General features: G+C 33.7%; 51 protein-coding genes, 2 tRNA genes and 3 rRNA genes (1 of these 56 running past the window's edge). 7 read left to right on the top strand and 49 right to left on the bottom strand.

Features of this window, described 5'->3' with window-relative positions:
- The 7 genes from fmt to NTX22_14215 all read right to left on the bottom strand — a co-directional run.
- On the bottom strand, positions 1 to 537 hold the 5' portion of the coding sequence (gene fmt, locus NTX22_14245; protein ID MCX6151679.1) for a methionyl-tRNA formyltransferase. It extends 375 nt beyond the left edge of the window; 537 of the gene's 912 nt are visible here — the first part of the coding sequence; it begins with the start codon at positions 535 to 537; its stop codon lies beyond the left edge, outside the window.
- A gap of 58 nt (positions 538 to 595) precedes the next feature.
- On the bottom strand, positions 596 to 1,150 hold the full coding sequence (def, locus tag NTX22_14240) for a peptide deformylase (protein ID MCX6151678.1): 555 nt from the start codon (positions 1,148 to 1,150) through the stop codon (positions 596 to 598).
- A 9-nt stretch (positions 1,151 to 1,159) separates the two neighbouring features.
- A complete protein-coding gene (locus NTX22_14235) occupies positions 1,160 to 2,059 on the bottom strand; it encodes a hypothetical protein (protein MCX6151677.1) in 900 nt (299 codons plus the stop codon).
- A complete protein-coding gene (locus NTX22_14230) occupies positions 2,056 to 4,050 on the bottom strand; it encodes a M1 family metallopeptidase (GenBank protein MCX6151676.1) in 1,995 nt (664 codons plus the stop codon). The genes NTX22_14235 and NTX22_14230 overlap by 4 nt, the downstream gene beginning before the upstream one ends.
- 244 nt (positions 4,051 to 4,294) lie before the next feature.
- Complete coding sequence (locus tag NTX22_14225) at positions 4,295 to 4,690, bottom strand: Hsp20/alpha crystallin family protein (GenBank protein ID MCX6151675.1); 396 nt, start codon at positions 4,688 to 4,690, stop codon at positions 4,295 to 4,297.
- Positions 4,691 to 4,710: 20 nt separating this feature from the next.
- Positions 4,711 to 6,666, bottom strand: coding sequence for a molecular chaperone DnaK (gene dnaK, locus NTX22_14220; protein MCX6151674.1), 1,956 nt, complete (start codon positions 6,664 to 6,666; stop codon positions 4,711 to 4,713).
- 68 nt (positions 6,667 to 6,734) lie between these two features.
- Entirely contained in the window at positions 6,735 to 7,169 is a 435-nt protein-coding gene (locus tag NTX22_14215) for an Hsp20/alpha crystallin family protein (protein ID MCX6151673.1), read from the bottom strand.
- Positions 7,170 to 7,435: 266 nt separating this feature from the next.
- On the opposite strand from NTX22_14215, the gene NTX22_14210 reads away from it, so the two are divergent.
- From NTX22_14210 to NTX22_14200, 3 genes are read left to right on the top strand one after another with little or no spacing between them, the layout of a single operon-like run.
- Positions 7,436 to 8,209 carry a biotin--[acetyl-CoA-carboxylase] ligase gene (locus NTX22_14210; protein ID MCX6151672.1) on the top strand — a complete coding sequence of 258 codons (774 nt, stop codon included), beginning with the start codon at positions 7,436 to 7,438 and terminating at the stop codon, positions 8,207 to 8,209.
- Entirely contained in the window at positions 8,209 to 8,973 is a 765-nt protein-coding gene (locus NTX22_14205) for a type III pantothenate kinase (protein ID MCX6151671.1), read from the top strand. Before NTX22_14210 ends, NTX22_14205 begins: the two co-directional genes overlap by 1 nt.
- Positions 8,966 to 10,129, top strand: a complete 1,164-nt coding sequence (locus NTX22_14200) for a cysteine desulfurase family protein (GenBank protein MCX6151670.1) — start codon at positions 8,966 to 8,968, stop codon at positions 10,127 to 10,129. The genes NTX22_14205 and NTX22_14200 overlap by 8 nt, the downstream gene beginning before the upstream one ends.
- A gap of 66 nt (positions 10,130 to 10,195) precedes the next feature.
- On the opposite strand, the gene rfbB is transcribed toward NTX22_14200, so the two are convergent.
- From rfbB to NTX22_14185, 3 genes are all read right to left on the bottom strand, one after another.
- Positions 10,196 to 11,209, bottom strand: a complete 1,014-nt coding sequence (gene rfbB / locus NTX22_14195) for a dTDP-glucose 4,6-dehydratase (protein ID MCX6151669.1) — start codon at positions 11,207 to 11,209, stop codon at positions 10,196 to 10,198.
- 8 nt (positions 11,210 to 11,217) lie between these two features.
- Entirely contained in the window at positions 11,218 to 11,946 is a 729-nt protein-coding gene (locus tag NTX22_14190) for a hypothetical protein (GenBank protein MCX6151668.1), read from the bottom strand.
- A 354-nt stretch (positions 11,947 to 12,300) separates the two neighbouring features.
- The gene (locus NTX22_14185; GenBank protein MCX6151667.1) at positions 12,301 to 13,794 is read right to left on the bottom strand and encodes a catalase; all 1,494 of its coding nucleotides are present in this window, start codon (positions 13,792 to 13,794) and stop codon (positions 12,301 to 12,303) included.
- 248 nt (positions 13,795 to 14,042) lie between these two features.
- Between NTX22_14185 and NTX22_14180 the strand changes: the two genes are divergently transcribed.
- The gene (locus NTX22_14180; GenBank protein ID MCX6151666.1) at positions 14,043 to 15,296 is read left to right on the top strand and encodes a SpoIIE family protein phosphatase; all 1,254 of its coding nucleotides are present in this window, start codon (positions 14,043 to 14,045) and stop codon (positions 15,294 to 15,296) included.
- 284 nt (positions 15,297 to 15,580) lie between these two features.
- On the opposite strand, the gene ftsZ is transcribed toward NTX22_14180, so the two are convergent.
- The 30 genes from ftsZ to NTX22_14030 all read right to left on the bottom strand — a co-directional run bounded on the left by ftsZ (position 15,581) and on the right by NTX22_14030 (position 45,015).
- Entirely contained in the window at positions 15,581 to 16,861 is a 1,281-nt protein-coding gene (gene ftsZ / locus NTX22_14175) for a cell division protein FtsZ (GenBank protein ID MCX6151665.1), read from the bottom strand.
- Between the two features lie 22 nt (positions 16,862 to 16,883).
- Positions 16,884 to 18,125 (bottom strand): cell division protein FtsA, encoded by a 1,242-nt coding sequence (ftsA, locus tag NTX22_14170; GenBank protein MCX6151664.1) that lies wholly within the window; start codon positions 18,123 to 18,125, stop codon positions 16,884 to 16,886.
- A gap of 3 nt (positions 18,126 to 18,128) precedes the next feature.
- Complete coding sequence (locus tag NTX22_14165; protein ID MCX6151663.1) at positions 18,129 to 18,899, bottom strand: FtsQ-type POTRA domain-containing protein; 771 nt, start codon at positions 18,897 to 18,899, stop codon at positions 18,129 to 18,131.
- Positions 18,896 to 20,275 (bottom strand): UDP-N-acetylmuramate--L-alanine ligase, encoded by a 1,380-nt coding sequence (murC, locus tag NTX22_14160; GenBank protein MCX6151662.1) that lies wholly within the window; start codon positions 20,273 to 20,275, stop codon positions 18,896 to 18,898. Before murC ends, NTX22_14165 begins: the two co-directional genes overlap by 4 nt.
- A gap of 4 nt (positions 20,276 to 20,279) precedes the next feature.
- Complete coding sequence (locus NTX22_14155) at positions 20,280 to 20,756, bottom strand: hypothetical protein (GenBank protein MCX6151661.1); 477 nt, start codon at positions 20,754 to 20,756, stop codon at positions 20,280 to 20,282.
- The gene (gene murG, locus NTX22_14150) at positions 20,753 to 21,856 is read right to left on the bottom strand and encodes an undecaprenyldiphospho-muramoylpentapeptide beta-N-acetylglucosaminyltransferase (protein MCX6151660.1); all 1,104 of its coding nucleotides are present in this window, start codon (positions 21,854 to 21,856) and stop codon (positions 20,753 to 20,755) included. Before murG ends, NTX22_14155 begins: the two co-directional genes overlap by 4 nt.
- Complete coding sequence (locus NTX22_14145; GenBank protein ID MCX6151659.1) at positions 21,853 to 22,971, bottom strand: putative peptidoglycan glycosyltransferase FtsW; 1,119 nt, start codon at positions 22,969 to 22,971, stop codon at positions 21,853 to 21,855. The genes murG and NTX22_14145 overlap by 4 nt, the downstream gene beginning before the upstream one ends.
- Entirely contained in the window at positions 22,968 to 24,317 is a 1,350-nt protein-coding gene (gene murD / locus NTX22_14140; protein ID MCX6151658.1) for a UDP-N-acetylmuramoyl-L-alanine--D-glutamate ligase, read from the bottom strand. The genes NTX22_14145 and murD overlap by 4 nt, the downstream gene beginning before the upstream one ends.
- Positions 24,314 to 25,423: a phospho-N-acetylmuramoyl-pentapeptide-transferase gene (gene mraY / locus NTX22_14135; GenBank protein MCX6151657.1), complete on the bottom strand. Its 1,110-nt coding sequence runs from the start codon at positions 25,421 to 25,423 to the stop codon at positions 24,314 to 24,316. The genes murD and mraY overlap by 4 nt, the downstream gene beginning before the upstream one ends.
- 5 nt (positions 25,424 to 25,428) lie before the next feature.
- Positions 25,429 to 26,811, bottom strand: a complete 1,383-nt coding sequence (locus tag NTX22_14130) for a UDP-N-acetylmuramoyl-tripeptide--D-alanyl-D-alanine ligase (GenBank protein MCX6151656.1) — start codon at positions 26,809 to 26,811, stop codon at positions 25,429 to 25,431.
- Positions 26,804 to 28,276: a UDP-N-acetylmuramoyl-L-alanyl-D-glutamate--2,6-diaminopimelate ligase gene (locus NTX22_14125; GenBank protein MCX6151655.1), complete on the bottom strand. Its 1,473-nt coding sequence runs from the start codon at positions 28,274 to 28,276 to the stop codon at positions 26,804 to 26,806. Before NTX22_14125 ends, NTX22_14130 begins: the two co-directional genes overlap by 8 nt.
- Entirely contained in the window at positions 28,276 to 30,294 is a 2,019-nt protein-coding gene (locus NTX22_14120; GenBank protein ID MCX6151654.1) for a penicillin-binding protein, read from the bottom strand. Before NTX22_14120 ends, NTX22_14125 begins: the two co-directional genes overlap by 1 nt.
- Positions 30,287 to 30,616, bottom strand: coding sequence for a hypothetical protein (locus tag NTX22_14115; GenBank protein ID MCX6151653.1), 330 nt, complete (start codon positions 30,614 to 30,616; stop codon positions 30,287 to 30,289). The genes NTX22_14120 and NTX22_14115 overlap by 8 nt, the downstream gene beginning before the upstream one ends.
- The gene (rsmH, locus tag NTX22_14110) at positions 30,613 to 31,536 is read right to left on the bottom strand and encodes a 16S rRNA (cytosine(1402)-N(4))-methyltransferase RsmH (protein MCX6151652.1); all 924 of its coding nucleotides are present in this window, start codon (positions 31,534 to 31,536) and stop codon (positions 30,613 to 30,615) included. Before rsmH ends, NTX22_14115 begins: the two co-directional genes overlap by 4 nt.
- A 1-nt stretch (position 31,537) precedes the next feature.
- Positions 31,538 to 31,975 (bottom strand): division/cell wall cluster transcriptional repressor MraZ, encoded by a 438-nt coding sequence (gene mraZ / locus NTX22_14105; protein MCX6151651.1) that lies wholly within the window; start codon positions 31,973 to 31,975, stop codon positions 31,538 to 31,540.
- A gap of 248 nt (positions 31,976 to 32,223) precedes the next feature.
- Positions 32,224 to 33,234, bottom strand: coding sequence for a hypothetical protein (locus NTX22_14100; protein MCX6151650.1), 1,011 nt, complete (start codon positions 33,232 to 33,234; stop codon positions 32,224 to 32,226).
- Between the two features lie 63 nt (positions 33,235 to 33,297).
- On the bottom strand, positions 33,298 to 34,080 hold the full coding sequence (locus NTX22_14095; GenBank protein ID MCX6151649.1) for an enoyl-CoA hydratase-related protein: 783 nt from the start codon (positions 34,078 to 34,080) through the stop codon (positions 33,298 to 33,300).
- 12 nt (positions 34,081 to 34,092) lie between these two features.
- Entirely contained in the window at positions 34,093 to 34,683 is a 591-nt protein-coding gene (locus NTX22_14090) for a hypothetical protein (GenBank protein MCX6151648.1), read from the bottom strand.
- Between the two features lie 8 nt (positions 34,684 to 34,691).
- Positions 34,692 to 35,477: a hypothetical protein gene (locus NTX22_14085; GenBank protein MCX6151647.1), complete on the bottom strand. Its 786-nt coding sequence runs from the start codon at positions 35,475 to 35,477 to the stop codon at positions 34,692 to 34,694.
- 13 nt (positions 35,478 to 35,490) lie between these two features.
- Entirely contained in the window at positions 35,491 to 35,973 is a 483-nt protein-coding gene (locus NTX22_14080) for a hypothetical protein (protein ID MCX6151646.1), read from the bottom strand.
- A 75-nt stretch (positions 35,974 to 36,048) separates the two neighbouring features.
- Positions 36,049 to 36,804 (bottom strand): 3-oxoacyl-ACP reductase FabG, encoded by a 756-nt coding sequence (locus tag NTX22_14075; protein ID MCX6151645.1) that lies wholly within the window; start codon positions 36,802 to 36,804, stop codon positions 36,049 to 36,051.
- A 98-nt stretch (positions 36,805 to 36,902) separates the two neighbouring features.
- Positions 36,903 to 37,631: a tRNA pseudouridine(38-40) synthase TruA gene (truA, locus tag NTX22_14070; protein MCX6151644.1), complete on the bottom strand. Its 729-nt coding sequence runs from the start codon at positions 37,629 to 37,631 to the stop codon at positions 36,903 to 36,905.
- 85 nt (positions 37,632 to 37,716) lie between these two features.
- The gene (locus NTX22_14065) at positions 37,717 to 38,445 is read right to left on the bottom strand and encodes a hypothetical protein (protein ID MCX6151643.1); all 729 of its coding nucleotides are present in this window, start codon (positions 38,443 to 38,445) and stop codon (positions 37,717 to 37,719) included.
- Between the two features lie 72 nt (positions 38,446 to 38,517).
- Complete coding sequence (gene mtaB / locus NTX22_14060) at positions 38,518 to 39,813, bottom strand: tRNA (N(6)-L-threonylcarbamoyladenosine(37)-C(2))-methylthiotransferase MtaB (GenBank protein MCX6151642.1); 1,296 nt, start codon at positions 39,811 to 39,813, stop codon at positions 38,518 to 38,520.
- Between the two features lie 96 nt (positions 39,814 to 39,909).
- Positions 39,910 to 41,730, bottom strand: coding sequence for a 30S ribosomal protein S1 (gene rpsA / locus NTX22_14055; protein ID MCX6151641.1), 1,821 nt, complete (start codon positions 41,728 to 41,730; stop codon positions 39,910 to 39,912).
- A gap of 98 nt (positions 41,731 to 41,828) precedes the next feature.
- Positions 41,829 to 42,146, bottom strand: coding sequence for a nucleotidyltransferase domain-containing protein (locus NTX22_14050; GenBank protein MCX6151640.1), 318 nt, complete (start codon positions 42,144 to 42,146; stop codon positions 41,829 to 41,831).
- Between the two features lie 13 nt (positions 42,147 to 42,159).
- Complete coding sequence (locus NTX22_14045; GenBank protein ID MCX6151639.1) at positions 42,160 to 42,522, bottom strand: HEPN domain-containing protein; 363 nt, start codon at positions 42,520 to 42,522, stop codon at positions 42,160 to 42,162.
- A gap of 3 nt (positions 42,523 to 42,525) precedes the next feature.
- Positions 42,526 to 43,404: a 4-hydroxy-3-methylbut-2-enyl diphosphate reductase gene (locus NTX22_14040; protein ID MCX6151638.1), complete on the bottom strand. Its 879-nt coding sequence runs from the start codon at positions 43,402 to 43,404 to the stop codon at positions 42,526 to 42,528.
- Between the two features lie 13 nt (positions 43,405 to 43,417).
- Positions 43,418 to 44,155: a (d)CMP kinase gene (gene cmk, locus NTX22_14035; protein MCX6151637.1), complete on the bottom strand. Its 738-nt coding sequence runs from the start codon at positions 44,153 to 44,155 to the stop codon at positions 43,418 to 43,420.
- Positions 44,156 to 44,244: 89 nt separating this feature from the next.
- Positions 44,245 to 45,015: an inositol monophosphatase family protein gene (locus NTX22_14030; protein MCX6151636.1), complete on the bottom strand. Its 771-nt coding sequence runs from the start codon at positions 45,013 to 45,015 to the stop codon at positions 44,245 to 44,247.
- 247 nt (positions 45,016 to 45,262) lie between these two features.
- On the opposite strand from NTX22_14030, the gene lon reads away from it, so the two are divergent.
- The 3 genes from lon to dnaX are packed head-to-tail and all read left to right on the top strand — an operon-like array spanning position 45,263 to position 49,867.
- The gene (lon, locus tag NTX22_14025; protein MCX6151635.1) at positions 45,263 to 47,695 is read left to right on the top strand and encodes an endopeptidase La; all 2,433 of its coding nucleotides are present in this window, start codon (positions 45,263 to 45,265) and stop codon (positions 47,693 to 47,695) included.
- Positions 47,696 to 48,205 carry a GAF domain-containing protein gene (locus NTX22_14020; protein ID MCX6151634.1) on the top strand — a complete coding sequence of 170 codons (510 nt, stop codon included), beginning with the start codon at positions 47,696 to 47,698 and terminating at the stop codon, positions 48,203 to 48,205.
- A 15-nt stretch (positions 48,206 to 48,220) separates the two neighbouring features.
- On the top strand, positions 48,221 to 49,867 hold the full coding sequence (gene dnaX, locus NTX22_14015) for a DNA polymerase III subunit gamma/tau (GenBank protein MCX6151633.1): 1,647 nt from the start codon (positions 48,221 to 48,223) through the stop codon (positions 49,865 to 49,867).
- A gap of 19 nt (positions 49,868 to 49,886) precedes the next feature.
- Here the strand turns inward: dnaX and NTX22_14010 are convergent, their stop codons facing one another.
- The 9 genes from NTX22_14010 to NTX22_13970 form a co-directional block, all read right to left on the bottom strand.
- Positions 49,887 to 51,098, bottom strand: coding sequence for a FecR domain-containing protein (locus tag NTX22_14010; protein MCX6151632.1), 1,212 nt, complete (start codon positions 51,096 to 51,098; stop codon positions 49,887 to 49,889).
- The gene (locus NTX22_14005; GenBank protein MCX6151631.1) at positions 51,095 to 51,616 is read right to left on the bottom strand and encodes an RNA polymerase sigma factor; all 522 of its coding nucleotides are present in this window, start codon (positions 51,614 to 51,616) and stop codon (positions 51,095 to 51,097) included. Before NTX22_14005 ends, NTX22_14010 begins: the two co-directional genes overlap by 4 nt.
- 17 nt (positions 51,617 to 51,633) lie before the next feature.
- Positions 51,634 to 52,017, bottom strand: coding sequence for a hypothetical protein (locus tag NTX22_14000; GenBank protein MCX6151630.1), 384 nt, complete (start codon positions 52,015 to 52,017; stop codon positions 51,634 to 51,636).
- A 449-nt stretch (positions 52,018 to 52,466) separates the two neighbouring features.
- The gene (locus NTX22_13995) at positions 52,467 to 53,318 is read right to left on the bottom strand and encodes a hypothetical protein (protein MCX6151629.1); all 852 of its coding nucleotides are present in this window, start codon (positions 53,316 to 53,318) and stop codon (positions 52,467 to 52,469) included.
- A 185-nt stretch (positions 53,319 to 53,503) separates the two neighbouring features.
- Positions 53,504 to 53,620: ribosomal RNA gene (gene rrf / locus NTX22_13990) — 5S ribosomal RNA — on the bottom strand.
- A 73-nt stretch (positions 53,621 to 53,693) separates the two neighbouring features.
- Positions 53,694 to 56,544, bottom strand: a 23S ribosomal RNA gene (locus NTX22_13985).
- A 126-nt stretch (positions 56,545 to 56,670) separates the two neighbouring features.
- Positions 56,671 to 56,743 (bottom strand) — tRNA-Ala (locus NTX22_13980).
- Between the two features lie 52 nt (positions 56,744 to 56,795).
- Positions 56,796 to 56,869: transfer RNA gene (locus tag NTX22_13975), tRNA-Ile, on the bottom strand.
- A gap of 115 nt (positions 56,870 to 56,984) precedes the next feature.
- Positions 56,985 to 57,671: ribosomal RNA gene (locus NTX22_13970) — 16S ribosomal RNA — on the bottom strand; the annotation flags it as partial.

Genomic DNA, 57,671 nt, shown 5'->3' with positions numbered 1-57,671 from the left:
AAGAGTTTTCAATACTACAGAAGCACCAAGTAAACTCATTTTATCGTGGAGTGAACCAAAATTATCATCATTTATAATTTCAACTTTTTCTTGCAGGATAATATTCCCCGTATCAACTTTTTCCTGAAGAAAGAAAGTAGTTAACCCGGTTTCAGTCTCACCATTTATAATTGCCCATTGGATTGGAGCGGCACCTCTGTATTTTGGTAAAAGCGAACCATGTAAATTAAAGGTACCTTTCTTTGGCAAAGTAAAAACTTCTTTTGGAAGAATTCTGAATGCTACAATAACAAAAACTTCGGCATTAATTTCTTTAAGTTGATTAATAAAATTTTCGTCTCTTAAGTTTTCCGGCTGAAGTACTGTTATATTTTTCTGAAGTGCAAATTCTTTTACCGGTGTATAAGTTAACTTCTGTCCTCTACCGCGTTCTTTATCCGGCGCAGTAACAACCACTTCCACTGTGTGTTTTCTTTCAATAATTGCCTGCAGAGAAGGAAAAGCAAAATCCGGAGTGCCCATAAAAATTATTTTCATATCAATCTATTTGATTTGCAAAGTTGGTAAGGAAACAAGGAAATATATTTAATCTTGTTTATACTTTCTGAGTTATTAAATAATCAATTTTAACTTCACGATTCTTAATTTTAATTAATTCTTCCTTCACTTGTTTTTTCAAACCATCAACAAGACGGTCAGTAAAAAATGTTCCATGAAGATGATCATATTCATGCTGAATAACCCGTGCAAAAAAATCATTTGCTTCAATTATTTTTTCATTCAGATCAGTATCGTGATAAAGAATTTTAACAGAGTTGGGTCTAATTACTTCAGCACGTAAATTCGGAAGGCTCAAACATCCTTCTTCCATAATTATTTTATCTTCAGAGAAAAGTAAAATTTTGGGATTAATCATTACAACTGGTTTTGTCTTTTCATAACCCTCAACCTGCGAAACATCAACAATAAAAATGGATTTATTTAATCCAACCTGATTTGCAGCTAAGCCAACACCGTTAGCTGCACCGCGCATTGTTTCCCACATACTTTTAATGAAAGGAATAATTTTTTCAATTTCCTTTTCATCAACCTGGGTGGCTTTTTTTCTTAAAATTTTATCGCCGTAAACATTAATTGGAAGTATAGCCATAACTTTCTCCTAATCTACTTCTTCAGCATAAGTTGGAATAATTTGAGCATTCAAGTCTTTGTAAAGAATCACTTCTGTAGACACAAATAGCATCTTAACTAACAGTCTAAATATAATTAACAATTGCTGAAGAATAAAGGCAAGCAAAAAAAACATAAAAGTTGTGCTGGGAATAAAGCTATCGATGATGTTATAAATTATTGCTGCAATTGCACCCAGACAGGCAACAAGAAAAAAAATTACGAAAATCTGGTAAAAGTTTTTCTTAAGAAATTTAATAACGTAAATAATTTCTTTTAATACTTTTTCACTATCTCTTAATGATAATGATACTTTTGTGTAATCAGAAACCAGGCTTACAACCCCGATTAGAAAAATCAACAATAAATACCTCGAACCGCGAAGAAAAAATTCGAGCTTTCTTGCACTGTTAGAAAAAAGGTACTGTACTAATAGTCCTAGATAATCATTTATAATAAATGCTATTGCATAAAAAACTAGTGAAATAAGAAGAACTTTTGCAAATCGATACCAGTACTTAACACCACCATAAAAGAAATCGACATAATGATTTTTCTTTGGTGTATTTATTACAGAAATTAGACCACCCACAAAAAATACCTGGATTAGAACATAGACACCGACTGTTCCATAAATCATATATGGAATTACACCGATAGTGTTTTTATACAATTCTCTAAACTGAAGGTACCATATATAATCAAACCCAAAATTAAGTTTATAGCTATAAGCTGAATGAAGAAGATTATCTTCGAGCATATAATAAATTGGCAGTGAAAGTACAACACCAAATACTATGTTAGATCCCCAAAACAACCAAATAAATTTAATATTCTTTAAAAGAAGTTTTACAGCAGAGGAAAATATTTCATTTACTTTATTTTTCACGTAACACTACTTAATATTATCAATAAACTTTGGATCCAAAAGAACCATCTAAATGAAAGCCGTAAGCTTCCACCGTATTGTTTATTTATCAGGTAAGAATTATTTGCATAATTCAAATCAAGAATATTTTTTCTGTAAGGATCGATTTCTGCACCAGCAACTTTGTTTTTAGTCTTAAATAAAATTTTCTTCCATCTTTCTTTTCCATCCCAGTTCTGATAGACAGTATCTCTATCAGTATACAGCGCTATCTCCTGCGGGAATATTCCATCACCAATTCTTTCAATAAAAACTTCATGCTCATCCAAATTGCCGGTAGGTTTAACATATTTCACACTGTAATCAAATATTGATGAGTTTCGGAAAAGATTATCGAAAGCCCAGGATAAATTCTCCGGAATATTTTTTTGCATTGTTGTAAGAAAGTTATTAGAAGTTGGATGGCGAAATTTATATTGGTTATAGTAATCTCTGAAAATATCCATCATCTTATTGAACCCTAAATACCTTTCCAGGGAAATTAGAACCAGGTCCGGTTTACTATAGGAGGCGATAGCATAAAGTTGAGTATTCGGAAGTTTATATGAAGTATCCAATATTGAAAAAGAATTTGGAGAAGAATAATATCTTGCAAGCATTGCGGCTCCTTCCGGATAGGTATATTTTCCGAGCGTATAAATTAACGGAATCTCATTGTAGGAAAGAAAGTTCAATCCTAATATTGGATAGTTACCAATAAACTTAAAATTTATTGATCCAAGTCCATAATACTTTTCAACAATCTTTGATGCAATATAGGAAGTTAAACCTTCATCCAGCCAGGCTTCATATACTTCATTATTAGCAACAACCGCATAAAAAAATTGATGTACAAATTCGTGAATTGTTACATATTCAGGTTGAAGTGTTTCCATTGGTGAAAATAATTCGGCACCGGTAGTAATTAAAGTTGGATATTCCATCCCGCCAGATTGACTGGTGCTAGGAACATCTACAATTGTAATAGTTTGATAAGGATAATTGCCAATATATTTTTCAAAATATTCTAATGCATTTGCTACTGATCTAACAAATCTTTCCCTGTATTTTTCATTCTCAGGCAGGATAACTGCTTTTATTTTTATCTCTGATCCATCTTTTCTTTTATAGATTAAGTGTTGAATAACAAATTCATCACTTGCCATCCAGGCAAAATCGTGAACACCTGCCTGCTTAAAATTGTAAATCAACTTGCCGTCTTTAGTTTTACTTGTACTTTTATGAACACCTGTAGCATTAACAGTAAACTTTTCTGGTATCTTTATTTTTACATCATAAGTCCCAAAAGCGGAAAAGAAATTTGTAAAAGGATGATACTGGCTGCAAATCCATTTACCATTTTCAAATACTCCAACCTTTGGAAACCACTGAGAGATAAAAAAGAAATTTCTATCTGCAGCATACCCAAACCTTTTTCCAGCTTTTGGAATTGGTACAGAAAATTTAAAATTGATTTTAAGTGATTCACCGAGTTGTACCGGTTTATTTAATATAATTTTTGCTACTGTGCTATCAAACTTGTTTTCAACTTCTGGCTGGATATAAATTAACTTGACTGGTTTATCATCAATTTTTATTTCTGAAATTTCCACTCCGGATTTAGTTTCATTATTTATTTCAATTCCTCTTCCTTTAGCAAAAAGAGTAAATCTGTTTTTGTAAGCATTTGGATAAAGATGAAGTTGAATTTCATTTGCAGGAAATTGAGTTTTGTTTGTCCAGGTTAATTCTTCTTCAGCAATTATCTTTTTTGTCTCTGGAAATAACTCCACCTGAATATTATAATTTGCAACTGAAGAAACGTTAGATAGTTCGCTTTTAAGAATCCCATCCTGGTAAACATCCTGATTAACGCTTTTTTCGTTTGCCTGCTTTTTATTATGGGTCGAGGAATCAAGATAGCTTAATCCTGCATAGATAAAGAGAAGTAAAAGAGGTAGAAGTTTTTTCATCAAAATTATGAAATAATCTGGTGATAAAATAAGAATGAATAATTAAAAATGGAAATTATGATTTGGGAAATTGAAAATAATTTTTAATAATTTATCAATCATCAAATCAAATTTATCGCTAGTATAAATTAAAACTGCAGTTCAATATTTAAAGCATTCAAATTATTATTAAATCAATTTTCCAGTTCTACATAAAAAAAGTCCCGCCGGGCGGGACCATAAGAGAAGTGTAACTGGGAAAATATTATTTTATTTCGATGTTTTTAGGTTTAGCTCTTTCGTGTTTTGGTAGATGAATATTAAGCTGCCCATTCTCTAATTTGGCTGCAATCTTACTATCATCAATACTTTCAGAAATTTGAAACTTGCGATAGAAATTCCCCGCCTGCGATTCGTTTAATACGTAATTTCTGTTAAGCATATTTTCATAATCCACTTTGCCCATTACAAGTAAACTGTTGTCCTCAATTTTGATTTTAACATTTTCTTTTTTTACACCGGGCATATTAGCTATTAAAGTAAAGTCCTCTTCAGTTTCAAAAATATCTACTATGGGAGCTATCCAGCATTCTTTTTCAAGCGCTTCATCCCAGTTTGTAGTTTTAGATTCTTCTACGTTTACCAGATCTTTATCTTCCATTTTATTTTTTCTCCTTTAAGTTAAGATTTGTTTTTGTTCTTTTTTTCTTCATCGTCAACAACTTCAAAGGAAGCATCCTGGACTTCTTTTTCATCAGGTTTTTTATCTTCCTGTGTTCCCGGCTCTTGCTGAGGTTGCTGACCAGCATCTTGCTGTTGACCTGATTGAGGTCCTCCAGTTTGTGCATACATCTGGGAAGCAACTTCATTCCAAACTTTGGTTAATCCTTCAGTTGCAGATTTAATTGCATCAGAATTATTTGTAGCAATTGCATCTTCAACTTTTTTAATTTCAGTTTCCAATCTGTTTTTTGATTCAACAGGTAACTTTTCTTTCAATTCTTCAATCTGTTTCTTTGTCTGGAATATCAGGTTGTCAGCTTGATTCCTGATCTCAACGGATTCTTTTTTCTTTTTATCTTCTGCTGCATGGGCTTTTGCTTCAGTCCGCATTTTTTCAACTTCATCTTTAGAAAGTCCGCTGGAAGAAGTTATTCTTATGCTCTGTTCCTTGCCGGTTCCTTTATCTTTAGCTCCTACGTGTAGTATTCCATTTGCATCGATGTCGAATGTAACTTCAATTTGCGGAATACCGCGTGGTGCAGGTGGGATACCATCCAAATGAAATCTGCCAAGCGTTCTGTTATCATTTGCCATCGGTCTTTCACCTTGTATAATATTTATTTCTACTGAAGGTTGGTTATCTGACGCAGTACTAAATACTTCGCTCTTCTTTGTTGGAATAGTTGTATTTGCCTGAATCAATGTTGTCATTACTCCGCCAAGAGTTTCAATTCCTAATGAAAGAGGAGTAACATCAAGAAGCAACACGTCCTTTACTTCACCTGTTAAAACAGCGCCTTGTATTGCCGCGCCTATTGCAACAACTTCATCAGGGTTAACACCTTTATGTGGTTCCCTGCCAAACAATCGTTTAACTAATTCCTGGACTTTTGGAACACGCGTAGAACCACCAACCAAAATTACTTCGTTAATTTGAGAAGTGGATACACCAGAATCCTTAATTGCTTTTTCGCATGGTGCTACTGTTCTTTCGATTAAATCATCAACTAATTGTTCAAATTTTGCTCGTGTAATAACTATGTTCATATGTTTTGGTCCATCTTGCGTTGCAGTTATGAACGGAAGATTGACATCAGTCTGAACCGAGTTTGATAATTCGATCTTAGCTTTTTCAGAAGCTTCTTTTAATCTTTGAAGAGCCATCGGATCTTTACGCAAATCAATTCCTTCCTGCTTTTTAAATTCATCTGCAAGATAATCTATTAATCTCTGGTCAAAATCATCACCGCCAAGGTGTCCATCACCGTTACTTGATTTTACTTCAAATACACCATCACCTAGTTGAAGAATGGAAATATCAAAAGTACCGCCGCCTAAATCATAAACAGCAACAATCTGATCTTTTTGTTTTTTATCCAATCCATAAGCAAGTGCCGCAGCCGTAGGTTCATTTATTATTCTTCTAACTTTTAAACCAGCAATTTCACCGGCATCTTTAGTTGCCTGGCGTTGTGAATCATTAAAGTAAGCAGGAACAGTTATAACCGCTTCTGTCACTTCCTGACCAAGATAATCTTCTGCAGTTTTCTTCATTTTCTGAAGAATCATTGCGCTTATTTCCGGTGGTGAGTAAACTCTATCATCAATCTTTACGCGTGCTGTATTATTATCGCCCGCAAGTACTTCATAAGGAACCTTTGTCATTTCAGAAGTAACTTCATCCATTCGTCTTCCCATAAAACGTTTTATAGAGAACACGGTTTTTTTCGGATTTGTTATTGCCTGTCTTTTTGCTGATTGTCCGATCAATCTTTCATCAGTTTTTGTAAATGCAACAATAGATGGAGTAGTTCTTCCACCTTCCGAATTTGGTATAACAACTGGTTCGTTACCTTCCATTACGGATACGCACGAGTTTGTTGTTCCTAAATCAATTCCAATTACTTTTCCCATTTCTTCTCCTAACGGTTAAATTAAATTTGGCAGAAGAATAATCTTCTGCCATTGAATATTTTATTTTTTTACTTCAGCTCAATTTCTTTTGCTTTAGTTTTAGCTGGTTGAAGTTTTTCCATTTTTAGTGTTAATGTACCATTTTCAAAGTGTGCATCAACATTATTAGAATCAACTTCTACTGGTAAGGTGAAACTTCTTTGGAAAGAACCATAACTACGTTCATTTCTATAATAATTCTTTTCCTTTTTTTCTATTTCTTTTTTCTTTTCACCTTTTAAGGTTAAGATATTGTCCTGCAGAGTTATTTTAAGATCATCCTTTTTCAATCCGGGTAATTCTGCTTCTACGTAAACATTTTTCTCATCCTCCGAAATATCTATCCTTGGAGAGAATCCCCCAGTAAAATCAAAACCAAATGAAGGAAAATCCTCAAAATATCTGTGCATCCTATCGCTTAAAGTTTCTAATTCCTTTAAAGGTTCAAATTTTATAAGCGTCATGATTTTTTCTCCTTTTTGTTTTACATCTTCATAACTACGATTTATAATACCCAATGATTGTGCCAAGCAAAATCTTTTGAATAAATGCGAAAAATAAACTAATTGAATTTATTATATTTTTCTGACTCGGAATCTTTGGCAGCTATTCTGACCATCCGGCACAACTGTGGTTATCTTGTCCGTAAACCTGCCATCATTTCAGACATCACTATATTTCATTTATGGAATTCAATTGCTAAATTTGTTTTGTACAAAGGAGGTTCAAATTGTTTTCGTTTAAAGAGTTCGACTTGAAGCTGGATACAGATGTTATCGGCAGGAATTTTATTTATTGTGATGAAATTGAATCTACCAACAGTTACCTGATGGATCCTGAAAATAATACAGAACCCGATGGAACAGTTATTCTTGCAGAACGGCAAATCCATGGTAAAGGAAGAAAAGATAGAAAGTGGTATAGTGTCAAAGATCAGAATTTAACTTTTTCTATTTTACTTAAGCGAAGATTATATGAGAAAAATTTAAATGTTATCAATCTTGGAACTGCTGTTGTAGTTGCATTATCATTAGAAAATTTGTTTCAGCTAAAGGTAAATCTTAAATGGCCAAACGATATTTTGGTTAATGGCAGTAAGATTGCCGGAATTTTGATCGAATCTTCTTTACAAGGAAACCGAATTGAAAAATTAGTAATTGGTATTGGATTAAATGTTAACCAAAATTCTTTTCAAGGCAGCTTTGCAATTCCTCCAACTTCAATTAAAAACGAAAGTGGAAATGATATTAAAAGAGAACAATTGTTGGGTGAAATCCTGAACAACTTTGAAGAAATGCTTGGGAAAGTTACCCGCGATTCTAATAGTGTTCTTAATGATTGGCGTTCCCGCTGCCGAATGATTGGTGAAAAAATATTTGTTGTTGATGATAATTATTCTAAGGCAGGCGTATTTGATGACATTGATGAACAGGGATTTATTATGCTCCGTACTGATGATAATAAAATTGAAAAAATCCATTTTGGCGACGTGAGTTTAAGATAATGCTTCTTTGCTGCGACGTTGGAAATACTAACACTAAACTTATTGTTTACAAAAAACAAAATCGTGCTGCATATAAAGTTTTTCCAAATGAAAATATTTCCTTGGATTCATTCAAAAACTTTGGAATTACAAACGCAGCAATCTCTTCTGTTGTTTCAGAAAAAACAAAAATGCTTTCAGATTATATACAAAAAGAATTGAAAGTAACTCCGTATATCATTAATCATAAATCAAATTTCAATTTAGCAATTAATTACAAAACTCCGGAAACTTTAGGAATAGATAGAATATGTGCTACTGAAGGAGCTTATTCGTTATATAGAAAAGAAAATCCTATAATTAACGATTTAGAAAAATTCTACCTGCTTATAATTGATTTTGGAACGGCAACTACTTTGAACTTTGTAAATTATAATTCTATGTTCGAGGGAGGAATTATTCTGCCAGGAATTAAAACAATGATTGATTCCTTAAACAAAAATACCGCTCAGTTACCTAAAATTGATTTAAGTGATTACATTTCATTCATAGGTAAAGATACTCGATCTTCTATTGCAAGCGGAATCCTGAACTCTACAATCAGCCTGATAGAAAAAGCCTACAATCACCTAACAAACTTTGCTGGAACAGAAATAATCAAAATATATTTAACCGGTGGTAATGCTGGAATAATTCAACCATTTATCCGTTACGAAAATATTTTAGTAGATGATTTAGTTTTACTTGGAGTAAAGTCCATATTCGAAAGGAACCGTAGTGAGTAAACGAAATATTTATTTCGATCACGCCGCAACTACACCTCTTCATCCCAAAGTTTTAGAAAAGATGCTTCCATTTTTAAAGGAAGAGTTTGGAAATCCTTCTTCCATTCATGGATTTGGAAGAAAAGTGCGTGTTGCAATTGAGGAAGCCCGCGAAACGATTGCAGATTTTATAAATGCATCACCAAGTGAAATATATTTTGTAAGCGGCGGAACAGAAGCAAATAATTTTCCTTTGTTTGGAATTTCAAAAACTGAATTTACCGAATCCAGCAGGAATGAAATAATAACGACTAAAGCAGAACATAAATGTGTACTTGAACCTTTGCAGGAATTGTGTAAGTCAGGATTTGTGGTAAAACAATTGGATGTGATTAATGATAGTTCCATCGATTTGGAAATTTTAAAAGAAAATTTAAATGAAAAAACTTCATTGGTTTCAGTCATTCATATAAATAATGAAACTGGCACCGAAAATAATATTAAACAAATTGCGGAAGTCGTTCATCAGAATAAATCTTTCTTCCACACCGATGCAGTGCAATCGTTTGGCAAGATCCCAATTGATGCAAAGAATTTTGGAATTGATTCTCTTTCCATTTCAGCCCATAAATTAAATGGTCCGAAGGGAGTCGGAGCAGTTTATGCAAAAAGTGGAACACCACTTTCCCCAATAATTTTCGGCGGTTCACAGGAAAGGAATAGAAGAGGCGGGACTGAAAATTCTGCGGCAATAGTTGGATTTGCTGAAGCAGTTAAAATTGCCAGAACCGAAATGCAAAACAATTTTGAAGCAGTAAATAAGTTGCGAGAACATTTTATCTGTGGAATTCAGCAGCTCGATTCAACTGGAATTGAAATAAATGGTATAAAGAATAATTTCCCATTCATTTTAAGCATTACTTTTAAAAATGAATTTTATAATAACGATGCTGAAGCAATATTAATGTATCTGGATATAAACGGAATTGCGGCGTCCAACGGAGCTGCGTGTACCTCTGGAACTCTTAAACCATCACACGTGATTCTAGCAATGGGAAAATCTGTTGAAGATGCAAATGGAACAATTAGGTTCTCATTTGGTGCTCAGAATACATTTGAAGAAGTTGATTATGCAATTGAAGTTCTTAATTATATGAAAAACAAATTTAGAATATGAGTAAATAATTCATTCTTGATATTCTATTTTCCATCAACCATCTTACATCAACCATCACACATCTTTTCATCTGTTACTATAAAGCGATTCGTAATACTTCTGGTATTCGCCGGAGATTATCCTTTCCCACCAGCTTTTATTTTTTTTGTACCATTCAATCGTGTGAACAATTGCTTCTTCAAATTTGAATATCGGCTTCCAGCCAAGCTCATTTTGAATTTTTGATGAATCAATTGCGTAACGTCTGTCGTGACCAGGGCGGTCTTTAACATATTCGATAAGTTCTTCTGTCTTGCCAAGATTTTTTAAAACCAGTTTTACAATTTCCAAATTCTTCATCTCCTGGCTAGCCCCGATATTATAAACTTCACCAATTCTTCCCTTTTCAAAAACTAAATTGATTGCTTTGTTATGATCAATTACATAAATCCAATCACGCACGTTTAAGCCATCGCCATAAACAGGAAGTTTTTTATTGTTCATGCAATTAATAATAATTAGCGGAATTAACTTTTCAGGAAATTGAAGCTGTCCATAATTGTTCGAACATCGTGTTATTACAACTGGTAATCCAAAAGTATGATGAAAAGACATTACCATCATATCAGCCGCAGCTTTACTTGATGAATATGGGCTATTTGGTGAAAGCGGGGTTGATTCAGTAAATAATCCTGTTGCCCCAAGACTGCCATAAACTTCATCGGTAGAAACCTGGAGGAATTTTTCTACTTCAAACCTGCGCGATGCTTCAAGTAAAACGTTTGTACCAATTACGTTGGTTCTGAAAAATACTTCTGAACCAAGGATGCTTCTATCAACATGACTTTCTGCTGCAAAGTTAATTACATATTTTATTTCAAACTTCTGAAAAAGATAATTCACCAATTCAGAATTTGTTATATCACCTCTAACAAAATGATAATTGGGATTATCCTCCGCTTCTTTCAGATTTTCTAAATTTCCGGCATAAGTAAGTTTATCAAGATTGATGATTCTATAATCATCTCTTTCCTGCAAAATAAAGTTGATATAATTGCTGCCAATAAACCCAGCGCCACCCGTTACAAGAATGTTTTTCATTTTAACCCCTAATAATTAAAATAGCCAATAAAAATGCCCGCCTGAAGGAACAGCGCATTACTGTTCAAGTTGGAAGGAATACCATTTAATGCTTGATTGTTATCTGCTTTCCAATTTTTTCCTAATGCCAGCATATAACCGCCACCAACCCGGAAAGCAAAAAATCGATAGAAAGGAATATCAATATTTAAAGTTGGTGTAATTGTAAAAAATGAATTTGATAATTTCCTGTTGATGTTCTGCGTCTTTTCATCTGGATTTGTTACTTCATCCCAGGCACTATTCCAGTCTAATGTTCCTTTGTTTTGATAGAGTTCCAAGGTAGTGTTCCCTAATCCAAACATCGCTCCAAAAGAAACTGCAACATTTTTTATAAATGGAATAGAATATTCTATTGTTAATCCACCCATAGATGTTGAGTATTTGGCTTCCTTATAAAAACCATCTTTACTTCCACTGTGGGAGATTGAGCCGCTTAATCCCATCCCACCAATACGAACATTTTTTATTACAGCAATTGAAATATAACCAGCTTGGCCAGTAACAAACAATCCTGCCGAAGAAAATTTTTCAACGCCAAAGTTTGTTAGTTTTTCATTTATTCCATTGTAGTTGGGAATAATCCATCCAGGAGTGTAACCAATTCCAATTGCAAACTTAGCATCCCAGCCCATTTCATCCTGTGAATAATTTATTGTAGTAAAACAAAATGTTATTACAAATATGAATTTCTTCATAATCAGCTTTCCCATCATTTTTGTACTAAAATTATTAAAGACGGTACTCAAAACAAAATAATTTTCGATTTTAAAATATTTTGTAGCAGAATTAATTTATATAGAAGTCCAAGCAAAAATATTTAAAGTTGAAGTTGAGCTATTTCCATGATTTTTATTGTGTTTGCAGAATGAGATGAATAATTATGGTTTACCTTTACTGAACAAATAAATATTCAGAAATAAAGTGTGATAGATAGGGAAAGAATAAACTTCGCTAATGAGTTAATGGATTTTTATCTTGTTGATAAAAAATAAAGCCGTCATTCAATTAATGACGGCTTTAGAAATTTTGAATCTTCATTTATCTAAATACTAAGCTTGTGCCAGAAATTTTTCATCAATTTTAACACCTAATCCTTCTGCTACACTTGTACCCAACCTTACATCAGCACGATAAAAATGACTGAGTTGACGATTAATTATTTCATCCTTTTTAGGTCCTGTAATCCCGCTCATTGCAGTAACAATGTTGCTAATGAGGTTTTTCCTATCCTTATCATTCATAACTTTACTAAAAAGCAAACCCGGCTGTGTAAAATGATCATCTTCTCCCGGTGCATTTCTATCATACCAGCCAGCAATATTGGAATCCAGAACCATTGGTTGCTCCTTATAGCTTTCATCAACATAAATATCATCAAAACTGTTTGGGTGGTAATTTGGATCACTTCCACTATTTCCATCAACACGCATAAAACCATCGCGCTGATAATTGTTAACTGCAAATGGACATTTATTTACTGGAATTTGTTCGTAATTAACCCCAAGTCTGTAACGGTGTGCATCCGGATAAGAAAGCAACCTTCCCTGCAGCATTTTATCAGGTGAGTAGCTAATTCCATCAATTACATGTGCTGGTGCAAAGGCAGCTTGTTCTACTTCTGCAAAATAATTTTTTGGGGTTTCATTCAATTCCATAATGCCAACGTCAATCAACGGATAATCTTTATGTGTCCAAATCTTTGTCAGATCAAATGGATTCCATTTAAATTTCTTTGACTGATCATCTGTCATCACCTGAATTTTTAATGCCCACTTCGGGAAATTTTTATTATCGATTGCATCCATTAAATCCCGCTGAGCATGATCCGGGTCTTTTCCACGCATTAGTTCAGCTTCTGGTCCAGTAAAGTTTTTAATACCCTGCAATGTTTTAAAGTGAAACTTCACCCATATCTTTTCATTTTTTTTATTAATCATCGAATAAGTGTGGCTGCCATATCCATTCATATTTCTATAACTAAATGGTGTACCGCGGTCACTCATTAAGATAATTACCTGATGTAAGCTTTCAGGATTTAGCGACCAATAATCCCACATCATAGTTGGGCTTTTTAAATTTGTTCTTGGTTCACGTTTTTGGGTATGAATAAAATCATCGAATTTCTTTGGATCTTTAATGAAAAATACCGGGGTATTATTACCTACAAGGTCCCAGTTTCCATCTTCTGTATAAAATTTTAAAGCAAAACCACGTGGATCCCGTTCACTATCAGCGCTTCCCTTTTCACCACCGACTGTAGAAAAACGGGCAAGCATTCTGCACTTGTTGCCAATTTTGCTAAAAAGTTTTGCGCGGGTGTATTTTGTAATATCGTGGGTAACAGTAAATGTTCCAAAAGCACCGGTTCCTTTTGCATGAACAATTCGTTCGGGAATTCGCTCACGGTTAAAATGTGCCATTTTCTCGTGGTAAATATAATCCTGTAAAAGGATTGGACCACGTGCTCCAACGGTCATAGTATCTTCGTGTTCTGTGTAGGGTTTACCTGAAGCAGTTGTAAGTTTACGCTTTTTTTCTTTCATAGTTTCTCCTTATTATTTATTAATTAAACTTCTTTTATGAACAATTCTTTTTTAACTGTAGTTCGATGTTTTAAAAATTTTTATGTTCATTCTAAATATCATTGTCAATAAACGACCTAATATTTAATATAATTGCTTTTAATAAAAGAGTTATTTAATTTGAAAATGAAAGTGGGTTCAGTCTTTTAACCATTTTTCAGTTTTATTACACTTTTAACATGCCACAAAAAGAAAGTAAACAAATAATAATGAAACAAGTAAACACAATTGAAATTGAAAGGTTGAATAACTTAATTCAAGCCAGTAAAGTTTTAAACTCTACGTTAGATCTAAAAGAGCTTTTAAGTATAATATTAGGTTTAGCTTTGGATTCGTGTAAAGCAGAGCGAGGTTCAATTTACCTGGTTGATGAAATCAAAAAAGAACTCTGGTCAGAAGTGTTGAATGGCAAAGGTGTAAGGGAAATTAGACTTCCTTTAGGTAAGGGAATTGCAGGTACCGTTGCTTTAACCGGAGAAACGAAGAATATTATGGATGTTCAAAAAGACAAATTATTTTATGATGGTATCGACCAAATATCCGGCTTCGCTACCAAATCAATGTTGTGTATGCCATTGAAAAATAACCAAAATAAAATTATTGGAGTTTTTCAATTATTAAACAGTAGAAATGAACGATTTACTTTTGCTGATGAAGATTTTCTTAATGCTTTATCTTCGCACGCTTCTATTGCATTGGAAAATGTTAAACTCCACGAAGAAATTCTTAAAAAGCAAAAAATAGAAAATGAATTACAGGTAGCAGCAGAGATTCAAAGAAAACTCTTACCAAAAGCAGATCCGCAAATTCCGGATTACGATATATCTGGTATTAACATTCCCAGTAAATTAATTGGTGGTGATTATTATGATTATATTGAAGACAATGATGGAAATTTAATTTGTGTTGTGGCTGACGTTTCAGGTAAAGGAATAGCTGCCGCATTGCTGGTATCAACAATACAAGCATGGTTACACGCACTGGTTGAAACTAATTTGGAAATAAAAGATATAGTAAATAAACTGAATGAAGTTATTTACAAAGAAACTTCCACCAATATTTTTATTACTTGTTTCCTTGGTAAGATATTTATAAAAGAAAAAGTTTTTAACTACGTTAATGCCGGGCATAATCCTGGCTTTCACTTTAGCAAAGATGGAAGCTTATATTTGATGGAAAAAGGAGGAATTCCACTTGGTATGTTCAGTTTTGCTAATTATGAACAAGAATCAATTCATTTTAATCCAGGCGATACCATAGTTCTTTACACCGATGGCATTCCTGAAGCTCAAAACGGTGTTGAAGAATTTTATGGTGACGATAGGTTTATAAAAAATATTCGAGCAAACCTAAATGAAAAAACAGGTGACATTTTAAAAAATTTGTTTGGTGAAGTGAGAAAGTTTGTTAATTCAACCCAGCAGGATGATGATTGGACTATTTCTATAATAAAAAAAAAATGAAATTAAACTTGACACCTTTTTCTACATTTTTAAAATTAATTTAGTCTTGCCATAAAAATTGGGGATATTCTTAAAATACAATTACACATTTGGGAAAATTGATTAAGTTTTTGTGGTTAAACAAAAAGGCTGAAGATTTCTATAATGAGAATCATTATTCTTGTTAACCACAACAAGGTGAAATCATTCAGCCTAAGATAGAATTAAAGTCAAAATGATTTATCAAGTTAAAAAGCTTTTAATACGACTTGACAAACTTTATAGCTTTTTAACTTGATGAACCTTTAATCCATCATCATTCTTAAGAACGATGAGCTGTCCTCATCTTCAATTTTTTCTTCTTTCTTTTTCTTATCACTAAGCTGATAGTTCCTGATTTTATCGATTGTAAATCCGCCTATTGGTAAAGGAGTTTCTTCTGTTAAAGTTGATTTAGAACCTTTCACCCGAAAGATTGTAGGAACATCAAGATCTTCTTTATCACCGAAGTTTAATTCACTTTGATTAAATTCGCTATGATTAAATCCGCCTCTAATTCCACTGAATGTTGGTTTTTCTTTTATAGTCTGTTTTACTGGTTTATCAACATTCTTTCTTGCCGAATCGAAGCCAGTTGCAATTACAGTGTAAGAAACATATTCATTCATTTCATCTTTCAAAACCCAACCGAAAATAACATTTGCTTCTTCACCTGCGGCATCGTAAATAACTTTATTCCCTTCGTCAATCTCCTGCATAGTTAATGAATTAGAACCAGTTACGTTTAGTAAAATATTTTTAGCTCCTTTTATACTAACACCTTCAAGAAGTGGTGATGAGATGGCTTTCTGAGCAGCTTCCTGCGCACGGTTTTCGCCGCTGGCAATTCCGCAGCCCATCAAAGCTTCTCCACTTTGATTCATCACAGCACGAACATCAGCAAAATCAACGTTAATAATTCCACCAACTGTAATGATGTCCGCAATACCGCGTGTTGCTTCATATAACACTTCATTTGGTTTATCAAATGCAAGTGAAGCCGGAGTAGATTTATCGAGTATGTTTAATAATCTTTCGTTAGGAATAACGATCAAACTATCAACAAACTGTCTAAGATCACCAATTCCAGTTTCAGCGTTTAACATTCTCTTTTTACCTTCCCATCGGAAAGGTTTAGTAACAATTCCAACTACTAAAGCGCCAAGACTTTTAGCGATGGAAGCAACAATTGGAGCAGCGCCGGTGCCTGTTCCTCCTCCCATACCGGCGGTAATAAATACCATATCACTACCTTCCAGAATTTTAGTAATTCTTTCGCGGTCTTCTTCGGCAGCTTTCTTACCAACGTTTGGATCAGCTCCAGCGCCAAGTCCGCTAGTAAGTTTACCACCAATCTGTACTTTTTGAGATGCACTGTTAGAATAAAGAGCTTGCGCATCCGTATTGACAGCAACATACTCAACACCAGTCAAACCTCTTTTAATCATACTTTCGATAGCGTTGCATCCACCGCCGCCAACACCAACTACTTTCAGTTGTGCAGACATCGGTTGCTCACGATCGATAATCGCAAAGAATGATGGCATTTATTCCTCCTTGTTGTGGTTATTATAATTCATCAAAAAAAACTTTAAAACGTTTTATCATTTCAGATATTTTTTTCTTTTTTGTACCAGAAGATTTTACACTGATTAAATTTTCTGAAGAACCTGTACCTGGAATTCCTTTTGCTAATCCAGCTACAGTTGCAAATTCCGGACTTTCAATTTCTTTTGAAAGACCAGTTCCTAAATCCAACGGCACCCCAATTCTTGAAGGCAGACCAAAAACTTCTTCAGCTAATTCTGTGCAACCTTTAAGCAAAGCTCCGCCACCTGTTAATACAATTCCGGCTTTTAGCTTATTCTTAAATCCTGTATGACGTAATTCATTATCAATCAAAGCAAAAAGTTCTCTCATCCTAAGATTGATAATTTGCGTTAGCAGAGTAATTGGTATTTTTACGTTACCTCTTCCACCAACACCCTTAATATAAATATCTTCTTCCTTAATGATGGAGTTCTCAGTTGCATAACCATATTCCTTCTTCAACATTTCAGCTTCATCTGTTACAACCCCAAGTGATTCCCGGATATCGTTTGTAACCTGGTTTCCTGCAACACCAATTACCTTTGTGTGTTTTATACTTTTCTTGTGGAAGATTGCAATATCAGTTGTACCTCCGCCAATGTCTATCAAAGCAACACCAAGATCTTTTTCATTTTCTTCCAGCACAGATTGGCTTGATGCAATTGGCTGTAGAATATAATCTTGAACAATAAAACCTGCGCGTTCAACTGAACGTTTAATATTTTGAATAGCTGGAATTGAAGCAAGAATAATATGGTTTGTTGCTTCTAATCTGGATCCGCTCATTCCAAGCGGATTCTCAATTCCACCCTGGTAATCAACAGAAAATTCTTCCGGAATAATATGAAGAATTTGTCGATCCGAAGGAATCCTGATTGTTCTAACATCCGCTTCAAGTCTGTTAAGATCATCCTGAGAAATTTCTTTTTCAGGATTACTAATTGTAACATAATTCCTATGACGTAAGCTTGTAATATGTTCGCCCGCAACTCCGACATTAACAACTTTTATTTCTAAACCAGCTCTATTCTGTGCAATATCCATTGCTGCTTTAATTGCTTCAGCAGTTTTAGAAATGTTGGCAACCAATCCTCTGTTCAGACCTTCAGAAGGAGCCACACCAAAGCCCAAAACATCAATTACGTTTTCACTGCGTTCGGCAATTATTGCCCCAACTTTGGTTGTACCTAAATCCAATCCGGCTATAATATTTTTTTTCATTCGTTAAACACCTTTTTCTACATCCAATGTATCTGCCGTTCCAACATAAATTAATTTTTCAAATCTCAAATCAACGTAATTAATTGCAAGTTCAGAAGATTGTTTATTGTGAATTTTATTCCATATTTCTTTAAAGTAAAAAACTTTTGCTACTTCATTCCCTCTGCCAATTATCACTTGAAAATCGAATCCTTTAAATGAAAGAATAATATCTTTTCCATTCCTCAGGTTTACCTCTGACAAATTTGAGTAGAGATCAGAACTAACAAGTTTAGCAGTTTCAATAATTTTAAATGCGGCTTTGGTTTCATCATCTTTCAAAATATTAAAACTTATTAATTTTTTCCCAAGGTACGGATTAGTTATAACTGGTATATCCAAATTCTTTATTGTTGAAACAATCGGGATTAACTGGAAGTTTTCCGTTATTAAAAACTGGATAGAATCTTTAAGAATAATCCCCTCGAATTTTTTTTCAGTCAGTTCAACAAGAACTTCATTTTTTCCTTTGAACTTTACCTCAGCCTTTTCAACGAACGGATGTTTCTCAAATCTTTCTTTTATCAGGTTCAAAGATAAAAATTTGTAATCATAAATGTTATTTAATTTTGAAAATTTTAAGTAAGAATCTCGGGATAATAAATTATTACCAGTCACTTCAATTAATTCAATTTTATTTTTTACGCCGCTGTCTGTAAACAAAGAAAGATAAATTACTCCAAGCAACAAAGCTGTAAAAAGAAGTATTCCGGTTATTTTACCTTTTGTTTTCAATTATGCTCTTCAATCAATTGAACAAATTTTTCACCGTACTTATAAATATCTCCTGCACCCATCGTAATGATAATATCACCATCTTGTTTAATCTTCATTAACAATTCCGGAATATTATTTTTATCCGCTTCGTATAAAACATTTTGATGTCCTTCGTTTTTAACAGCATCAGTTATTAGTTTTCCAGTGATGCCAGCTATTTGTGCTTCTCTTGATGGATAAACATCCGTACAAATAAAAACATCTGAATTCAAAAATGCTTTTCCAAAATCTCCTGCAAAATCTCTTGTTCTGGAATAGAGATGAGGCTGAAAGACAGCTATCAATCTTCTGTTCCAACCTTTTCTAATTCCATCTAATGTTGCAGCAACTTCTGTAGGATGATGAGCGTAATCGTCAATCACCAAAACTTTTTTATCGTATTTAATTTCAAATCTTCTTAAAGCACCTTTAAATGATTCAATTGATTTTTTGATTGTACCAAAACCTACACCAAGTTCTTTTGCAATTATTATTGCAGCCAGGGAATTATTAATATTGTGAGTGCCAGGAATATTTAATTTTATTTTGCCAAGGTTTTCATTTAAATAATTCACGCTGAACTCGGAGGAAAATTCTCTATGAGTTAAACCTGTGGCTCTTACATCAGCATCTTCATTTATTCCATATGTGATTATTTTTTTCTTAATTAATGGAATTATACTTCTCAAATTTGGATCATCCGAACAAAGTGCAATAAATCCATAAAAGGAAATTTTGTTTGCAAATTCTATAAAAGCTGATTTAATATCTTCCAGATCCTTATAAGTATCAAGATGCTCCGCTTCCAGAGATGTTAATGCAGCAACTGCAGGAGTCAAACTCAAGAAGGTTCTGTCAAATTCATCCGCTTCAACAACAATAAATTCACCTTTTCCCACTCTTGCATTTGTGTTTCCTAGAGCATTTAAATTTCCACCAACTATAATTGTGGGATCAAGATTTCCTTCAACAAGAATCAATCCTGTCATCGACGTTGTGGTTGTTTTACCATGCGTCCCGGCAATACAAACTCCATATTGAGTGCGCATTATTTCGGCAAGCATTTCCGGACGTTTTACAACCGGAATTTTTCTCTTTAATGCTTCAGCTAATTCAGGATTATCCATAGCCACTGCCGATGAATAGACCAGAACATCAACATCATTTGCAAGATTATTAGCCGAATGTCCCGCGTAAACTTTTATTCCAATTTTCTGCAGCCTTTCTGTTACATCATTAAAAGATTTATCTGAGCCGGTAATTTGATAACCACGATGGAAGAGTACATCAGCAATACTACTCATTCCAATCCCGCCAATTCCCACAATATGTATTTTCTTAATTTTATTAAACATTTTATTAATTACCAACCCGGTTCTTAAGTTCTTTAATTTCTTCCATTAGCAAGTGAGAATTTTCATAATCGTATGGTCTGATTGTAATTGGCAATTTTTTCTCTTTAGTTCTAACTTGTACTAAAGTAAAAGCGGTTGCCTTAAAATGTTTTTTCTCCCGTGTAATTCTAATACTTGTTATATCTTCAAACTTGATTATTTTTTCCCACGAACCTCGTTTAAATATTATTTCTTTCTCAGTAATTTCGATATGCCTGTTCAAATACAAATTATAGAGTAAACTTAAAATCGATAGGACAACCACAAGACTGAAGAAGTAAACAACGGGATCCCGCGTGATTAATGTAAAAGAATTTTCTATAAACTGACCCTGAATTACAGCATAAATCACAAATACTATGAAGTAAATTATTGTTGATTGATAGTAGAAAGACATATTGAAACTAAATATTTTCTTTTCACTTTTATTATTTGTCATCATAACGCCTCCGCTAATTTGATGGCTCTTTTTGCAATCACTGAAGCAGCTTCGGGTTTAGAAAACTTTTTGACATTTTCTTTCAGTGTATTTAATTCTTCTTCGTTAAAGACTAAATTTATTATCGCATCGAATAAGGAATCGTTAGTTTCTCTATCCTTTACTAAAATTGCTGCTCGTTTATCAGCTAAAGATTTTGCATTGAAGTACTGATGATTTGCTGCAACATTTGGCGAAGGGACTAAAATAGATGCAATTCCCAGATTTGTTATTTCTGCAATTGTTGTAGCGCCTGCTCTAGATATAAGCAAATCGCAGGTTGAAAATGCTGCGGACATATCATCAATAAATGGAATAATTAAAATTGAATCGTTTGCAAGATTTTTAAATCGATCAAAATATAGTTTACCAGTCTGCCAAATAACTTGAATATTCTCCAGCTTCAATCTATCAATGCCAGATGCAATTGCAATATTTATTGAAGCTGCGCCTAAACTACCACCAAGGATTAAAATCGTTTTCTGTTTGCTGCTGAAATTAAATTTTTTGAGAGCTATTTCTTTGTCAATCAACTTTAAACTTGCACGAACAGGATTTCCAGTTACAAATAATTTTTCTTTTCCTCTTAAATATTTCTTTGTATCCTCAAAACAAATATGAATTTCTGAGGCTTTCTTTTCCAATAAGCGTGTTGTAATACCAGGATAACTATTTTGTTCAAGAAGAATTATTTTTGCGCCCAAAATTGAAGCCGCCCAAATTGCTGGACCAGAAACATATCCACCGGATCCAATAGCTACTTGCGGTTTAAATTTCATATTGATCAACAAAGATTGAACACAAGACACCAATACCTTTAAAGGAAAAATAAAATTCTGCAAACTAAGCTTTCGGGAAAACCCTTTTATCCAGATCGACTTAAACGCAAATCCAGCATTAGGTACCGCGTGCGCTTCAATTTTGGATCTTGTTCCTACAAAAATGATTTCCGAATTTGGTACAAGCAATCTAATATTTTCCGCAACGGCAATGGCTGGAAAGATGTGCCCACCAGTTCCTCCTCCTGCAAATAGAAAACGATATTTGTTTGCTTGTAAACTCATTTTTTAATTTCTGCTTTTATTCGTTTTGCTTTATAAGCCTGCATTGCAATATTTACAATAATTCCCATTGCCGCACAGGTAAAGATAATAGATGTTCCTCCATAACTGATGAAAGGAAGAGGAATTCCCGTTGTAGGAATAATTCCTGTTACAACTGCAGCATTAATAAACGCACTTAAAATGATTGTAAAACTTATTCCAAATGCAAGCAACTGCCCAAATTGATCTTTTGCATTCTTGGCAACAATAACACCGATAATAAAAATGGTTAGGTATATAAAAAGAATTACTGCAGCGCCAATAAAACCAAGCTCTTCACCTACTATTGAAAAAATAAAATCGCCATAAGCCTCCGGTAAAAACAAGTCACTCTGGCGGCTTTGACCTAATCCTATCCCATACCACCAGCCGCTTCCCAATGCAACTTTCGCCTGGAAAACTTGCGTGTTGATATGCCCGCCATTGCCAAAGCTATCCAAAAAGCTTGCTAATCTTTTATTTGAGTGCGGCATGCTCCACATAGCAAAACCTGCTAAACTACCGATTGTCCCTAACGAAAATACTAAATGTGTTAACTTAGCTCCACCAACAAAAAGTATTGCAAAAGAAACAATAACTATCATTATACTTACACTTACATTGGGTTGTAAAATAATTAGAAAAGCAATTGATATAATCCACACAAGTGGAAAGAGAAATCCTTTATTAAAATTTTTTAAATCTTTTCCTTTTTCTTCAATTAAATATGCAAGGTGTATTAACAAAACTAACTTTGCAATTTCAGATGGCTGAAAAGAAAACGCATATAAATTTATCCATCTTCCAGCACCTTTTGTACTATGCGCTACAAAGAGTGTAATAAATAAAAGGACTACAATTCCAACTATTAACTTCTTGCTGTACTTTTTATATATTTCGTAAGGTATAAATGAGAATAAAATTAGCGCACCAATAGCAATAAATATTTTTATTAGATGAGAAGTGAACAAGTGATAAAAGCTTTCATACTTCAAATAGCTTATTATGCTGCTTGCACTTAATACTTCTGCAGATCCAATTATCATCAAGCTGATAACTGCAAGAAGTAATATTCTGTAAGACAACTTTAGGTTCATAAATTATTTACTGCCTCTTTAAATGCTTTTCCGCGATGCTCATAATTATCAAACATATCAAAACTTGCGCAGGCTGGGGAAAGAAGTACAATATCATTCTCCCGCGCTTCCTGGTTTGCAGAAGTAACACAATCTCCTAACGATGCTTTAACTTCTACCTTAACAATTTTGTGGAAGAAATTAAAAACTTTATCGGATGATGATCCAATTGCATAAATCTTTTTTACTTTATTTTCAACCAAATCTTTTATTTGATTGTAATCATTTCCTTTATCTTTGCCACCAAGGATCAAAAAGATAGACTGATCAAAACTTCGTAAAGCGAACCAAACCGAATCTACATTTGTCGCTTTAGAATCGTTTATATATTTAACGCCATTAATTTCCTTTACAAATTCAAGCCGATGTTCTACTCCAGGAAAACTACTCAGCGCTGAAATAATCTTTTTATTATCCAAAGCAAATATCTTTGCCATTATCATCACTGCCATTGCATTAGCATAGTTATGCTCACCTTTCAAAGAAATATCACTTGTCAAACAAGAAAATTCTTCTTTTCCATTTCGCTTAAATAATATTTTCTTCCCTTTTAAGTAAGCGCCATTTTCAACAGCATGATTTAGTGAGAAATAAAATTTATTTACATTGGTATTCGAGATTTCTTTTGGCGTTAGCTTATCATCAAAATTCAGAATCAAGTAATCCGTGTTATCCTGATTTTTAAATACTTTCAGCTTGGAATCAAGATAGTTTCCAAGTTTGTTATCGTACCTATCTAAATGATCCGGAGTAATATTTAAGATTGCGGAAATCTTAGGTTTAAAATCAAATGTATAATCAAGTTGAAAGCTGGAAGTTTCCAACGCTACACATTCATCTTCTTTTACATCAAGAGCCAATTCAGAAAAAGCTGGACGAATATTCCCAGCCAAATATGTTTTGAGTCCGCATGCGTTAAACACATGTGCGCATAAACTTGTAGTTGTGGTTTTGCCATTTGTGCCGGTTATGGAAATTATTTTTCCCTTACATATCGAAGCAGAAAATTCCAATTCGCTTACGATCTTAATTTTCTTTTCCCTTGCTTTAATAAGTACCGGCGAGTTAGATGGTACACCCGGACTTGTAATTATAAAATCGCAATCAAAAACTTTTTCTGTATTGCCATCAAATTCAAAATTTATTTTTTCTTGTTCAAAAATCGTAATTGCTTCCTGAAATTTTGCACTTGAAGCAGAATCGCTTACGAATGGAATCCCACCAAAATTCTTAACTAACCGTGCAGCGCCAACTCCGCTTTCTGCCGCACCAATTATTGATATTTTTTTACCTTCTAAATTTTTCATCTTATCTTAAATGATGTTAAACTAATTATTGCTAAAATAATCGTGATGATATAAAACCTGATAACAATTTTAGGTTCTGGCCATCCAAGCATTTCAAAATGATGATGGATTGGAGCCATCTTAAAAACTCTTCTGCCTTCTCCATATTTTTTCTTTGTGTACTTAAAATAAAGTCGTTGAATTATCACCGAACAGGTCTCGAGAAGAAATACTCCGCCAAGAATTGGGATTAATAATTCTTTCTTTATCAATACTGTCAAAATCCCAAACGCACCACCTAAAGCAAGCGAGCCTGTATCTCCCATAAAAATTTGTGCCGGATAAAAGTTGAACCATAAAAATCCAAGTGATGCACCAATTACAGCAGCAACAAAAACTGTTAACTCACCAGCACCTGGAAGATAAATTATGTTTAAGTAATCAGAATAAATTATATTTCCTGAAACATAGCTAAGGATCGCAAGAGTAATCATTACAATCATAATTGTACCAATTGCAAGCCCATCAAGCCCGTCCGTTAGATTTACTGCGTTTGATGTATAAGTAATTATAAATACAACTGCCGGTATATAGAGATACGAAAAATCAAAATTGGTATCTTTAAAAAACGGCAAAGTAGTTATTGAATTTACGTCCTTGAATTCCGGCAAAAAATAAATTGCGCTTCCTACAATAAGACCAATAATTATTTGACCAAGTAATTTGTAACGTGCTATAAGTCCATTTGGATATTTCTTTATTACTTTAAGATAGTCATCCAAAAATCCAACACCACATAACCAGACTGTACCAAACAGAATTAAAATAATGTATGTGCTTTTAATATCGCCCCAGAGCAATACCGGAATTGCGATGGAAGAAATAATAATTAATCCTCCCATTGTTGGTGTTCCTGCTTTAGACCAATGACTCTTGGGTCCATCAATTTTTTTTGCTTCGCCAATCTGCTTTTTTCTTAAATATTCAATCATCTTAGGTCCAAAATAAAATGAAAGAATTAATGCAGTGATTGCTGATAGTGCTGATCTAAAAGTTAAGAATCGGAAAATATCAAATCCAGGTGGATTAAATACTTTGTTGATATAATCTAATAAATAGTAAAACATTTCCGCTAATTTTTTCCTGTGAATGCTTGTAAAAATTCTTCCATCTTCATCCCGTGCGAGCCTTTTACCAGGACAATGGAATTATCGTAATTTCTATTTGTTAAAAATTGTTCAAGAGATTTTCGATTCCTAAAATGTCTTGAAATGATTTTCGTTTTCTTTAATTCATCATCAAGATGTTTCATTAAATTGCCGATTGAATAAACTTCATTAATTTTATTCCTTTTTAAATGAACAGCTAAAGACTGGTGTGCTTCAATCGCCCGTTCTCCAAGCTCAAACATATTACCAAGAACAGCAATTCTTCTTTCTGTTTTGAGTGATGCCATAAATTCAAACGCTGCTTTCATTGATTCCGGATTAGCATTGTAAGTATCATTAATCAGAATAAAATTTTTCTTTTTAATTACGTTCAATCTATTATCAACCGCGCATAGTTTGCTGGCTGCTTTTTTTATATCAGTTTTTGGAATACCAGTAAATAAAGCGATTGCAGTAGCAGCTAAAAAGTTTTTAGCGTTGGGTAATCCGCAAACACCCAATGCAACTTCAAACTTATTTGATTTAAAAGTGATCTGAATTTTGGGTCTGCCATCTTCGGTTAAACCAAGGATCTTCCCTTTTACATCGGGTGAACCATTAAATCCAAATGTAATTTTATTCTTTAGTGATTTAGTTTTTCTTTTCAGAGATTGATCATCGGTATTAACAAAAACTTTTCCACCAGCATTAATTGTTTCATGGAATAAAGCTAACTTTTCTTTTGCAACACCATCTTGATTTTTAAAATATTCTAAATGGCTGTCTCCAATATTGGTGATGAGAGCAATATCAGGCTTAGCAATTTTAGCAATGAATTCAATTTCACCAAAGTGATTCGTCCCCATTTCAAGAACAATAAAATCATGATTATTATTTGCACTAAATATCGTTAGCGGCACACCTATTTGATTATTGTTATTAGCCAGCGTCTTACAAACAGAATAATTCTGTTCAAAAATTTTAGCGAGCATTTCTTTTGTTGATGTTTTACCGTTGCTTCCGGTTATGCCAATTATTTTGCCAGTTAATTTGCTTCTCCAAATTCTCGCCAAATCACCATAAGATTTCTTCGTATCCTTAACAGTTATTATTGTAACTTCAACTTTATCAAAATCTTTAAGTTTGTTTTTATTAATGATGATTGCATTAGCACCTTTTTCAATAGCTTGATTTACAAATGTGTGGCCATCAAACTTCTTGCCCTTCAACGCAACATAGACTGAATTCTTTTTTATTGTTCTTGTATCGGTAGAAACTGATGTTGAATGATTGAATCTATCCGGATTGTAAATAACAGCGCTTGGCAGGTTAAATAAATCCTCAATATTTATTTTAGGATTACTCATTAAACAAATACTTCTCCGCAATTTCTTTATCAGAAAAATGATTCCTAACGTCTTTAATTTCCTGGTAAGGTTCGTGCCCTTTGCCGGCAATTAAAATTACTGCGCTCTCTTCGGAATTTTTTATCGCTGCCCTTATTGCTTCTTCCCTGTTTTCAATAACTTCAAAATTATTTTTTGTTATGCCGGTGACAATTTCATCTATTATCGACATCGGTTCTTCAAAACGAGGATTGTCCGAAGTAACTATTGCTTTAGTGCTTAAATCGCTTGCAATCTTTCCCATTATTGGTCTTTTAGTTTTATCTCTGTTACCACCGCAGCCAAATACCGTATAAATCGCTTTCTGATTTTTAACAATACTTTGAATTGCCCAAAGAGTTTTTTCAAGACTATCCGCTGTATGAGAATAATCAACAATTACCGTTTTGTTTCCATGATGAATTGCTTCGAATCTACCTGGAACCTGCGGAGTGGTGTTAATTCCTTTTACAGCATCATCTGGTTTAATTCCAAGTAAAACACAAGTTGCAAATGCGGCAGCGGCGTTGTAAGCGTTAAACTCTCCTACAAGTTTTGTAAACAAATTATAAGAATTGCTTTTATAAACAAGATTGAAATTTGTTCCTTTCAAATCAAATTTTACATCTGACAAATAAATATCTGATCCTTTTTTCATTCCATATGAAAAACATTTCGCTTTCGAATCAGCAATTATTTTTTCAGAACTGGGATCATCATTGTTATAAATTACAACTGCATCTTCATCAAGTGAATCAAAAAGAATTTTTTTAGCTTTTAAATACTCATCGAAAGTGATATGAAAGTCCAAGTGATCAGAAGTTATATTTGTAAAAACTGCCGCCTTAAATTTTAGAGCATTTACTCGGTGCAAGACAAGAGAATGAGAAGAAACTTCCATCACACAGTGCGAACAATCTTCTGCAAGCATCTCGGAAAACAATTCATTCAGATCGGAAGATTGCGGTGTAGTTAAATTTGTATAAATTTCTTTGTCACCGATGTAGTTAGCAATTGTTCCGATTAAGCCAGTTTTGAAACCAGCTATCTTAATTATATTTTTTATAAAATATGAGGTCGTTGTTTTTCCTTTTGTACCGGTAATTCCAATTAAGCATAAATTCTTTGATGGCTCCTTGAAGTAACAATTAGAAACTTCTGCCAGAGCTTTACGGCTGTCTTTAACTAAAATTTTTGTAACATTATTATGCAGGAAAATTTCTTCTGGAATGAGTTGATCTTTTTCTAAAATAACTGCTGTTGCTCCTTTATTTATCGCATCCAGAATAAAACTATGCCCATCCATTTTGAAGCCTGATATTGCAACAAATAAAGAATTCTTTTTTATCTTTCTTGAATCGTACACGATGGAATTAACGTCTTTGCGTTCAACTTCTCCGACAACTTGTATTGCTCTTATACTATTTATTAGTTTGGATAATTCCATTAGTTAATATTAATTCTTGCAATTTTTTTTGCTTCACAATTAAGGGAACAGACTTGACCTGGTTTTACAGTTGTTCCGGGTGAAATGCTTTGAGAAACAACTTTCCCATTCCCATTTATTTTATAATTCAATCCGATTTGATTTAAAATTGAAAGTGCATCTCTTAAGTTATTATTATGCAAATCCGGCATAATATTTTTATTCTTGATATTTATTTTGTGCAATTCTGTATTTGCAATTCTTGGTTCAGAAACATCAGAATATTTAACTCCGGATTCATGTTTTTCATTGGATGCTAAAATCTGTTCAATGTTGGCAGTTTTCTGCTTTTCAACTGGTGGTTTAGAGATGAGATTTATATCGAATGCAGCTAATCTTTCTACTATATTTTTAAATACCGGTGCAGCAACAAGACCACCATACTTTCCAATTTGCGGAGAATTGTAAAGAATCATACACACTATTTCAGGTTTATCGATTGGGAAAAATCCAATAAAAGAAGAATTATATTCTGTGGTGTATTCTTTACCGCTTAATTTTTGCGAGGTTCCTGTCTTTCCACCAAATGTAACTTTACTTGATTTAGAATTTTTTGCTGTTCCGTTTTCTACAACGCCGGCTAAAAATTCTCTTATTGTTTCAGATGTTTCTGAGTTAATTACTTTCCGAAGCTGCTTCGGTTCATATTGCTCAACAGTTTCATTGCTTCTTTTTTTAATTTCCTTTACCAAATGAGGCTGATATAAATAACCACCATTTATTAGAGTAGCATAAGCAGTAATTATCTGGATTGGTGTTACAGAAATTTCGTATCCAAAGGACATGAATGGTTTTGTATAATCATCAAATCTGGAAAAACCAGGCTTTTTAAGTCTTCCTTTGCTCTCACCGGGTAAATCTATGCTGGTATAATTTCCAAAACCAAAATCACGTAAATATTTATATAAGTCATCATTGTTAATTCTGGAAATTAATTTTGCCATTCCAATATTACTGGAAAGCTCAATAACTTGTTTTACTGATAGCATACCATATTTATGCGTATCCTTGATATGAACTTTTTTAAATTGATAATCGCCATTCTCGCAAAATACCATATCAGAACTTTTACATAAATTTTTATCTATCAAAGTAGAAACTGTTATCGCTTTAAAAGTAGAACCTGGCTCATAAGTATCTGTTAATATTCGATTTCTTCTTACTTCATTTGAATAATCCCAATAAGTATTTGGATTGAAATCCGGCATATCTGCCATCGCAAGAATTTCGCCATTGTTTGGGTTCATAATTATACCAACTGCTGAACGGCTTTTATAAAGGTCTATTCCTTTTTGCAATTCCTCTTCTAGAATATTCTGGTAGGTCTTATCTATTGTTAAAATAAGGCTGTTACCAGGCTCTGGAAGAATTGTAGCTTCCTCAGCAACAGAAATCATTCTTCCCCAAACATCTCGTAAAACAATCATCTTTCCATCTTTGCCGTTCAGATTTTTATTATAAAACTTTTCGATTCCTTCAACACCATTGTACTTTTCTGTACCCACATATCCTAAAAGATGAGAAGCCAGATTATCATAGGAATACACTCTTGTTGGGTCTTCTCTCATTTCAAGGCAATCCAAAACAAGGTCTTTTAATTGAATGGATTTTTCGCGAGCGACTTTTCGCTCGATACAAATTTCTCCACAACCTGGAATTAATAAACTTTTATAATGGGATGTACTTTTATTGAATACTCTTGAAAAGTTTTCAGTTATCTTTCTAATTGATGAGGAATCGATTCTATTACAATCTACATAAATGGAAATATCATTTCTGTCATAAGCAAGCAAGTCTGCATTTCTATCATAAATAAATCCTCGTTCGGCACGGAGATTTTTTTCTTTTATCTGCTGTCGGTTCGCATAGAATATTAAATCGTCGTGTTCTTTAATTTGAATAGTAAAAAGCCTTATCAGTAGGACCGACCAGAATCCAATCAGCAAAAACACAATTAGTAAAGCCCTACCTTTATTCATATTTGCTATTAATTATTTTAGTTACCTGTTCTAATTCTTTGGAATCAATTTCTATAACAGAATTTGGAGCATCAAACTTTATTAAACCAAGCCGTAATTCTGCTAAAGGAATAATTTTATCTTCAGCCTCTAATTTTTGTACTTCCACAAGAAGCTTAATGTTATCATTTTTTTTGGCATAAAGTAATGCTTCAAGGTTTGTATTCTCTCGCTTTAATCTATCAGTTTCTAATTTTAATCCGATGTAGAAAAGAATAACTCCGCCAATTAAAAAAGCATAAAGGAAAAGTGAAAATATTTTTATTCTTTTCTTTTCCTTCATATTCTTTTGGCTACCCTTAACTTTGCACTTCTTGCCCGGCGATTTATTTTCAATTCGTCCTGGTTTGCAATAATTGGTTTCTTAGTTAATATTTTTAACCGTTGGACTTTATCGCAAACACAAACCGGAAAATTTGCAGGACAAACACAACTTAAACTTTCATACTTAAAAAAATCTTTTACAATCCTATCTTCAAGCGAATGATAAGTTAATATTACAATATTCCCTTGATCCTTTAAAAGTGTAACTGCTTTTTTTAAAAAGTCTTTCAACACATCGAGTTCGTTGTTGATATAAATTCTTAAAGCCTGAAAAATTTTTGAAAGAATTTTATTTAAATAAAAAGCCGGAACTATTTCCTCAATTATTGAAGATAAATCCAGCGTTGTAACAATTTTTTTTGATGTGCGTCTTTCCACTATTTTCTTGGCAATCTTTCTGGAATCTTTATCTTCACCATATTCAAAAAAGATTTTGGATAAATCTTCTTCAGAAAAGCTATTCACAATATCTGCTGCTGTAATCATAATTGATTTATCCATTCTTAAATCTAAAGCGCTTTCATTTCTGTAAGTAAACCCAGCTTCTTTATCATCTAATTGATAAGACGAAACACCCAAATCGGCAAAAACACCATCATACCCATCAATGAATTCAATTTTGGAAATTTTATCTATATCAGCAAAATTTGTTTTATAAACTTTTACTCTAGCGTCCTCAGCAAATTTATTTTTAGCATATAAAAAAGTTTTCTCATCAAGTTCAGTTGCAATTAATTTCGCATCTCGATTAAGTATTTTTAGAAACTCCTCTGTGTGCCCCCCAAATCCAATCGTCCCTTCAAAGTAAGCACCTTCTTTATCCGATAAAAGAAAATCGGTACATTCTTTAACCATTACGGGGACGTGATATTCACTCATATTACCTGCTCATAACTTTTTCTGCAATTTGCTCAAATGATTCATCTTGTTGTTGAAGATATTTTTCGTAATTGGAAGGATTCCATATTTCTATTTTTTTTATTGCACCAAGTATAAACACTTCATTTTCAATTTCTGCGTGTTCAATTAAATTTTGTGGAAGAAGAATGCGAAATTGTGAATCCAGAGTTTCCTCGGATGCTTTTTGGAGAAACACTCTAAGAAACATTGAATCTTTTGAATTGAATGGATTAAGATGCTCTAACTTATCAGCTAATTCCTTCCACTGAGAAGATGGATAAATGTCGATACACTTCTCAACTCCACGATTGATGTAAAACTTATTGTTCCCTTCGCCATCAATGTATTTGCGGAGTTTGGCTGGAATACTTACTCTATTTTTTGAATCGATTGCGTATTTAAAACTTCCAATTAGCATAAATTCCTACCCATAATTTGGGATTATTCAACACAATTTCCCACTGTATGGCAAAATAACTTATTTCTAATGGTAAAGTCAAGAAAATTTTAAAAAAAGATTTAGTTATTTTATAAAAATTAGAAATGTAACACGATTAAAAATCAAAAAATGTTAATAAACCAACTCGTGAAATAAATTGTGTTAAAAAGTGGGGAAAAGTAATGTATCAAATAAGCCAATCGTAAAAAAATTATCTCCGTTAAGAATCACAATCCAAATTTATTTTCTGATGGTAAAACCAGTTTATTTCCTTTTATTCTTTGTTCTTCAACTGCCGGTAAAAGAGAAGCGAATTCCTTCTGACTAACAATAAATGTATTATTCACCCAGGATTTACTTAAGTAAGAATTTAAGACAAGACTAATTTCATTTTCACCTTCTGCCTTTAAAGTATGAAATTTACTTAATGGAATGAATGATAACTTCCTTTTAGCAAATTCTTTTTTTAGAAAACCAAAAATAGGTGATTTATAAAAGTTCGAATTTTCATCATATAAAAACAGTTTTGCCTCTTTAAATGTTAGAAGAATTTCCCTTAATGAACCCAATTTTCTTTGCTTGCTAAATTTTTCTTCTAAGAGATATTTTTGATCATCAATATCATCATTTAATAGTATTAGATATTCCTTTCTGTTTTCAATTGCTTTTTCTTTAATGTATTCAGCTGTAGAAGTTGGAACAAGAATTATAGCAAACTCTTCCGATGTAATAAGTAATTTATCAATTTCATTTTTGTTCAGATTATCCAAATCTTTAAGTATAAAAGCAAAATTTATTAATCTTCTTGATTTTGTTGTATCAACCAAAAATTCGGCTTTAAGCATTAGAATATTTTTATAAAGAATTTTCAGAATTGTGTTTTTATTTATTTTTTCTTCATTAGAAGAGAGTTTTACGGGTAAGGAATAAAATTTTTTATTTACTTCGTTTAACACCAAAGCAATCGGTAGGTCCTTTGGTAATTTAACAGAATATACGAATGACAGGGAATCATATTTTCCCTTTATTTTTTTTTTAATTGCCCAGTTTTTTTCAAGGTTGAATCTTAACAACAGATCATCAAATTCTTTATTGAGGTACTGGACGGTTATTGGAGATTGTGGTGTGAGATTATCAGTTTTGATTACACGATCTAATATTGCATTAATAATAAGCAGTATTATTGAAACACCTAATAGAAAAGTAAGAACAGAAGTTTTGCTAAAAAAAAATTTCATTTAATTGTCCAAAGAAATTGCATCAACACGTTCATAATATTTCAGATATTCAATCATTAACTATTATAAATTTTTAAAGATTGGTTTTCGCTTCTGTAAAAATGCGGCAGTTCCTTCTTTGAAATCGCTGGTAGCACAGCACTCGCTAAATAATTCTGCTTCGTATTTTTGACCAAGAGATTGTGATGATTCATTAGATTTATTGATTGCCAGGACTGATTTCCTTATTGCTATTTGTCCTTTTGTACATATTTTCAATGCCATTTTTTTCGCTTGTGCTAAAAGCTCTGCTTGGGGATATACTTTATTAACCAAACCTATTCTTAAAGCTTCTGCTGCGTCAATCAAATCGCCTGTTAAAATGTATTCCATGGCTCTTCCGTTGTTTATCAACTGAGCTAAACGTTGGGTTCCACCGTATCCAGGAATAAGTCCCAAACCAACTTCCGGCTGCCCAAATTTTGCATTGTCAGAAGCTAATCGAATATGACAAGCCAGAGCTAATTCGCATCCACCTCCAAGAGCAAATCCATTTACGGCAGCAATAACAGGTTTTTCAAAATTTTCAATCATATTAAAAATTGTCTGACCGAAGAGAGAAAATTGTTTTCCACTTTTCTTAGTGAGTTGATTTAATTCAGAAATATCCGCTCCGGCAATAAATGCTTTATCGCCAGATCCAGTTATTATAATTACAAAAATATTTTCATCCTTTTTTAATTTTTGGAATATTTTTCTAAGTTCCTTCATTGTTGCAAAGTTAAGTGCATTTAATTTCTCGGGTCTGTTTATTTTAATAACGGCAATATTTCCATCAATCTCTAAAATCAAATTATTATAACGCATTTGATCTCCGGATTATAATTTAATAAAAATGGGTATTCTTAATTTAATATCAGCAGCAAGATTTTCGTTCCCAGGAAAGTAATTGTAATAGCCCATAATTTCAATTAGAAACATTGAGAAACCGGCCCCAATATGAAATCCCAACTTGCTTGTTTCTTCAAGATAATCATTTCTTCCTGAATCAATTTTAAATTGGTGCGATTTTTCATAAATCGCCAAGGACGGACCTAATTCAACTGTAGGAATTAATAAAACAATATCTTCCGCTACTGGGGAAAAGAATAATTTTATTCCAACTTCTATTGGAATTACATTAGTAGTAATTGATGAATAAATTGTATGTCGATAAAAATCTATTGAACCAGGATAATGCTCCCAGCCAATTCTTCCATAAAAAAACAATGGGATATATTCATTATCTGTGTAGGAAATATCTGCTTTAATTCCAAATCCAAGTGCCTGCGAGTTAGCAAATTCTGAAACTGGAATTCTCGGACCAACTGATATAGCAAAAAACAATCCTTTGGCTCTACCGGAATTAGTTTGCTGCCCAAAGGTAGAAACGTATAAGCTGACAATAAAAAATAAAAAGATCTTTTTCATAGATAAAATTACGAATCCTTTTCTTTTCGTTTGACAATATAATAAATCAAAAAGACAATTATTGTAATTCCTACTTGGATAATTAGTCTGTAATTTATCAATGATTTTGATAACTCAAAAAATCCTTCCCAGCTTTCATAATTTTTTGCTAATAAAATTTGTATCATAGTTTTTGAATCGCTACCAAACAATAGAACATTGCTCCATAAAATAAAAAAAACTGGTAAGGAAAAAGAATACAAATTTTTAGTCTTAACAAGAATTAATGAAATAAGCAATGAAACAGTAAGCATTTGATATACAGAGAATAAAACTAATTTATCATTATGAAGCGGGATTAATTCATATACAAACAAGGACAGTGTTACAAGAACTGTTAAAGGAAAACTGAATTTTTTCTTTTCACTTATAAACTTCAAGAACAATCCAATCATTAGTAATTGTGGAAGATTCCAAATAAAATAGATTGGCAAATCAATTATAGAAGAAATACCGAATTCATAAAAATAATCAGGATCAGCAAATTCAATAACTTTCATCAAATAGAAAACTGTACAAATGATAAGAACTGGGATAGTAGAAAGTAAAAAATATGTTAAGAAAATTTTTAGCTTGAATTTTTTTAACTGGCTGAATATAAACCCGAATTTTTTCTGGGTAAGTAAAAGAATAAAAGGTAAAATAAGACTTAAATGGAATCTGAAACCAAGTACGATTACGAATCTATCTAATCCATAGTACCTTAAAAGAAAGCCAGCAGAGTTTACAATAATAAGAAGTAGAATTATATACAATGTCTTTTGCCGGTTACTTGGGTTGAATAGTTTGTTGTGGCTTTAATAAATCTGTTCCAACACCATGCTGATAAACTAAACTTCCTCCTTTTAATCCTGTTTGTAAAACAAAATAGCTGCCGATTAATGCCAGCACAACAAAAACATATTTCATAATTCCAACAAATTTTTTCTTGATTAAAAAGTAAGTTCTAAATACGAGCACTGCCGCAAAAAACCACAGTGTAATTGTTGCGTAAGTTTCGTGTTGAGAAATTGCACCTAAAGGAATGATAACATCTTTATCAAACAATATTTCTGCAACTTCGTCTGCCTGGTTTCCAGTTAACACGGCAGTTATGGCGCCCAAAATTCCAAGCACCAAAATTATATAAGCAGCTTTAGAAAATGATTCATTCCGAAAGATTGCTCCAATAAATTCCAGTAAAGTATAAGTTAAAAGTAAAGCAATTGGAAAATGTACAATCTTTGGATGAAGTCCTGCAAGAAATTCCATTACAACCTCCATTTAATTAGCTTTTTAAATATAATGCTATTGGATTAAACAATTAAAAATTTGCCGGCATTAATATTATCCACACAAAACACTTCCGCCATTTACATTAATAATTTCACCATTAACATGCCGCGCTAATTCTGATGCCAGAAAAAGAACCGGTCCGGCAATATCTTCAGGTAGAGGAATTCTTCCAACGGGAATGGATTTGCGAACCAATTCTTTATATTCTTTATCAGCAAAAACCTCTTTGCACATTTCTGTATCTACCCACCCAGGAGCAACGGAATTTGTTGTAATATTAAAATCCGCCAATTCAACTGCTAGCGATTTTGTATATGAAATCATTGCTCCTTTTGACGCAGCATAATGTGAATGGAAAGGTTCGCCGCGCTGCCCAGCAGTTGATGAAATATTTATTATTCTGCCATAACGATTTTTTTTCATAACAGGAATTACTGCCTTTGTAATTAAAAACATTCCAGTAAGATTTACTTTTAAAGTTTCTTCCCAATTTTGCACACTCATATTATCGGCTTCGCCATATTTCCAGATGCCAGCATTATTAACAAGAATATCTATCTTTTCAAAATCAGAAACGATTTGGGAAATTTTTTGATTGATATCTAATTCTGATTCTAAATCCAACTGATAAGGAACAATTTTATTTGGAAGATTTATTTTGGCAATTAATTCTTCGGCAGCTTTTTTATTTGATTTGAAAGTAAATGAAACATTAGCCCCGGCTTTGGCAAACATTTCCACACAGGCGGCACCAATCCCACGTGAACCTCCTGTTATTAAAACAACATTGTTTGTTAGGTCGATCATTTTACCTCTTTGGAAATTACATTTTTTAAATGCTTTATTGTTAAATTACTTTTAAATAATCATGAACTGTTTTCATCTAAACAAAAGAACAATTCATTTTAATATTTTACTTTGTATAAAAATAATCCTTTTGCTGGTACAGATTCACCTGCAATTATTCTATCTTTTTGCTCTAAAATATTTTTGATATAATCGCTACCATATTTCTCTTTTGAAACATTGAGGAGGGTACCAACAATTGATCTAACCATCCTGTGTAAAAAACGGTTTGCTTCAATAAAAAAAATAATAACTTCTTTTGTTTCCTTCCAATGGACATCATAAACAATACATTCTTTATTATTAGTTTTACTTTTCTTTTTACAGAATGATGTAAAATCATGCTCACCAATTAATGGATTTGCTAAAATATTAAGATCCGGGATATTTAATTTTTCAGGATAGCGATAAGTAAATTTTTCATAAAATGGTGATTTATGCTTGCTGATAAAATATAAATAACATCGTTTCTTTGCACTAAACCGCGAATGGAAATTTTCATCCACCTTTGTAATATCAACAATTGAAACATCATTTGGAAGAATGGAATTTAATGAATGCTTAAACTTGTATAAATCAATTTCATTTTCAGTCTTAAAATTAGCTACCTGACCAAGTGCATGAACACCGGCATCAGTTCTACCAGCACCAATCAATTGAAGTTCTTCTTTCAACAAAATTTTTATAGCATCAGCAATTGTTTGCTGAACAGTTGGTGTATAATTCTGAATCTGCCAACCTGCATAGTTGGTTCCATCATATTGGATTTTAAGTTTATAATTATTCAAGCTGGATATTTAGTTTTGTTGGAGTGTAAAATAAAAGATTAGTTAAAGAAATGCTATATGTTCAAAACAAATAGCATCCCTTAATTTAAAAAGAAGTTTGAAAATTTATTTCCATTCCAGATGGATAAACGCTGTTATTTCCAACCGAAACATTCCAACCGGTTTGAATATTCAATTGCTTGTTATAAGAACGAACAAGCAACGCAGCATCAATTGCACTAATGATTCTGTTCAATATCAAAGCTCCAACAGCAAATCTTACATTATTAAACGCTTGCTCACTCGATTCCCACATATTTCTGTATTCAGTTCTCTGGGCAACATCTTTCCATTTCCAGTTATATTTTTGCACATCATAAAGCTGGTCAAAATCGCCATCCAAACCTTTTCTTCTATTATAATCATCAATGTTGGTAAACTCGCTTATATTTGCAAAGTATCCGGCATCTTTACCATTTATTTCTACTCCGCCATAAGTAGCCGCAAATGATTTATAACTATTTCTCTGCCAGTTACCATAAATATTAAAGCCTGCATACGCACCCCAAAAAACTCCATCTGCAACAGTAAAATATTTTCCTCTATCATAATTGCCAGCATATAACTCGCCCATACCGGGCAGCAGTAAACTATATAACACAGCCATAAATCCACTTTTTTTTGTAAATCCTTCATCGGGATTAAGGGAGACAGAAATATTTTTTAATTGAATTTGTTTTGCATCATTCCTCAATTCAAAATTTGTTTTGGATGATGTTGATTGTGCAGCTAATATAGATGAAACGACTAACATCAGCAAAATTGTTTTTTTCATTTTTCCTCAGAATAAAAAATATTGGAAGTAAGTTTAGAATTCATTCCGCTATTATGCAAGTGGAATTTTTATCTACAAAATTTCTACTGAACAAATATTATCAACTACATTTACTATCTTTGCTTTAGTAAACTGGTTTATTTTTGTTTCATCATATTTACTCTGTACACGAACATAGTTGGAAGCAAAACCTTTCATAAATCCATTATGATTTTCGTGTTCAAATAATATTTCCACATCATTCCCGATCATTCGCCTATAAAACTCATTCTTCTTTTTCTCACTAAGGATACGTAGCATATTGTTTCTTCTTTTCCGTTCTGCAAATTCAACCTTCCCAGGTAAATCAATTGCTTTAGTATTCGGTCTTTCGGAATAAGTAAAAACGTGCAGGTAGGAAATGGGTAATTCATTTAAAAAGTTATAAGTTTCTAAAAAATCATTTTCGGTTTCACCAGGAAAGCCAACAATAACATCAACACCAATTCCGACGCCTGCAATTTGGGTTGCCAACTTGGAAATTAATTTTTCATAATCGCTCTTTGTATATCTTCTTTGCATAAGCTTAAGGATTTTAGCACTGCCGCTTTGGAGAGGAATATGAAAATGCTTACACATCTTTCCATTTTCAATTGTAAGCTGAATGATTTCATCTGTTAAAAGATTTGGCTCGATGGAGCTAATTCTTATCCTGAACTTACCGGGAATTTCGTTTATTGTTTTTAAAAGCGAGAATAAATCAGTGCCATTCATTTTACCATAATCACCAACATTTACTCCGGTAAGAATAATTTCTTTGTAGTCTTCATCAATGAGTTTTGTAAAATTTGTTATAACCTGTTCCTGTGTTAAACTTCTACTTTTACCTCTTGCTAAAGGAATTGTACAGAAGGAACATTTATAATCACATCCATCCTGGATTTTAAGGAACGCTCTTGTTCTGCTGTCAGCATCTGTTGATGAAGCTGGATTAATATCAGTAAGCTGCTCGGTTGGTGAAACATAAATACAAGATAATTCTTTCTTGCCAAAATTATCTACAAAATCAAAGAGCTTGAATTTTTCGTTACTGCCAAGAACAACATCTACGCCATTAATCTTTGCAATTTCTTCCGGTTTTAACTGTGCATAACAACCTGTAACCGCTATAAATGCTTCAGGATTTTTTCTTAAAGCCCGGCGCACAATCTGACGGCATTCTCTATCAGTATTATCAGTTACAGAACATGTATTTATAACATAAACGTCAGCTTGTTCTGTAAATTCAACTACGTCAAATCCCTTGTTTAGAAAAAGATTTCCTATTGTTGAAGTCTCTGAGTAATTTAACTTACAACCCAAAGTGTAAAACGCAACTTTACTTTGCATGCATTAATCTTTCAATAAATAACTATCTAAATATAAGAAAGCCATCCCGAAAAATTCAGGATGGCATTTCTATAAACTACTGATAAAAAAATCAGCTTACACAGTTGGTGCAGAAGGATTTGAAACTAAGGGTTCGTCAGGTGTTTCATAATTTGGAAAACCCGATGAATCAACAGTATCTGCACTTGCGTTTCTAATGTCATCAATAGAAACTTTTTCTAATTTGTGTTTAGCAATGTATTCTTTTATTTCGTCATTCGATTTTTCTTTCAATGCGCCGACTGCACTAAGAACAATCTTTTTGTTTTCTTTATCGAACTCAACAACCTTCAATGGAAGTTCTGAATCGACAGGGAAACAATAAGAAATATTTTTGATTTTTGAAGTTGAAAGTTGGGTAACAGGAACAAAACCATCAACTTTAGATGGAAGTTCTGCAATCAACCCTTTCTCAATTATCCTTACAACTTTACCTTCAGCAATTGTTCCAACGGCATAGTTTCTTTCAAAAACGTCCCAAGGATTATCCTGGATTTGTTTATGACCCAAAGAAATTTTTCTCTGGTCGGTATCAACACCAAGAACAACAACATCTATTTTTTCACCTTTCTTTACAACTTCTCCGGGATGACGAATTTTCTTTGTCCAAGATAAATCAGAAATATGAACCAATCCATCAACACCTGGTTCAAGTTCAACAAAAACTCCGAAGTTAGTTAGGTTTCTGGCAATGCCGGTATGCTTAGTTCCAACCGGATATTTCTGCATAAGTTCTGTCCAAGGATCTGGAACCAATTGCTTCATACCAAGTGAAATTTTCTTGTCATCTTTATCAAGACTTAAAATTATTGCTTCAACAATCTGTCCCATAGAAACAAACTGAGATGGATGTTTAATATGAAGTGTCCAGCTCATTTCAGAAATGTGGATTAAGCCTTCAATACCTTTTTCAATTTCTATGAAAGCGCCATAATCTGTAAGCGATACAACACGACCAGCAACTTTATCACCAACTTTATATTTAACATCAATACTATCCCATGGATGAGGAAGAAGTTGTTTAAGTGAAAGAGAAATTCTTTTCTTTTCCATATCGAAATCTGTTACAACAACTTTTATCTTTTCATCAAGCTTAACAACTTCACTTGGATGATTAATTCTTCCCCAGCTTAAATCGGTAATGTGAATTAATCCATCAACGCCGCCAAGATCCACGAACACGCCAAAATCGGTAATTGCTTTAACAATACCTTCAAGGATTTGTCCTTTCTCAAGGCTATCAAGAATTGCTTTTCTTTGATCAGAAATTTCTTCTTCGATAAGAACTTTATGAGATACTACAACATTTTCAGTAGGAATATTGATCTTAACAACTTTGAAATCCATTGTTTGACCAACGAAAGCATCAAAATCGCGTACAGGGCGAATATCTATTTGAGAACCAGGTAAGAATGCTTCAATACCCATTAAGTCAACAACCATTCCGCCTTTAATTCTCTTAAGAATTTTTCCCTGCATAATTTCGCCGGTATCGTAAGCATTAACTACTTTATTCCAGATCCTTAAGAAATCAGCTCTCTTTTTACTAAGGACAAGATTTCCTTCGCCGTCTTCAACGCTTTCAATAACTATTTCTACGTCAGAACCAATTTTAATTTCTTCACCAGCAAAAAATTCGTTCTTAGGAATAGTTCCTTCCGATTTGAAACCAACATCAAGAATTACATTATCTCCTTGAATGCCGACGATCTTACCTTTAATAATTTCACCTTCCTTTACATCTTTAAAGGATTGTGAATACAGTTTAGTTAAAAGCTCTAATTCTTCAACAGAATATTCATCTGAGTTTAGATACTTTTCTACCCCTTTACTTGGAACTTGAACGACTTCAACTCGTTCGTTTGTCTCTTCAGACATTATGCCTCCAAAAAATAATTACCTGCTTTTCACTAATTAGTCATCAGAAATTAGTTGAAGCAAAAGTGTTTAGTTAAACATTCGTTATTAAGATGACTTTAATTAACCTCAATTCCAGTTTTTTTTATTTCATAAATTAATGGTAACCAATTATCTTCTTCAAATGATTTCCTTGAAAAAGCAACAGGTTCTATTCTTAAATCGATTTCGCCGGCAATTCTAAAAAGCATCATTCCTTCATCAATAGGATCAATACCGAAATTATCTGAGATAACTGCCACATCAATATCGCTCTCTTTAGAATTGACATGTTTTGCATAAGAACCATAAAGTAATATCTTATTAACTTCAACGCCTTTTTTATTAAGCTGATCTTTGTATTTTTTAACAATATTTATAATTGAGCTTTCAACCATTGATGGACTTCTTTTATCTCTTCAAGTTTTTGTTTTGTAAATTTTTCATCACATTTTTCAAAGTGCTTCTTCCTATCGATTGGATACCTACCTTCAATATAGAATCCATAAACTCAACGAGTTTAATTTTAAACACTTCAGGAATTATTAATTTATTTTTTTCAATGAGCAACGGTAATGAATGAGTAATTGGTGCATGTTCCATATTAATTTTCACAAATAGTGCTTTAAGCATTTTTTCTAAAGCCAAATGTCCAAAAAATAATGAATAAAGAAACTTTTGCGAATTAAAAAGTGATTTTGCCACATCTAAATCTTCTATCGAACCTTCTACCCAATATGCAGTGGTTTTATTTATGTCAAAATCAATTTTCATTACTTATCTCTTTTCAATATATCCTTTTATTTTTATCATTAACCATTGTGGAGTTGAAGTAGCACCGGTAACTCCAACAGTGTCTGCATCATCAATCCATCCAAACTGAATATCATTTTCTTCTTCTATAAAATATGTCTTCGGATTTTCTTCTTTTGCAATATTAAAAAGAACTTTTCCATTGCTGCTTTTCTTTCCAGCAACAAAAAGTATAACATTATTTGCCTTAGCAAATTCTCGTAACTTTTTATCGCGACCGGAAACCTGTCCGCAAATTGTATTCTTCGAATGAAACTGAACTGCTTCCTCTTCAATTGAACCGATCTGCAATTCCTTTATCCTTTCTCTCAACGCATCAGTAATCTTTTGGAATGTCTCTCTATCCATTGTGGTTTGAGAAAAAAGAACAGTTGGTTTTTGAAAATCAACTTTTTCCAACGCTTCATCAACACTAAGAACAACAATTGCATTATCAGAAGTTACACCACGTAAACCAATAACTTCTGCGTGATCTTTTTTACCAAAGATTACAACCTGAAAATTATTATCATAAAATTTTCTTATCCGTTCTTGTACCTTAGTAACAATGGGACAGGTTGCGTCAATAATTTCCAAATCATTTTGAGCTGCTAATTTATAGGTTGCTGGAGGCTCACCATGCGCTCTAATTAAAACCTTACTTCCCTTTTCAAGTTTTGAGAAATCATTAACCGATATCGTTTCAAGACCAAGATCATTTAATCTTTTTACTTCTGCCGTATTATGAATAACATCACCGAGCGAATATACTTTATTGGCAGTGCTTAACTCTTTTTCTGCAAAATCAATTGCTCTAACTACTCCCCAGCAAAAGCCTGCATTACTATCTATATTAATTTTCATTAACTAAAATCTTTCAAACATCTTTTACGATGACTGATTTCATTTTATTAGAAACTACTTCCGCAATTTTTAATATTTTATTCACCTGTTCTTCAATTGTTAAATCAGAAGTATCGACTTCAAAAGCACCATCAGCTTTCATTAGTGGGCTAACTTCCCGATGCGAATCGATATAATCGCGTTTACTTAAATTTTCCTGAATTTCCTTAATCGTGATACGTTCACCTTTCTGTTCAAATTCTTTCAATCTTCTTTTAGCTCTTTCTTCTAAAGTAGCAATTAGAAAAATCTTAACTTCTGCTTCAGGAAAAACAACTGTTCCAATATCTCTTCCCTCAGCAACAATATTTGTATTTTCTCCAATTTTGCGCTGAAGTTTCACCAATGCTTTTCTTACTCCCGGTATTAAACTAACATCACTTACACGGGAATTAACCTCAAAAGAGCGAATTTCTTCAGTCACATCTTCATCGTTAATAACTACAATCGTTTTTCCATTTGAAAAGTTCAAATTAATCCGAACATTTTCAGCTAATTTAATAATCTCATCTTCATTGTCGGTTAAATTCTTTTTAAGAGCCAGGTAAGTTATTGCCCTATACATAGCCCCGGTATCCAGGTATGTGTAACCTAATTTAGCAGCAATTAGCTTAGCAGTTGTACTTTTTCCAGAACCTGCCGGACCATCGATAGTGATAATAAATTTATTAAACATTGATGGTAAAGATACTAAAAAGCGGTGTGTCTTCAAAAAATTTCAAGGTGCCAAAATTTAGGTGAAAAAAATGTCATTTATGGCTTTTTCTTTATTTGATTATATACAAAAACAATTTATATCTTCTATGTAAAATTTGATAATTCTTGTAACATTCTTTTACTTACTTTTCCATTAGTTGCAAGTATTTGTTTACAAAAAATATCTTTTTCATTTCCTGCAAAATCAGATACCAAACCGCCAGCTTCTTCAACAATTAACCTGCCAGCGCAAATATCCCAAGGATTTAGATTAACCTCCCAGAAGCCATCAAATACTCCATCGGCAACATAACAAAAATCAATTGCCGCAGATCCAAGTCTTCTAATAGCTCTGCTTTTTTTAATAAATGTTGCAAAAATATCAATTGCGTTTCCAGGATTCTCGGCAATATCATATGGAAAACCTGTTACCAAAACGCTGTGACTCAAATTCTCATTCTCGCTCACTTTCATCCGTCGTCCATTACAAAAAGAACCGGAACCAAATTCAGTTGAATATAAAACACCTCTCATTATATCATAAACAACTCCGCAAATTGATTTTCCATTCTTCTGTACTCCAATTGAAACAGAAAAAATTGGTAAACCATGTGCAAAATTAGTTGTGCCATCAAGCGGATCTATAACCCAAACAAATTCTTTATTTAAATAATCGCCACCAGTTTCTTCAGCAAGAATTCCGTGAGATGGATATTTTTTCTTAATAAAATCAATAATTAGCTTTTCAGATTTTTTATCTATTTCCGTTACAAGATTCGATTCATTAGTCTTATATTCAACTGAAAAGTTAGTTCTGAATGCCTGTTTAATTATCTCTCCGGCTTCTTTAGAAATTTTAATTACATTATCGATCATTCTTAATCCAAATTAGTGTTATTCAAATTTACACAATATGATGGAAGTAATAATAAATATTTGGTTGGTGCTTTAGTTCTAATCTAAATGGCAGAAAATTGTTTAATTGTCAGATTGTTATCAACAACTTAACTTTTTCATTACCAATTTTAGAAACCGCCTCTTCAATTCTTCATTCCTTGATAGCTCATCTATTATTTGGTATATTTTGAGTGAAATTTTTTATTGAAAATATGGAGTGTGGCATTTGAAAGTTGTTGAGAAAACGAAGTTAGCAGAATTAATTGATAGTTCGTTTGTAGATGAAGTACCAAAAAATTTACCAATCCTACCACTACGTGATAACGTTATTTTTCCTTATATGATCTTCCCTGTCCTTGTTGGAAGAGAGCAATCCATAAAAGCAGCAAACTATGCACTGGAAAGTTCAAAATATATTTTTCTTGCCGCTCAAAAAAGAGCTAATATAGACGAACCGAAGAAGGAAGATATTTTTCTCGAAGGTACCGTTGCAAAGATTATTCAAATCCTTAAGCTGCCAAACGGTTTAATGAAAATTTTAGTTGATGGAATAATTCAGGGACGAATTTTAGAATTTACAGAAAACCCTGATTTCTTTGAGGCAAGGATAGAAATTATTCTACCACAGGAAGAAAATGCAGTTGAGATGAATGCATTGATTAGACAAATGACTCATTTGTTTAAAGAGTATGTAAAGATAAACCGCACAATTCCATCAGAAGCAATAAATGCTTATGACAATATTGAAGAGCCGGATAGGAAATTATTTTATGTTGCAGCAAACATCACCCAGAACATTGAAGTAAAACAAACAATACTTGCTAAGTTTACAATTAAAGAACAGCTTTATGAAGTAATAAAAATTTTGAATTCGGAAATTGACATTCTGAAAGTGGAAAAGGAAATTGAACATAAAGTACAAGAAAATATTGCTAAGACTCAGCGAAAGTTTATAATACAAGAGCAGATTAGAATTTTGCAGGATGAACTTGGAGACGAAGATGAAGCCTCACCAGAATTTATCCGGTTGCGGGACTTGGTTAAAAAGGCTAAAATGCCAAAGCATGCTGAAGACAGAGCCAATGAAGAATTGAACAAACTCAAAAAAACTCCACCTATGTCACCTGAATCAACAGTTATCAGAAATTATCTTGAGTGGTTGATAGATGTTCCATGGTATCAGAAAACTATCGATAACCTGGACATCAATTACGTGCGTAAAATTCTGGATGAAGACCATTATGGTTTAGATAAACCTAAAGAAAGAATAGTTGAGCATATTGCCGTACTTAACCTTGTTAAACAAATGAAAGGACAAATTTTATGTTTTACCGGACCTCCGGGAGTTGGCAAAACTTCACTTGGTAAATCTATTGCAAGAGCCATCGGAAGAAATTTTGTAAGAATTAGTCTTGGCGGTGTTAGAGATGAAGCAGAAATTCGCGGACATAGAAGAACTTATATTGGTTCTCTGCCAGGAAAAATAATTCAATCAATGAAAAAAGCTGGAACGGTAAATCCTATTATTCTGATGGATGAAATTGATAAAATGAGTATGGATTTTCGCGGCGATCCATCATCAGCTTTGCTTGAAGTATTGGATCCTGAGCAGAATCATACATTTAATGATCATTACTTTGATCTTGATTACGATTTATCGCAGGTTATGTTTATAACAACTGCAAATATAAAATACAACATCCCTCTTCCGTTGCAAGACAGAATGGAAATAATTGAATTACCCGGATACCTGGAACATGAAAAACTTCAGATAGCAAAACGGCACATCATTCCAAAGCAGCTTGTTGCACATGGATTGCAGGATAAACATGTTTCGTTCGAGGATTCATCAGTAATCAAAATTATTTCTGAATATACCCGTGAAGCCGGTGTGCGAAATATGGAACGTGAAATTGCAACCGTTTGCAGAAAAACTGCGCGGGATATCGTATTAAGACAGCTTAAAAATGGAAAAGAAAGTAAAAAGAATAAAGAATATCCGATCACTGAAAACAAAGTTGCCGAATGTCTTGGAGTTCCAAAGTATAGAAGGCAGCGCACAACACAAGAAGCACGAATAGGCAGCGTGGTTGGTTTAGCCTGGACAAGCGTTGGCGGTGAAATTTTAAATGTTGATGCTACAATAATGAATGGTACGGAACGCTTGTCTTTAACTGGTCAGCTTGGTGATGTTATGAAGGAATCTGCACAAGCAGCACTAAGTTATATCCGTTCCAATACTAAACTATTAGGATTGGATTCAAATTTTCAAAAAGGAAAAGAAATACATATTCATCTTCCGGAAGGTGCAATTCCAAAAGATGGACCATCAGCAGGAATTACAATGGCGATGGCAATGTACTCAGCATTTAGTGGCAGAGCCGCTAAAAACAATGTTGCAATGACCGGTGAAATAACTCTCCGCGGAAATGTTTTACCAATTGGTGGGTTAAATGAAAAATTGTTGGCTGCTCAACGAGTGGGAATTAATACGGTTCTTATTCCAAAAGAGAATGAGAAAGATTTAGTTGAGATTCAGGAAGAAGTTAAAAAAGGTTTGAATATTGTTTCCATCGAAAAAATTGTTGATGCTCTACCATTTGTTTTTGAGTCAATAAAAACACAAAAGATTAAAAAGAAAAATAAGCTGAAGAAGTAAATGTCAGAATCAATAATAATTGATAATTATTTATCCGATCAAGAAAAATATCTTGCTTTAATACCGCAGTTGAAAATTTTAATTGATGAGAATGATTACATTTTAACAAGTCTTTCTAACTTTACTGCTGCTTTAAAGCAAACGTTTGATAAAATAAGCTGGGTTGGTTTTTATCTTTATACCGGAAGAGAATTAATTCTTGGTCCATTCCAGGGGAAAATTGCTTGTACAAAGATTGAGATTGGTAAAGGAGTTTGCGGAACAGCAGCAATTGAAAAACAAACGGTTATTGTACCTGATGTTGAAAAATTTCCAGGACATATTGCCTGCGATTCTGAATCTAAATCAGAAATTGTTATACCGCTGATTAAAAACGACAAACTTTACGGTGTATTGGATCTGGATAGTTGTGCACTTAATTCTTTTGATGAAACTGATAAAAAATATCTAGAAAGTATCTGCAAGTTGTTATTAGAAAAATTAAATTTTGATAAACTTATTATCACATAAAAAAATTGAGTTTATATGAGTTATGTTGTTACCGCAAGAAAATGGCGACCGGCACTTTTTGAAGAGGTGATTGGTCAGGAGCATATTACTATTACTTTAAAAAATGCTATTAAAAACAATAGAATTGCACATGCTTATATTTTTGCAGGTCCGCGTGGAGTTGGTAAAACTACTACAGCAAGAATTCTTGCAAAAACTTTGAATTGCTTACACCCTAAAGATGCAGAACCTTGCAATGAATGCGAGATGTGTAAATCTTTCAACTCATCCCAATCGCTTGATATTATTGAAATAGATGGTGCATCTAACAGAAGAATAGATGAAATACGTACGCTTAGAGAATCAGTAAAATATGCACCTACCAAAGGCAAATATAAAGTTTACATCATTGATGAAGTGCATATGTTAACAACTGAATCATTTAATGCACTTTTGAAAACTTTGGAGGAACCACCTGAATACACGATTTTTATTTTTGCAACAACTGATGTTCATAAAGTACCGCTAACAATAATTTCACGATGCCAGCGTTTCGATTTCAGAAGGATTGAATTAAATCCAATTAAGAAATTATTAAAGAAAATTGCAGATGAAGAAAAAATAAAGATTGATGATCAATCGCTTACTATAATAGCAAAAAAAGCAGATGGTGCATTACGCGATGCTGAAAGTATTTTTGATCAGATTATTGCCTTTAGCGGTAATGAGATTGAAGCAGAAACACTTTCCAATATGCTGAATCTTATTAATGAAGATACATTCTTTACAATATCTGATGCAATTCTTGATAAAAAATTCGCAGCTTCATTTGAAGTAACTAAAATGGTGTACGAAAAAGGTTGGAATTTTATTGACTTCCTAAATGGTTTAATAGAACATTTTAGAAATATTTTAACAATTAATCTTTCTGGAAATGCTGATCTTATTGAAAGTGCGGAAATCTATAAGGAAAAATATTTCAACTATAAAAACAAATTTACTGAAAGTGATTTGCTGAGGATTTTAAATTTCCTAAACAAAACACAACAAGAATTAAGATACACACAAAATCATCGTTTAAAGATTGAGATTGCACTTTGCAGCTTAATTGGATTGGAAAAATCTTCCTTAATAAAAGATGTTATTCAAAAGTTGGAAGAAATAAAAAAAAAAGTTCCAGCTTATAGCGTAAGTGAATCCAACAATTTATTCTACACTTCCGATAATCTTGAAAAGAAAGAAACTCCGGTTTTAATTAAAACAGGGATCCAATCTTTAACGGAATCTTCCTCTACAATAAAAAAATCTGATAATATGGACTTGACGATCAAATGGAAAAATTTTATTCAAACAATTAATAATGAAAAAATCCTTGTCGCTTCTGCTTTATCTAATTTGCAATTAGTCAGTCTTGAAAGTAATAAACTTAACGTTCATGGCAGTGATGAATCTATTAATATAATGTTAAATCAAAACAAGAAATTTATTGATCAAAGACTTAGTGAATTCTTTGGGAAAACTATTTCCTTAAATAATGAATACAGCTCCACAGAAACTTTTTATACTTCACAAACTGCCGAGCCTAAACAAAAAGTAAATAATGGGGATGATTTAGCAGGAAGGAAAGAAAATTCTTTGATTGATTCTATTAAAAAAGAATTAAAAGGTGAGGAAATAAATTAATTAAACTTAATTCTAGTAATTAAATTTGCCAGGCTATTTCGTCCCACCATTTTTTCAACATTTCTTTGTTTAATTCAAGTATTCCTTGTTTTGTTACACCATTTGGAGCAGCATAAAAGGAATTAAGTTTATCAAATAATTTACCTCTCAAGTGTTCATCAATTAAAGGGAAAATATGCCATAAAGTAAGAGCATCAAACTCAGCTGATTCATTAAGGATGATATTAAACGAATTCTGATCATGCTTTTTTTCAAATTCTATTAATGCAATTTTTAAATTTCCAGTTGAACTATTGTTTACAGGAATACCAGTTTCATTTTGATGTATTTTAAAAGTATATCCTTCAGGAAGCATAAACACATTATTCCCAGAATTAATCTCAACAAATCCACTAATTACATTAATTACAGTTGTTGTGTCTGCAAAATAATTTATTTTAAAATTGCTTTTATTTTCAGTTGTAATTGCATTCTGTGTTTCTATAGAAAATTTCCCCGTCTGAGTCCAGGTATTAGCACTCACAGAACCTTGGAATAATTTTATTCTATTTTCCCCCTTTTGTGCATCTATCAATTTAATAATTGAATTCTGATCAATATGGAGCAGTCCAAAATCGGCAATTTTAACAGTTACATTTGAATAATCATGTGTTATTAATTTATCATCAAGATAAAATTTCTTTTGATCAGTTAATCGATTCTGAATAACATAACTTCCTTCCGATTTAATTATTTCCCACGGATAATTTTCTTGAAGTGAGGTGTACAAGTACAAACAAATTACTAATATTGCAATAAGCAGAGGAAGAATGACTAAAATTTTCTTTTTGGAAAATCGAGATTTAAAATTTATTTCATTTATTGGTTTTTCTAATAGATCCAGCGGAAGTTTTTTAATTTTACTATGATCAGCTTTTTCTTTTTCCTCCAACAATCGTTGCTGTTTTTTAATTTTCCTAAGTTTATTTTTGCTTAAAACCGCATTTGAATTATTATCTTTTAGTTCTGATTCATTATTAATTTCATTGAATATCTGATCCAGAATTCCTTTTGGTGGCTGAACGCTTTGGGGAAGGGATTCAATTTGAGAAAAAAAGTCCGTAAAAATTTTAAAATCCTTTGAACATTTAATGCAATCCTTTACATGGTTTTCAATTTCTTTTTTTTGTTCTTCAGATATTAGATTATCAAAATAATCAAGAAGCAGAGGTGTTATTTCAAAGCAATTCATTTCTTCAATTCCTCTACTAAATAATTTCTGGCAACAAATAGGTAGGATTTAATATCATTTACAGAAATATTTTCAAACAAATCAGCTATTTCTTCAACCGAATAATTCTCAATATCATGTAATATAAAAATCATCCTTTCCATCTCATCCAGTTGGTAAATAATTCTTTCCAGAGAATTTGAACTTGCTGAAATTTTTCGACCCATATTCTGAATTTCTGATGCCTTAGATAATTCTGAATTCTTTTTTCTGAAATTTTGAAGAATTGTAAATACAGCAAAACCGTGCAACCACTTTGCAAATGAAGTATCAGTTCTTACTTGCTTAATGTTTTTCCAAGATAATAAAAAAACTTCTTTGGTTAGATTTTCCGCTAATTTAGAATCAGCCAACATTCTTAAACAAAGCAGATAAATATTTCCAAGATTTATTTCAACAAGTTGCATAAAAGCATTTCTGCTTCCTTTTTTAGAAGACTCAACCAGGCTGGTAATAAATTTATTGTCAGTTTCTTTCATAAATAATTTTGCATTTATCAATTCCAAATTCTTGGAGTAATTTTGGTTCCTTGTACTCGGGCAGATACTCTAACAGGATTTTTTCCATCATATCCTTTTTCTACACCCAGAGCATTAAAATCTATTCTTGCTGCTTTAATAGTAACAGTAAATTTGCCATCCGGTGTTTTTAGAAGTTTAGAATTTATTTTCCAACCACTAAAACTTCCCTGCCCACCGCCCATTTGCCTAACTTTTTTAGAATGTGCCATTGCTTCATAAGAAAGGTAATTAATATGGTTATATAATTTATCGCGGTTGGACTGTGAAGCCCAACTTTTGTAATAATTCATTCCAGTTAAAATAGCTATTGCTATTATAATAACAGCAAGTACAATATATAAAAGCTGTTGAGTTCCCATAGAAAACCCGTTTATTATTAGGATGAAAATTACAAAGAAAAATAACCAACTACCAAATGTTCAATTTCTCTTTAGTAAATGATTTGCCAATAAAATAATCCTTCGAAAATTAATTGAGTGTATATTTTGGGCAGCCGCTTGCGAAATTTATTGTCAATTTCTTTGAAGGAAATAGGAATTAATTAGAATGGTAAAACTAAAATATGCCCCGTTTGCGAAAAGTATTCTCGAAGAGGAGGTATGCTATTATTAGAACGTTAATTTATAATAATTTACAATTAACACGCAAGGGCAAAAATAAAAATTTTCGAAAATCACTTTTCGAAATTTATGAAAACAACGGTAAGTTATTATAAAATAATGAATTTGAAATAACTTGAAAAAGAACAGTGTCTCTAAGTTATTATAATCAAGCTATTTCCGATAAAAATCATTATGTAAACTCCTTCTCAATAATACTTCCTTCTATGAGGAATTGATGTTCTTGGTTGTGGTCTTATAGTTTCATAAACTTTCCACATACCTTCGTGCTTTCTTAAAACATATTGCTGCCTGTTTGTTTCCCTGTAAGGAAAAGTATAGGCTTTTTTATTTGTATCCCACCAGCGTAAATACCAATACTCAATTGTTGAAACAAAAACTTCTCCTTTCTCTGTTTTTCTTACTTTCATATCAATAATTCTTTTTGAAGATGGATTCATAGGATTAGAAAGTGTCCATCCTCTTTCTTTATGCCTAAGCACAACATGCATTATTTCTTTTACAGCAGGGCTATCAGGAATAAACCATTTATCAATTATAATATCAGGAATAATGTTGGGCAGCATCATATATGATTTAAATTCAGTTTCTATCGCTTCAGTAACAACACGTTCAATATAATCTTTAACATCTTTTTCAGTCAGAATATTATTTGAAGAATTTTCTTTTGAAGTATCACGCACAAGGATAGAATATCCGCCAATATCAGGATAAGAATCATCTTCATCAAAAAATATTTTTTTTAAATCTTTTTTATGAATCATCTGAAAAACAAAATTTATTTTTCTACCCGGTCTCAAATAAAATTTTCTCAGCTTGTCTTCAGTTTCAAATTTTAATTGTGCCTTATTGGAATTATTTAAGGAAATGAATTTGGAAGGATGATTGGAATTAAATAATTTGTTTATACAATCGCTAAAGAACATCCATTGCAGTGAGTTAGGTTTTAGAACTATCGCCTTATTAGAAAGCAATAATTCCATTTCATGTTTTATATCTTCTTTCATAGAAATAATTTCTTGCATAGAAAGATATTCCATTCTTCTTATCCTGTAAAAAGCACCCGCCTTATTCTTTGCGGGAAAACTCCAATTACAAATTCCAATTGGAATCTAAGCATTTCTAAGTCTTTTGTCAATAAGAAATTTTTAAGGATGATTAAAGAGAAAAACTGAGAGATGATTTAAAATAAAAAATCCCGATCAAAGATCGGGATTAAAATAAAATCTGGCAACGACCTACTCTCCCACACAGTTACCCGAGCAGTACCATCGGCGCATAGGGGCTTAACTACTCTGTTCGGAATGGGAAGAGGTGTAACACCCTAGCTATAGTCACCAGAAAAATCTGTAAACTTTAAAAAAGAAAGTTGAAAGAGCGCCATAACAAATTAAATATCTGAACATAAAAATATATTGATTAAGTCGCACGACCTATTAGTACTGCTTGGCTAAATGCATTACTGAACTTACACCTGCAGCCTATCAACCTCGTAATCTCCGAGGAGTCTTTAGTGTCTTGCGACAGGGATACTTCATCTCGCCCGCATAGGATAGGGACCGAACTGTCTCACGACGTTCTGAACCCAGCTCACGTACCGCTTTAATTGGCGAACAGCCAAACCCTTGGGACCTTCTTCAGCCCCAGGATGCGATGAGCCGACATCGAGGTGCCAAACCTTGCCGTCGATATGAACTCTTGGGCAAGATCAGCCTGTTATCCCCGGCGTACCTTTTATCCTTTGAGCGACGACTCTTCCACTCGAAGTCGTCGGATCACTAAGTCCTGCTTTCGCACCTGCTTGACCTGTATGTCTCGCAGTTAAGCTCCCTTTTGCCTTTACACTCGCCGCACGATTACCAACCGTGCTGAGGGAACCTTTGAGAGCCTCCGTTACATTTTTGGAGGCGACCGCCCCAGTCAAACTACCCGCCTAACACTGTTCCTTACCCTGATTCAAGGGCAGAGGTTAGAATCCAAATAAAACAAGGGTGGTATTTCACCGTTGACTCCACCGAAGCTAGCGCCCCGGCTTCGAAGTCTCCCACCTATCCTACACATGCCTTATTCGAACCCAATGCTAGGGTGCAGTAAAGGTGCACGGGGTCTTTCCGTCCATATGCGGGTAACCGGCGTCTTCACCGGTACCACAATTTCACCGAGCCCGTGGTTGAGACAGAGCCCAAATCGTTACACCATTCGTGCAGGTCGGAACTTACCCGACAAGGAATTTCGCTACCTTAGGACCGTTATAGTTACGGCCGCCGTTTACTGGGGCTTCGATTCAAAGCTTCGCTTGCGCTGACCTCTCCTCTTAACCTTCCAGCACCGGGCAGGTGTCAGTCCATATACATCGTCTTGATTGACTTCGCATAGACATGTGTTTTTGTTAAACAGTCGCTTGGGCCATTTCACTGCGGCCTCCTCTAGCTTGGGAAGTAAATTCCCTTACCTTTAGAGGCACCCCTTATCCCGAAGTTACGGGGTTAATTTGCCGAGTTCCTTAACCACGGCTCACTCGAGCACCTTAGAATATTCATCCCATCTACCTGTGTCGGTTTACGGTACGATCTGATAAGCATCTCCTTTACGAAGATTTTCTCGGCAGTCTGCTTAGGGTCGGTTTGTGTCCTAGGGACTCCCATTCGTGTCTCGGTGTTAAGAGAAAGTGGATTTGCCTGCTTTCTCCACCTACGCACTTAGACCACCTAATCCAACAGGTGGCCGACCTTTCACTACTGCGTCTCTCCTTAAAGTCAAACGAAACTTACCAGGTACAGGAATATTAACCTGTTTTCCATCACCTACGCCTTTCAGCCTCGGCTTAGGAATCGACTAACCCTGAGACGATTAACGTTGCTCAGGAAACCTTAGATTTTCGGTGGATAGATTTTTCATCTATCTTATCGTTACTTATGCCAACATTTGCTTTTCTATCCGCTCCAGCATATCTCACAATACGCCTTCGATGCAAATACAATGTTCCCCTACCATTCCGATAAATCGGAATCCATAACTTCGGTAAGTAGTTTAGTCCCGATAATTGTCGACGCTGAGTCGCTTGACTAGTGAGCTATTACGCACTCTTTAAATGAATGGCTGCTTCTAAGCCAACATCCTAGTTGTCTAAGCAACTTAACATCCTTTTTCTGTTAACTACTATTTGGGGACCTTAGTTGATGGTCTGGATTGTTCTCCTCTCGGCAATGAAACTTATCTCCCACTGCCTGACTCCCGAGAAACATATGACAGGAATTCGGAGTTTGTCTGGGTTTGGTACCGTTGTGACAGCCCTAGCCCAATCAGTGCTCTACCTCCTGCATACTTTTACTCGAGGCTAGCCCTAAAGCTATTTCGGGGAATACGAGCTATCTCCGAGTTTGATTGGTCTTTCGCTCCTACCCTCACCTCATCCAAGCGGTTTTCAACCCACACTAGTTCGGACCTCCATGAGGTTTTACCCTCACTTCATCCTGGACAAGGGTAGATCACCCGGTTTCGCGTCTACCGCACGTTACTAAAAACGCCCATTTCGGACTCGCTTTCGCTTCGGCTGCCCCCGTAACGGGGTTAACCTTGCAACGTACGAGTAACTCGTTGGCTCATTATACAAAAGGCACGCTGTCATCCCGACGAATCGAGACTCCAACCGTTTGTAAGCATACGGTTTCAGGTACTATTTCACCCTCCTGTTAGGAGTACTTTTCACCTTTCCCTCACGGTACTGCTTCACTATCGGTTACAAGAGAGTATTTAGCCTTAGGAGATGGTTCTCCCGGATTCCCACAAGCTTCCACTTATCTCGTGGTACTTGGGAACAGTTCTAAGAGTTACATTATTTTCGTCTACAGGACTATCACCTTCTATGGTTGAACTTTCCAGAACATTCGGCTAATAATGTAATTTTTTACTCTTTGATCTACAGTAATTCGATCTTGAACGTCCCACAACACCGCTAACACAACGGTTACTGCCTTTAACATGTTAGACGGTTTAGGCTGTTTCCCTTTCGCTCGCCACTACTTAGGAAATCACTATTGTTTTATCTTCCTCCAGCTACTGAGATGTTTCAATTCACTGGGTTGCCTTCTTACATCCTATTGATTGAGATGTAGATATCCAGACATTACTCTGGATGGGTTGCCCCATTCGGAAATTCACGGGTCTTAGGTTGCTTCCACCTATCCGTGACTTATCGCAGGTAACCGCGTCCTTCGTCGACTTCTTGTACCAAGGCATCCACCGTATGCCCTTAATAACTTAACCAAAAAATATATTTTTATACACAGATATTTAGGTTCTATTATGGCTAGTAAAACATCATTTCAAAAGAAACTAGTTTTTACTCTTTCAACTTTTCAAAGAACAATTATTCGCATAAAGCGATTATAGTGGAGCTAAACGGGATCGAACCGTTAACCTCCGCCTTGCAAGGGCGGCGCTCTCCCAATTGAGCTATAGCCCCAGAATTAATTCTGGGTGGTTATCTTAAATCACCATAGATGCACACCCTAAAGTGGGCCTGAGTAGAATTGAACTACTGACCTCACGCTTATCAGGCGTGCGCTCTAACCAACTGAGCTACAGGCCCAGGTCTAAATCACCTTTTCAAGGAACATTAAAAAACCTGATTGCATTTCTGTTAGTCAGGTTTTAAAAAGAAAAGTGAGTGTAAAAGTATCAGTAATAGTTTGATTACTCTTTAGAAAGGAGGTGATCCAGCCGCACCTTCCGGTACGGCTACCTTGTTACGACTTAGCCCCAGTCACCAGTTTTACCTTAGGCAGCTTCCTCCTTACGGTTAGAACACTGACTTTGGGTACCCCTGGCTTCCATGGCTTGACGGGCGGTGTGTACAAGGCCCGGGAACGTATTCACCGCGCCGTGCTGATGCGCGATTACTAGCAATTCCGACTTCATGGAGTCGAGTTTCAGACTCCAATCCGAACTGAGGATACATTTAAGGGATTGGCTCCACCTTGCGGTTTGGCAACCCATTGTTGCATCCATTGTAGCACGTGTGTGGCCCTAGGCGTAAGGGCCATGCGGACTTGACGTCATCCCCACCTTCCTCACTACTTGCGTAGGCAGTCCTATTAGAGTGCCCAGCTTAACCTGATGGCAACTAATAGTAAGGGTTGCGCTCGTTGCGGGACTTAACCCAACACCTCACGGCACGAGCTGACGACAGCCATGCAGCACCTGTACAAGTGCCATTGCTGGAGGAGTGCTTTCACACCCTATCACTTGCTTTTCAAGCCTAGGTAAGGTTCTTCGCGTTGCATCGAATTAAACCACATGCTCCACTGCTTGTGCGGGCCCCCGTCAATTCCTTTGAGTTTCAACCTTGCGATCGTACTCCCCAGGTGGAATACTTAATGCGTTAGCTGCGG

The organism is Ignavibacteriales bacterium, assembly GCA_026390815.1.
Classification (GTDB): Bacteria; Bacteroidota; Ignavibacteria; order Ignavibacteriales; family SURF-24; genus JAPLFH01.
This window is presented reverse-complemented; position numbering and strand designations above follow the sequence as displayed.

Coding starts and splice junctions, on each gene's coding strand:
- def (MCX6151678.1), bottom strand. CDS start 1,150: ATGGCTATACTTCCAATTAATGTTTACGGCGATAAAATTTTAAGAAAA.
- NTX22_14230 (MCX6151676.1), bottom strand. CDS start 4,050: ATGAAAAAACTTCTACCTCTTTTACTTCTCTTTATCTATGCAGGATTA.
- NTX22_14225 (MCX6151675.1), bottom strand. CDS start 4,690: ATGGAAGATAAAGATCTGGTAAACGTAGAAGAATCTAAAACTACAAAC.
- dnaK (MCX6151674.1), bottom strand. CDS start 6,666: ATGGGAAAAGTAATTGGAATTGATTTAGGAACAACAAACTCGTGCGTA.
- NTX22_14215 (MCX6151673.1), bottom strand. CDS start 7,169: ATGACGCTTATAAAATTTGAACCTTTAAAGGAATTAGAAACTTTAAGC.
- NTX22_14205 (MCX6151671.1), top strand. CDS start 8,209: ATGCTTCTTTGCTGCGACGTTGGAAATACTAACACTAAACTTATTGTT.
- rfbB (MCX6151669.1), bottom strand. CDS start 11,209: ATGAAAAACATTCTTGTAACGGGTGGCGCTGGGTTTATTGGCAGCAAT.
- NTX22_14190 (MCX6151668.1), bottom strand. CDS start 11,946: ATGAAGAAATTCATATTTGTAATAACATTTTGTTTTACTACAATAAAT.
- NTX22_14185 (MCX6151667.1), bottom strand. CDS start 13,794: ATGAAAGAAAAAAAGCGTAAACTTACAACTGCTTCAGGTAAACCCTAC.
- NTX22_14180 (MCX6151666.1), top strand. CDS start 14,043: ATGAAACAAGTAAACACAATTGAAATTGAAAGGTTGAATAACTTAATT.
- ftsZ (MCX6151665.1), bottom strand. CDS start 16,861: ATGCCATCATTCTTTGCGATTATCGATCGTGAGCAACCGATGTCTGCA.
- ftsA (MCX6151664.1), bottom strand. CDS start 18,125: ATGAAAAAAAATATTATAGCCGGATTGGATTTAGGTACAACCAAAGTT.
- murC (MCX6151662.1), bottom strand. CDS start 20,275: ATGTTTAATAAAATTAAGAAAATACATATTGTGGGAATTGGCGGGATT.
- NTX22_14155 (MCX6151661.1), bottom strand. CDS start 20,756: ATGATGACAAATAATAAAAGTGAAAAGAAAATATTTAGTTTCAATATG.
- murG (MCX6151660.1), bottom strand. CDS start 21,856: ATGAGTTTACAAGCAAACAAATATCGTTTTCTATTTGCAGGAGGAGGA.
- NTX22_14145 (MCX6151659.1), bottom strand. CDS start 22,971: ATGAACCTAAAGTTGTCTTACAGAATATTACTTCTTGCAGTTATCAGC.
- murD (MCX6151658.1), bottom strand. CDS start 24,317: ATGAAAAATTTAGAAGGTAAAAAAATATCAATAATTGGTGCGGCAGAA.
- mraY (MCX6151657.1), bottom strand. CDS start 25,423: ATGTTTTACTATTTATTAGATTATATCAACAAAGTATTTAATCCACCT.
- NTX22_14130 (MCX6151656.1), bottom strand. CDS start 26,811: ATGAGTAATCCTAAAATAAATATTGAGGATTTATTTAACCTGCCAAGC.
- NTX22_14125 (MCX6151655.1), bottom strand. CDS start 28,276: ATGGAATTATCCAAACTAATAAATAGTATAAGAGCAATACAAGTTGTC.
- NTX22_14120 (MCX6151654.1), bottom strand. CDS start 30,294: ATGAATAAAGGTAGGGCTTTACTAATTGTGTTTTTGCTGATTGGATTC.
- NTX22_14115 (MCX6151653.1), bottom strand. CDS start 30,616: ATGAAGGAAAAGAAAAGAATAAAAATATTTTCACTTTTCCTTTATGCT.
- rsmH (MCX6151652.1), bottom strand. CDS start 31,536: ATGAGTGAATATCACGTCCCCGTAATGGTTAAAGAATGTACCGATTTT.
- mraZ (MCX6151651.1), bottom strand. CDS start 31,975: ATGCTAATTGGAAGTTTTAAATACGCAATCGATTCAAAAAATAGAGTA.
- NTX22_14100 (MCX6151650.1), bottom strand. CDS start 33,234: ATGAAATTTTTTTTTAGCAAAACTTCTGTTCTTACTTTTCTATTAGGT.
- NTX22_14095 (MCX6151649.1), bottom strand. CDS start 34,080: ATGCGTTATAATAATTTGATTTTAGAGATTGATGGAAATATTGCCGTT.
- NTX22_14090 (MCX6151648.1), bottom strand. CDS start 34,683: ATGAAAAAGATCTTTTTATTTTTTATTGTCAGCTTATACGTTTCTACC.
- NTX22_14080 (MCX6151646.1), bottom strand. CDS start 35,973: ATGGAATTTCTTGCAGGACTTCATCCAAAGATTGTACATTTTCCAATT.
- NTX22_14075 (MCX6151645.1), bottom strand. CDS start 36,804: ATGATCGACCTAACAAACAATGTTGTTTTAATAACAGGAGGTTCACGT.
- NTX22_14065 (MCX6151643.1), bottom strand. CDS start 38,445: ATGAAAAAAACAATTTTGCTGATGTTAGTCGTTTCATCTATATTAGCT.
- mtaB (MCX6151642.1), bottom strand. CDS start 39,813: ATGCAAAGTAAAGTTGCGTTTTACACTTTGGGTTGTAAGTTAAATTAC.
- rpsA (MCX6151641.1), bottom strand. CDS start 41,730: ATGTCTGAAGAGACAAACGAACGAGTTGAAGTCGTTCAAGTTCCAAGT.
- NTX22_14050 (MCX6151640.1), bottom strand. CDS start 42,146: ATGGTTGAAAGCTCAATTATAAATATTGTTAAAAAATACAAAGATCAG.
- NTX22_14045 (MCX6151639.1), bottom strand. CDS start 42,522: ATGAAAATTGATTTTGACATAAATAAAACCACTGCATATTGGGTAGAA.
- NTX22_14040 (MCX6151638.1), bottom strand. CDS start 43,404: ATGAAAATTAATATAGATAGTAATGCAGGCTTTTGCTGGGGAGTAGTT.
- NTX22_14030 (MCX6151636.1), bottom strand. CDS start 45,015: ATGATCGATAATGTAATTAAAATTTCTAAAGAAGCCGGAGAGATAATT.
- NTX22_14020 (MCX6151634.1), top strand. CDS start 47,696: ATGTCAGAATCAATAATAATTGATAATTATTTATCCGATCAAGAAAAA.
- dnaX (MCX6151633.1), top strand. CDS start 48,221: ATGAGTTATGTTGTTACCGCAAGAAAATGGCGACCGGCACTTTTTGAA.
- NTX22_14010 (MCX6151632.1), bottom strand. CDS start 51,098: ATGAATTGCTTTGAAATAACACCTCTGCTTCTTGATTATTTTGATAAT.
- NTX22_14005 (MCX6151631.1), bottom strand. CDS start 51,616: ATGAAAGAAACTGACAATAAATTTATTACCAGCCTGGTTGAGTCTTCT.
- NTX22_14000 (MCX6151630.1), bottom strand. CDS start 52,017: ATGGGAACTCAACAGCTTTTATATATTGTACTTGCTGTTATTATAATA.
- NTX22_13995 (MCX6151629.1), bottom strand. CDS start 53,318: ATGGAATATCTTTCTATGCAAGAAATTATTTCTATGAAAGAAGATATA.